Origin of the sequence: Serratia sp. Ser99, from assembly GCF_024519545.1 — a bacterium.
GTDB lineage: Bacteria > Pseudomonadota > Gammaproteobacteria > Enterobacterales > Enterobacteriaceae > Serratia > Serratia liquefaciens.
In genome coordinates, this window is the sequence record NZ_JALJRT010000016.1 from 1 (window position 1) to 57,671 (window position 57,671).

Genomic DNA, 57,671 nt, shown 5'->3' on the forward strand with positions numbered 1-57,671 from the left:
GCAGTTGACTTTTAATCAATTGGTCGCAGGTTCGAATCCTGCACGACCCACCAATACAGAAAAAAGCGCCTTTAGGCGCTTTTTTCGCATCTGTGCCACCTTATTCCCGCAAACTCCTTGATCACATACTCCGCCGTGTCGTGCTGGATGAGAACCTGCGTTCAGGTTCGAGCCGAGCGAAGCGAGACGACAACGCACAGCGTTGCCCGCAGGGCGAGGCCCAAGGCCGAGTCAATCCTGCACGACCCACCAATACAGAAAAAAGCGCCTTTTGGCGCTTTTTTCGCATCTGCGCCCTGATAATCTCTATAAGCCTCACCACGTCCGCCCTGCCCCTGAAAATAATCATCCCCCTGCGCCGCCAATAGAAAAGGCGCTGCAAGCAGCGCCCTTGGGCTATCCTGGCGTTGCCGAGCGGATTATCAGGCCGCCAGCGTCGCCCCGCCGTCAATCACGATATCCTGCATGGTGATATGGCTGGCGCGATCGGAAGCCAGGAACAAAATGGCATCGGCGATTTCCTGCGGCTGGGCAATTTTCCCCAGCGGAATACCCAGCTTGAACTGTTCCGGGAAACCGTTGATGGTGTTCTGTTCCCCCGTTTCGTCCTGCCACATGCCGCGCTGCATCGGGGTATTGGTCGAGCCGGGCGAAACCAGGTTGCAACGTACGCCATAAGGCGCCATTTCCAACCCCACGGTTTGGCACAGGCTACGCAACGCCGCTTTGGAAGCGCAATAGGCCGCCATGCCAACACGCGGCACATGCGCCGCATTGGATGCCACGCTGACAATAGCGCCGCGTCTCTGGCGACGGAATACCGGCAGGGCATGGCGGAACATATTGAATGCACCACCGGCATTAACCGCCAGGCAGGCCAACCAGTCTGCGGTGCTGGTTTCGTCCGCCAGCCCCATGCGCAGAATACCGGCGCCGTTGACCAACACGTCCAACTCACCCTGCTCCGCCAGTAAACGCCCGCACAGGGCATCTACCGCATCGCTGTCGGCAATATCCAGCACTTCGGTGCGAAACGCGTATTCCGGTTCGCCAAAGTGCTTATCGAAACCAATTACCTCGGCACCGGCCCGCACAAACGCCAATGCGGTCTCCAGGCCAATCCCGGCGCCCGCGCCGGTAACCCAGACTCGTTTGCCGGCAAAATCGCCCTGTTGACTCATCAGGCTTTCCCCTCTGACAACAGCGCCCACCAACCATCAATGGTCGGGTTCTTGGCCAGGGCGATAAAATCGATATCGCCGCGGATCTTACGCCAGCGTGCCGCCAGCTCCATGATCCGCACTGAATCCAGACCGTAGTCGATCAGGTTCTCGTCGTCACCCATGTCTTCGCTGTCTTCGTCGAGGAAAGGCATGATTTGCTGACGCAACGCCGCTTTGCTGGTGATCCCTGGCAGCAGCTCGGCGGTGGTAACCACGCGGCCACAGCGGCCGGCCGTGTAACGCAGCGCCATCAGGTGCTCTTCGCGGGAGAAGTCGGCCAGACCATCAGCAACCATAAACGGCTGAATGTTACGCATAAAGGCATCGATCGCCGTGGTCATGCAGCCGATATGGGCGTAAACACCACAGATGATCAGCTGATCGCGGCCTGACTCCTGCAGAATTTCCTGCAGCGGTGAACGGTGGAAGGCGCTGTAACGCCATTTCACCAGCACAGTGTCGTCTTCTTCCGGCGCCAGCGCGGCGACCACCGCCTGTTGCTCCGGGTGCTTGTTCAATCCCGGCCCCCACATATCATTGAGCAACGCCCGATCTTCATCGCTCTGCTGATTAGGCTGCGCGGTGTAAAACACCGGGATGCCCTGGGACTTGCAGTAGCGGCGCAGGTTGGCGATGTTCTCCACTACCTGTTTGATCAACGGGCTGTCTTCACCCCAGAAATTCAGAAAATACTGCTGCATGTCGTGGATCAACAGTGCAGCGCGCTGCGGTTCCACCGTCCAGCTCACTTTGTTGGTCGGCAGTTCAGCCTGAGTCGGCAACGCGTAATCATTAAGTTTTGGAATGGCCATGACTTATTCTCCCTGGACCTGAGTCAGTTGTTGCGCCTCCAGGCGTTGGCGCAACAGTTTTTTATCCACTTTGCCAACCGGGGTGAGCGGCAGCGTCTCAACCTGTATAAAGCGGTCGGGTAATTTGAATTCGGCCACGCCCTCGGCGCGTAAATGGCGACGCAAAACGACCGGTTTCAATGGGCTGGTGGCGATAATGTAGGCGCAGCTTTTTTCGCCCATCAACTCGTCCGGCATCGAAACCAACGCCGCATTGATCACTTCCGGGTGACGCAGCAGCAGGTTTTCGATCTCCTCGGCGGCAATCTTCTCCCCACCGCGGTTGATTTGGTCTTTCTGCCGCCCTTCAACCTTCACATAGCCGTCTTCAGTCAGGCTAATCAAGTCGCCGGAGCAGTAGAAACCGTCTTTATCGAAGGCGGCGGCATTATGTTCCGGGCTTTGGTAATAACCGCGGAAGGTATAGGGGCCACGGGTCATCAGACGCCCGGTCTCGCCGACAGGCAGCGGATTACCGTCGTCATCGGCCACCCATAGCTCGTCATCCGGCGACATCGGGCAGCCCTGAGTAGTCAAAATATGTTGGTCGTCATCATCCAGCCGGGTGTAGTTCACCAGGCCTTCCGCCATGCCGAACACCTGCTGCAGCTGACAGCCAATTTCGGCCGGAATGCGCGCGGCCAGGGTTTCCCCCAGCTTGGCACCGCCCACCTGCAACAGCTTCAGGCTGGCCAACTGCTGGCAACCGCCCCATTCCTCAATGGCCTGCAGCCACAGCGTTACCGCCGGTGGCACCAGCGCCGTCACGTTAATCTGGTGCTGTTCTATTAAGCGGAAGCATTGCCCGGCATCCGGATCGCTGGCGAACACCACCAGCCCACCACCGTAAAACACGCCCAATACGCCAGGCGAGCTCATCGGATAGTTGTGTGCTACCGGCAGTGCGCACAGATAACGGGTTTCGTCATCAAAATGACAAATCTCCACGCTGCGGCGAATGCTGTAGTAGTAGTCGTTGTGGGTACGTGGGATCAGCTTCGGCGTGCCGGTACTGCCACCGGAGAGTTGGAAGAACGCTACCTGATCGGCCGCGGTTGGCGCAGCCACGAAATCGCCGCAATCCTCTTCCAGCCAGCTCGCCAGCGACTGCTCACCCTGTTCCTCACTGCGCAAAGCGACCAGGCGCAATGAAGGATGTTCAGCGCGAAACGTCGTCAGGTATTCGTCGTTACCGAACAGGCCATGCTGACGATCGGCAATCAGCAACGCCGGTTTGATCTGCGCCGCATAGGCATTCAGCTCATTGCGTTGGTGGCTAAACAGCGCATTTACCGGCACCACGCCAATTTTCAACAGCGCAAAGAAAGTCACGTAGAACTCGACCACGTTACCCAACTGCACCAGCGCGGTATCGCCGCTGTGTATGCCCCGACGCAGCAAGGCCGCAGCCAGCCGATCGGAGAGTTGATTAAGCTGGCGATAGCTCAGGCTGCGTTGCGGGTCGATCAGCGCGATGGCGTCATTTTTAGCCTGGCGGGTGATGATGTTGGTCAATGGCCGGTCGGTCCAATATCCCCGTTCGCGATAGCGACGGGCTAATGCCTCAGGCCAGGGAGTAAAAGCAATGCTCATGGAAATGTCTATCCTTGGTTCAGGCCAAACGCCCGCGAAATGGTACTGAGTTTGGTGCCGGTTTCGTGCCATTCAGATTCCGGCGAAGAGTCTTGCACAATGCCGGCTCCGGCAAAGAGTCGCACCTGGTTACCCTGCACCGTGCCACAACGGATGGTCACTACCCACTCCCCGTTGCCTTCGGCATCACACCAGCCGACGATGCCGCCAAACAGGCCGCGATCAAAAGGCTCCAGTTGCTTGATCACCTGATGCGCCAGCGCCGTTGGCGTACCGCACAGCGCCGGTGTCGGATGCAGCAGGCAGGCCAACGACAACGCGTTTTCCGCCCGGCTGGCGGCCTCGCCGCCGATTGGCGTAGACAAGTGCCACAGCGTGGTGGTGCTCAATAATTCAGGCGAGGTGGGGATATTCAAATAACTGCAGCGATCGGCCAGCACCTGCCGCATACCTTCGGTAACAAACTGGTGCTCGTAGAGATCTTTCTCGGAAACCAACAGCTGTTGGCTGACTTCACGATCCCGCTGCGGGTCGGCGTCACGACGGGCGGAGCCTGCCAGCGGGTTGGAATAAAATTGTGCGCCGGATTTACGCAGCAGCAGTTCAGGGCTGGCGCCCAGCAATGCTCCTTGTTCCAACGGCACATGGAAATGGAAGCCATGCGGGTTTTGCGCGATGATACGCGCCATCAATGCCTGACTGTCTACCGGTTCGCGTGTTTCAATCTCCAGCAGGCGTGACAGCACCACTTTATCCAGTTGGTCACCACGGGTTGCTTCCACCGCATCTGCCACCATCTGCATGAAAGGCTGTTGTGCCGGCACTTCATTTTGGCTGATAATTTCCGGCAGGGCTTCCTGTGGTGAGGTTACGCCAGCCAAAAAGGCATCGCGCTCAAACCACTGGGTGTGCTGGGGAATAAAAAGCGCAGAGGGTTGATGAGTATCGAACGGGATCGCGCCGCACAGGACCGGGTTTTTCACCCCCGCCAGTTTGGCTTCGGCAAAAGCATGCCGTACCGCCTGCTGGAACTCGCCGTTATGCTGATCCCCGCCCTGGGCCGGCAGCGTGATTTTGGCGAAGCAGCCCTGGGTGCTCAGGCTACGGAAAGGAGAGGTAAAGAAAAAGCCGGAGGTCGGCGACACGCCTGCTACGGACGACTCGCTCTCCTTGCTGTGCGGCTTCTTCTGCCCGGTACCCTTTACTGTCACGCTCATCGGTTCTCCCTTTCGTATCATGAACAATAACCTGTATAATAATGATTATCATTTGTATTGAATCGCGTTAAATTACCCTCGTGAATATGCTATGTCAATAAATGTAAACAGTTCTTCTATTCATTATCGTGCTATAAAACCAGCAGTTTTAATTATATAAATGATAAGTATTACTATTTAAATTCTAAGGAATGCTTTATGAAGAAGAATCTGTTCTTCGGCTTCGCACTGTTTGGCATGTTAGCCATGGGTGCAGCCCATGCCACAGAGGCCGGTTGGCCGCGTAAAATCGAAACTTCACACGGCGTAGTCACCCTGCAGCAGCCCCCTACCCGCATCGTTTCCACCAGCGTAACCGTCACCGGCACCCTGCTGGCGATTGATGCGCCAGTGATCGCCAGCGGCGCCACCACGCCCGGCAGCCGTCTCGCGGACTCACAAGGTTTCTTCCACCAATGGAGCGCTATCGCAACGCAGCGCGGCGTAAAGCGCCTGTACATTGGTGAACCCAACGCAGAAGCCATTGCCGGTGAAGCGCCCGACCTGATCATCATCTCCGCTACCGGTGCCGACTCCGCCGTACGCCTGTACGATCAGCTGTCCGCCATTGCCCCGGTGCTGGTGGTCAATTACGACGACAAAAGCTGGCAGGCGCTGGCGATAGAGCTGGGCCAGGCCACCGGGCACGAAGCCGATGCGCAAAAAATCGTTGATGATTTCGATAGCCGGGAAAAGTCACTCAAACAACGTATGACGCTGCCGGAACAACCGACCTCCGCTCTGGTCTTCAGCGCCGACGGCAAGTCAGCCAACCTGTGGACCGCCGAATCTTCCCAGGGGCAAATGCTCAAGCAGCTGGGTTTCACCCTGGCGGTTCCGTCTGACAAGCTGAACAACAGCCGCAGCATGGGTATGCGAAAGGACATCATTCAGCTCGCCGGGGAAAACCTGGCGGAAGGGCTGAACGGCCAGACGCTGATGCTGTTTGCCAACAACGAAAGCGATGCGCAGCGGCTGATGGCCAATCCTTTCCTCGCTCACCTGCCGGCGGTGCAGCATAAGCGGGTTTATGCGCTGGGCAATGACACCTTCCGACTGGACTACTACAGCGCCAGCAACCTGCTGACGCTGTTGGAAAAACAGTTTATTTCTCAGTAGATCCCGCGGCGGGCTGGAGATCGCTTTCCTGCCCGCCAAGGCTCACCTGACGCAGACCTTTCATCGCGAACGCCAGCACCACACCCAGTACCGCCACGCCAAAACCGAAGCTGGTTGAAGTCATGGCCGGCAACATAAACGCCCCCATCGCCCCCAGCAGCAGGGCACCCAACGCGTCCCCCACCACATTTTGCGCCGTCCACAGGCCATTAATGCGCCCCAGGAAAGCATCCGGCGTCAGGTTCTGAATCAGCCCGTACTGCAGTAATGAGTTCAATGCGCTCAGGTAGCCAAACACCACCAGGAAGAACAGTGCCAGACCGTACCAGGGCATCAGGCCGAACAGGCCGATAGCGACAAACGCGCCAATCGCCGTCATCAGCATCATCCAGCCCGGCCGCGCCACGTGCGCCACCCGGCCACTGGTAAAGGCGCCAATTGCCGCGCCCAGCGGCACGGCGGAATACATAAAGCCCAGCTGCGCCGCACTGACCTGCCACATGCCGGACATCGCCGGGTACAGAACTCGCACCGCGCTGGCCATGGTCAGCAACGCGCCGATCAGCGCCACCATGCCAATCACCCGGTTACGAAACAGGAAGCCAAATCCCCCGGCCAGTGCGCGCAGCGGATGCTCACGCGGCTGAGGGGGTGGCAACAGCTGTGGCAGCTGCAATAAAGGGATCAACGTCAGCAAGGTGCCGAAGGCCGCCAAAGCGTAGTTCCAGGTCACGCCGGCGTTGGCAATCACCAACCCGCCGATCGCCGGGGAAAGAATGGAGCCGAAACGCACCGTCAGCATGCTGATGGCACCGGCCTGAACGATATTTTCACGCCCAACCAGCGCAGGCGTCGCCGCCAGCAACGCCGTCACGCCTACCGCCCCGAAGAACCCGTCCCAAACCGCCAGCAGATAAATCAGCGTTAATGACGGCGCAGGTAAAGCGGCATTTAAACAAAGACCGATAAACCCAATACCACAGGTGGAACGGGCAAAGAGGATCAGACGGCGGCGCTCGTAGCGGTCAGCCAGTACGCCCCCCATCAGCAAACCGGCAAACATGCCGCTGCCGGCCAGCGTCACGGACAACCCGACCAGCAGCGTCGACCCGGTCAGGGCCTGGATCTGCACCGGGATGGCAATGGCCATCAGCCCGAGCGCCAGAATGGAAATAAAACGCGCGCAGAACACAGCGCGAAAGGCGCTATTGGTCTTAAGCAGGCCAAAATCAAGCAAAATAGAGGGCTTACTCATTAGCTTTCTCACCACAACTAAAGAAAAGGGGCAGCGTCTGTGCTGCAATAGCGAAGGGACTCATGGTACCATAGATGAAAACAATCAATAATGATAATAAATATCATTCATATTCAATCAAATAATGGATTGTTATGTTACGGATTACACGCAATTGCACACCGTCCATTCCGCTGTCCAGGGACCGTCTTGCGGGTGGCTCTCCCCGCTCATTTCGTCGCAAGCTGCTTGGCTTGCTGATTGCCGTTTGCGCCCTGTTGGTCGTCATGCTGCTCAGCCTGTCGCTCGGTGCCAAATCTATCCCCTTCGACACGGTTATCCAGGCGCTCAACGGCCAATGTAGTGGCGCCGACTGCACCATCATTACCAACGCCAGGCTGCCGCGCACGCTGATCGGCGTGCTCGCGGGTATCGCCCTTGGCCTGTCCGGCGTGCTGATGCAAACCCTCACCCGCAATCCGCTGGCCGACCCCGGCATTCTCGGCGTTAACGCCGGCGCGGGGTTTGCCGTGGTATTGGGCATCACTTTCTTTGGTGCCGCCCACGTCGGCGAATATCTGTGGTTCGCCTTTGCCGGCGCGATGTTTGCCGCCCTGCTGGTGGCTCTGATCGGCGCATTGGGCGGCAGCAGCCTGAACCCGGTTCGCCTGACGCTGGCCGGCGTTGCGCTGGCGGCGGTGCTGGAAGGCATGACCTCCGGCATTTCCCTGTTGAACCCGCTGGTCTTCGATCAGCTGCGTTTTTGGCAGGCCGGTTCGCTGGATATTCAAAATATGCAGGTGGTGCGCACCGTTGCCCTGCCGATCCTGCTGGGCACAGCAATCACGCTGTGGATGAGCAAATCGCTGAACAGCCTGAGTATGGGCAATGAGTTAGCCACCGCGCTGGGCACCGGTATCGTCCGCACCCAGTTGCTGGGGTTGCTGGCGATCACATTGCTGTGCGGTGGCGCCACCGCCGCCGTTGGTCCGATAGCCTTTGTCGGGCTGATGATGCCGCACATTGCCCGGCGACTGGCCGGCTCCGAGTTGCACTGGATGCTGCCGTGGACCTTGGTATTGACCCCTATCCTGCTGCTGAGCGCCGATCTGATCGGCCGCTTCCTGGTCGCCGGTGAACTGCGCGTTTCCATCGTCACCGCGCTTATTGGCGCACCGCTGCTGATTATGCTGGTTCGTCAACGCCATATGTTCAGGAGGCAGCGCTAATGTCGATGTCCGCAGCCCGTCTGATGGCCAACCACAAAATGCGCGCCTTGTCGCGCCCGGCGCTAACCGCGCTGCTGCTGTTGCTTGCCGCTCTGGCACTGGCGATTTATGCCCTGGGTTCCGGCGCTCTGTCGCTCAGCGCTCTGCAGGTGATCGACGCCTTACGCGGTGAAGGCCCGGCCAACCTGGCGGTGATCGTTACCCAGTGGCGTTTGCCTCGCGTGATAATGGCGCTGTTGTTGGGTGCCGCGCTCGGTATCAGCGGCGCCATCTTCCAATCGCTGCTGCGTAACCCGCTCGGCAGCCCGGACGTCATCGGTTTTAATACCGGCGCTTACAGCGGCGTACTAGTGGCAATAGTGCTGTTTAACGGCGGCATTCTCGGCATCACCTCCGGGGCACTGGCCGGTGGCTTGCTGACCGCCGCGCTGATTTATCTGCTGGCATGGCGCAACGGCGTCGAGTCATTCCGTTTGATTATCGTCGGTATTGCCGTTCGCGCCTTGCTGGTGGCCGGCAATACCTGGCTGATCATCAGCGCTTCGCTGGAATCCGCCATGACCGCCGGACTGTGGAGCGCCGGTTCGCTCAACGGCGTGACCTGGGCGAAAAGTTTGCCGGTGCTGGCGGTGATTGCGCTGTGCTGCCTGCTGCTGTTGATGCTGGCCCGCCGCATGCGGCTGCTGGAGATGGGCGATGACACCGCCTGCGCACTCGGTGTGCCGGTGGAGCGCTCACGCGTGCTGCTATTATTGGTCGGCGTTACCCTGACTGCCGCCGCCACCGCCGTCGCCGGGCCGATCTCCTTTATTGCGCTGGTAGCCCCCCAGATTGCGCGACGCCTGTGCGCCAACCGCAGCGTCCTGTTGCTGACAGCCCTGACGGGTGCCCTGTTGCTGCTGCTCGCCGATGTCGCGGCGCAACGCCTGTTTATGCCTTATCAGTTGCCGGTCGGGGTATTGACCGTCAGCCTGGGCGGCATTTATCTGATTTGGCTATTAATCCGTGAGTCACGAAAAAAATGAATGCTGAACTCTTACAGCCCGCGCCGTTACGCGCCGAAAACCTGACGCTCGGCTATGACAAAAAAATCGTCGCGCGCGACCTTTCCGTTTCTATTCCGCACGGTGAACTGACGGTCATTATCGGGCCGAATGCCTGCGGAAAATCGACCTTGCTGCGCACTCTTAGCCGCCTGATGCAGCCGCAGGCCGGTGCCATCTGGCTCAACGGCAAACACATTAGCGACTATGCCACCAAAGAGGTGGCTCGCCAGTTGGGGCTGTTGCCACAAAGCTCGACCGCGCCGGGTGACATTACCGTGTTTGATCTGGTGGCACGCGGTCGCTATCCGCATCAGCGCCTGTTCAGCCGCTGGCGTGAAGAAGACCAGCAGGCGGTCGAACAGGCCATGCGCTCCACCGGCGTGTTTGAACTGGCTGAACAGCCGGTTGATACGCTTTCCGGCGGACAGCGTCAGCGGGTCTGGATCGCTATGGTATTGGCGCAGCAAACGCCGTTGCTGCTGTTGGATGAGCCGACCACCTGGCTGGATATCAGCCATCAGATCGACTTGCTGGAACTGATGCGCCAGTTAAACCGTGAAAATGGCCATACGCTGGTGGTGGTGCTGCACGATCTCAACCATGCCTGCCGTTACGCCACGCATCTGATTGCCATGCGCGACGGTAAAGTGGTCGCCGAGGGTGCACCGAAGGATATTGTGACGCCGGAATTGATCGAAAAGGTCTACGGTCTGCGCTGCATGATCATTGACGATCCCGTCTCGCACACGCCGTTGGTGGTACCGCTGGGTAAGTAATCGATATTGTAGGGGCCCAGCATGCTGGGCCCGCGTTAATCGGGACGAATGTATTCGTCCCCTACCATCACTGGGTATTATAAAGCGCGAAGTATGCGGTTCAACAACGGTCCTAATACCTTGAACGACGTTGGTGAAACGATATCCACGTGCGCACAGTCCAGTTCATGAACCTGTAGCGCGTCCACATATTGCGACCAGGTCTGCTGAACATCCATCCCCTCCTGCAACGTCTGGCGCGCGACAAACAGCGTCGCCTGTCCTTTGAAGTTCGCCGTATGGGTGGCTGAAAGCAGACGAACCGAATCGGCATAGTTGGCTTCGATATTATCGAACATGGCTACGCGGGTTTCGCCCAATGCCGGATCCAGCGCATCTTCAGACACCGCCAGGAACTGCTGACGTTCGCGCTGAACTTCTTTCAACACGTTGTCATCCAACATCACGTCCCAGTTTTGCGTTTCCGGCGGATAGGTATCCAGCAGCCCAAGGAAAGCCACTTCTTCGCCCCTTGCCTGTAAGCGCGCGGCAATACCTTGTGCCAGAGTACCGCCCAGCGAGTAACCGATAAAGTGATACGGGCCGTGCGGTTGCACTTGCAACACCGTCTCCAGATGCGCATCGCATACCTGGTCCATATTTTCGCTCAGTGCCAACGGGCCATCCGGCCGTGGAGACTGAATACCCACCAGCGACCAGTGCTGATCGATATAGCGCGGCAACACGCTAAACTGCCATGAGAAGCCGGACGCCGGATGCAGGCAGAACAGCGTTGGTCCTTCGGTGGTGCGCAGTGGCAGAACGCGGTCAAAACCGGTTTTGTCAGCTTCTTCCTGGGTGCGTTCTTCGGCCAACAGCTGCGCCAGCTGTTCCACGCGGGAAGCCACCATCACCTGCCCTACCGACACCGCCTTGCCCAGCTCACGCCGCAGCTCCGCCGCCAAACGCATCGCCAACAGCGAGTGCCCGCCGAGGGCAAAGAAGTCATCGTCGGCAAACACGGTTTCGCGTTGCAGCAGGCGAGCGAACACCGCAGCGATCGCCGTCTCCAGCCCCGCATGCGGCTCACGCCCTGCCGCGCGGGTTGCGCCCTGCGGTTGCGGCAACGCTTTACGATCCAGCTTGCCATTGGCACTCAGCGGCAGAGTATCCATCTCGACCAGCGCCACCGGCACCATATGCGGCGGCAGCCGATCGGCCAACGCTGCGCGGAGCGCGTCCAGATCAAGGCGCACACCGGGCTGCGCCACCAGATAGCCCACCAGCTGGCGGGCATCGCCACCGCCAGGATCGGTTGGCGTATTTTCCAGCACCAGCGCGTGAGTCACCGCCTGTTTAATCCCCGGCAGCGACAGCAAAGCATGGTCGATTTCACTCAACTCAATACGTTGCCCACGTATTTTTAACTGATCGTCACTGCGGCCAAGGTATTCCACCTCGCCTCCCGGCAGCCAACGGGCGACGTCACCCGTGCGATACATCCGCCCACCATCGCCGTCAGGATCGGCTACAAAGCGGCTGGCGGTCAGTTCCGGTCGTCCCAGATAGCCGTGCGCCAGTTGCACACCGGTAAGGTACAAATCACCGGCGACGCCCGGCGGCACTGGCCGCAGGCGCGTATCGAGGATGCGTAAACCGGTGTTCCAAACCGGTAAACCAATCGGCACATTGGCGCCAGTGACGGCAGCCAAGGCTTCGCCCCAGGCCGGATGCCAACTCACGTCCACCGCCGCTTCGGTCGGCCCGTACAGGTTATGCAACGGCACCGCAGTGCGGCTTTGCCACAGGCGGCACAGTTCCGCCGGCAAGGCTTCACCACTGCAAAATACCTGGCGTAACGGCGCACAACACGCCACCGCCTGCGGGCCATCCAACGCGCTGACGAAGGCCGCCAGCATCGAAGGGACAAAGTGCATGGTGGTGACACGATGTTGATCAATCAGCTGGAGCAGCTGTTCCGGATCGCGGTGCGCTTCAGGCGGGGCCATCACTAACTGGGCCCCCACTATCAGCGGCCAGAAGAATTCCCATACCGAAACGTCAAAACTGCAAGGCGTTTTCTGCAGCACCACATCGCCTGCCGCCATAGGATACTGATGTTGCATCCACAGCAACCGGTTGACGATCGCCTGATGCCCCACCAACACGCCTTTCGGTCGCCCGGTCGAGCCGGAGGTAAAGATAATGTAGGCCGGGTGATGCGGCGTCGGTCCATTGAGCGTGACGTTGGCTGCGCTGTCTATCGACAACGGCGCGTCATACAGCAAGATCTCACCCTTGCCGGCAAAACGTGCCTGCTGGGTCGGTTCGGTGATAATCAGGCGCGGCGCAGCGTCCTCCAGCATCATGCCAAGACGCTCGTCAGGATAACCGGTATCCAGCGGCAAATAGGCCGCCCCGGCTTCGACGATGGCCATTAACGCCAGAGACAAAAAGACCGAACGCGGTAAGGCAACGGCGACGATATCACCCGGTTGTACGCCCTGCTCCGTCAACTGACGCGCCAGCGCGACAACCTGTTCACGAGTTTCGCGATAGGTAAATTGGTACTGCGCATCGGCCAGCGCCGGGGCGTCAGGGGTTTTCTGCGCCTGCTCCGCCAGCAGCCCGCTAAGGGTTTGCGCCTTCACCGAATGTGCCGTGTCATTAACCCGGGCCAACAGTTGGCGGTCTTGCTCGGTGAGCAAATCGGCATCGCCAATCGGCATCTGAGGCTGTGCGGCAAACTGACGCAACAACAGAGGCAGGCGTTGCAGATGCGCCGCCAGCTCATCACGCTGATAACGTTCGGCATTAGCCAACAGATCGACCTTCAGCGTACCGGCCTCGTCGAGGTACAACGCGATCTCCAGATCACGGACCGGCCCGGAAGCCAGCTCATGGGTGATGCCTTCGATACCGCCGAAGTCCAACTGGAAATCGAACATCTTAAAGTTGAATACCGTGCCGTACAGCGGTTGGGCATCGCCAATTCGCCCCAGATCGCGTTGCACCTGCTCCGCCTCGTAGCGCTGATGGCGGCGTACGATTTTTAACTCACGACCAATATTACCGGCGACCTCGCTCAGCGTAGCCTGAGGGTCGAGGTGCATTTCGATCGGCAAGACGTTAATCACCGGTCCGTTGGCACAGAGCGCGGCCGAACCGGTACGGCGCATAAAGATAAAACCGGCGCTGAAGCTGGCATGTCCGCTCAGGCGTGAAACCCACAACGCAACCAACGCCAGTGCCATATCTGCCACGCTGAACTGCTGCTGACCGGCGTTCACCAACTGCGTGAAATCTTGTCGGTCGCACAGCTGTGACAAGCGGTGAATACGGGTGGTTGGCGTCTGCCCGGCCAACGGTTGCGGGCAAAGGGTGGCAGGCGTCGGCAATTGCTGTGCCTTGTTCAACCAGAAGGCAGCGTCGCGCTGAGAGGTGGACGATTGCGCATAACGCTGATATTCCTCGACCACTTCGCTGAATGCGCTGAAGGGCGTCGGATCCGGCCGTTCATTGTGCAACGTCCGGGTGTAAATATGGGCGATTCTGCGGGCAATGGCGGTAAAACTGAAGCCATCTACCAGAATATGATGATAACGCTGATACCAAAACCAGCGCTGTTCCGACAGGCGGATCAGCATATGACGATATAACGCATTGCCGCTACCGATGCGCAAATCACCGGACATATCCAACTGCATGAGGGCACGCGCCGCTGCAGCGGCATCGGGAGATTCGCTGAGATCGATGTATTCTACCGGCAGGATCGCCAGCTCGGGGTCATGCCACTGCATCGGCACCCCGTCACGCTCTTCAAAGCGGAACTGCAGGGTATCTACTTCCGACAGCCCCTGCTCAATCGCACGCAACAGGCACGCCTGATCCAGCGGGCCATTCAGCTCAATATAGTGGGAAACCGCATAGGCGTTGGCATGCGGTGAAATCTGATCGGCAACCCAGATCCCGGGTTGCGCGGCGACCAACGGCAGTTCAGTGGCGAACGGCCGTTCGGTCGGTAATAAATTCCGGTCTGACAAGGTACTGACTCCTGTTATCGGTATTGGCGCCATCACGCCTTACGCAGCGAGGCGGGCCGCATATCCTGCCAATGCTGTTCCAGCCAAATCACGCACAGCGGACGCGCCGCAGGGCCAAACACCGGCGTCCACCCCGCCGGCACTGCGCTAAAGTCTGGCCACAGGCTGTATTGCAATTCATCATTCTGCACAATCAGGCAGCTTTGTTGCTCGTCATCGAACGGGTTCAGAGTTTCCATCGCGGACTCCTTGGGCAGTGAAGGTTAGCGTGATCGAGGGGGCAGAAGATTGGTCCGCCCACAGTGCCTGCAGACCGTCTATCAGGCCGCCACGCCAGCACAAATGATCGTGTCCCCCGGCCACCACCCGGTATTGCACCCGGTGACCGGCATCACGCAGCAAGTCCGCCATCCGATCGTTGACCCGGCGCGCCACTTTTTCATGCACGCCGGCTTCCATAAACACCTTCAGCTTGCCTTTGCCAACGCCCTGCTCAACCTGATGCAGTAACCAACCGGCATCGGCCGGGATTTCCGCAAGCTGATACATGTCGCGACGTGGCCACCAGAAAGAGCTGGACTGGCAAATCACCCCGCCGAAGCTCTGCGGCCAGTGCAGCCCGGCATACAGCGATGACAAGCCGCCAAAACTTTGGCCGCACACCAGAGTACGGGCAGGATCGCGCTGGTACGGCGCCCATTCGGCGACCTGCGGCAGCAATTCTTCTTGTACCGCCAGCCAGAAATCTGCATTGCAGGCCAGCTCCTGGGAGCGGTGTTTAAGATCGATAATGTCAATCAACAGATAAACCGCTTCCGGCAGCTTGCCCTCGCGGGTCAACTGCATCAGCGGATCCCAGACCGGCATGTTGCTCGCCCAGAATTGACCGTCCAGCAATATCGCCAGCGGACGTTGTGTTGGATCGCCTTCGCCGGTGGTATAAACCCAGACGTTACGGGTATTGCCCAGACGCTCGCTGTGCCAGCTGTGGCGCTGCAGTTTCGCCGGGGGTGCTGGAGTACAACGCCCGCTGGCGACCGCATAGCGATCGAAATCCTGCCAGGCCGGTTGCGGCAGCGCTTCCGGCATATGCAGACCTGACAATACATGGCCGCCGACACCGGCCCAGGAACGATGGGGATTCAGCAGGTCCTGGGTCGCACCGGCAAACACCTGATGCCACCAATGGCGGACCGAATGCATATTAACGTGCGCATCCTCATCACTGGGGGCCAATGGCCGGTCGTCCATGCAGGGGATAAAGCAGTAGCTGCCGCGCCAGTCGGCGCTGAGCTCGGTCTGCCAGTACCAAACGTCGGTCCCTTCCAGCCGTTGCAGGCTCTGCGGCGGCGACGACTGATGATGGTCGGTCAGACAATTGATGTGGATCCAGACGCGTCGATAGGCGGAAGTGAGTTCACATCCCTGGGGGTCACGCCATAAAAAGGTGACCTTCCCGCGTCCATCCCCTTGCAGCTCCACCAGCGGCGTGCCGCGTTTGGCGATATTCAGCCACCATCCATGGCGCCCGGCGTGCTTGCTTGATAATAATCTGCTGCTTTCTGACTCGGATTTTGTTTTCAAACGCCTATTCACTATTTAGCTGGCAGCTTCAGGAAAGCCGGTAATTTCGCGGCGCGAGGCGCTGCCCAAGAAAACGGTAAGTCGAATACTATTGATAATTATTTGCGTTTGCAATAGTGTGTGTAGGCTCGTAAACAGGGCAGGTATTCTTCAACAGGGACGGATGCCGAATTTAAGCGCTGAATCCAATGTCGTGGCCGCTGCGTCTTGGCCGATTGGGTTTCTCTTTCCGAAAACAAAAAACTACAACCGCCCTTCTCATAGCCGGAGAGCTACTGCTTCGGTGCCCGGAGAAAGGCAGCAAGGTAGGAACTCTCAGATGAACAGCAAATTATCACGTTATTCCTTAGCCACACTCATCGGGTTAGGGTTAGGCGCGTCCGCTTTTGCACACGCCGCACAGCAAACCGACACCAGCCCAGAAACAGACAAGGTCGCCAAAAGTAAAAAAGAAGCCGCCGAGGACACTATTGTTGTCACTGCCGCCAAGCAAAACCTGCAGGCACCTGGGGTTTCTACCATTACCGCCGACGAAATCAAAAAGCGCCCACCTGCCCGTGATATCAGCGAGCTGATCCGCACCATGCCCGGCGTTAACCTGACCGGTAACTCCACCAGCGGCCAGCGCGGCAACAACCGCCAGATCGATATCCGCGGCATGGGCCCGGAAAATACCCTGATCCTGATTGACGGCAAACCGGCCAGCAGCCGCAACTCGGTGCGTCAGGGCTGGCGCGGTGAGCGTGATACCCGCGGCGATACCGCCTGGGTCCCGCCGGAAATGATTGAACGTATCGAAGTGCTGCGCGGCCCCGCGGCAGCCCGTTACGGTAACGGCGCCGCCGGCGGCGTGGTCAACATCATCACCAAGAAGAACACCAAAGAGCTGCACGGCTCGCTGAACACCTATTTCGACGTGCCGGAGCACAAGCAGGAAGGCTCCACCAAGCGTACCGACTTCAGCCTGTCCGGCCCGCTGACCGACCAGTTGAGCTTCCGCCTGTTCGGGGGTTACAGCAAAACTCAGGCCGATGCCTGGGACATTAACGAATCGCATAAATCCGAGCGAGTGGGTGCCTACGCCAGCAGCATTCCTTCCGGCCGTGAAGGGGTGGTAGATAAAAATATCGACGCCTTGCTGCACTGGGACTTCGCGCACCTGCAGTCGCTGGAGTTTGAGTATTCCTATGGCCGTCAGGGCAACCTGTACGCCGGTGACACTCAGAACACCAACACCAATGCGCTGGTACAGAGCAACTACGGCAAAGAAACCAACCGTATCTATCGCGAGACCTTCGGCCTTAACCACCGCGGTGCCTGGGACAATGGCGTCAGCACCAATAACTACGTTCAGTTCGAGCGCACTCGCAATACCCGCCTGAACGAAGGGTTGGCCGGCGGTACCGAAGGTATCTTTGACGCTAAAAACGAAGGCTTCGGCACCACCAAGCTGGACGATTTCCTGGCGCACAGCGAAGTCAGCGTGCCATTTGAACTGGGCGTGACGCAAACCGCCACCCTGGGTACCGAATGGAACCAGCAACGCATGAAGGACGGTTCATCCACCAGCCAAACGATGATGGGGGGCACCATTCCCGGTCAAGGTAGCGGTACTCGTAGCCCTTACGCATCCGCCCATATCTTCTCGCTGTTTGCCGAAGACAACATGGAGCTGACCGACAGCACCATGCTGACGCCGGGCCTGCGTTACGATCTGCACTCCGAAGCCGGTAACAACTGGAGCCCGTCGCTGAACCTGTCACAGGAACTGGGCGACAACTTCACCCTGAAAATGGGCATCGCCCGCGCCTACAAAGCACCTAACCTGTACCAGACCAACCAGAACTATTTGCTGTACAGCAAAGGTCAGGGTTGTTCGTCCAGCGATGTCAAAAATGGCTGCTACCTGCTGGGTAACGACGACCTGAAGGCAGAAACCAGCGTCAATAAAGAAGTCGGGTTGGAATTCCACAATGAAGGCTGGCTGGCCGGCGTGACTTATTTCCGCAATGATTACCACAATAAAATCGAAGCGGGCAATAGCCGTATCGGTACCAGCAGCACCGGCACAGCCGTGTACCAATGGGAAAACGTGCCGAAAGCGGTAGTCCAGGGCCTGGAAGGCACGTTGAACGTGCCGGTCAGCGAGACCGTCTCCTGGAGCAACAACGCCACCTATATGATCGAGAACAAGAACAAGAGCACCGGCGACTACCTGTCGGTGATCCCCAAGTTCACCATCAACTCGACGCTGAGCTGGCAAGCAACCCAGGACCTGTCGATGCAATCGACCCTGACCTGGTACGGCCGTCAGAAACCGAAGAAGTACAACTACCAGGGTAAACCGGTCAGCGGTACTGAAACCAAGGAAGTCAGCCCTTACGCCGTGGTAGGTGCCAGCGCGACCTATGATGTGACTAAAAACATCAGCCTGACGGCGGGTATCGACAACCTGTTCGACAAACGTCAGTTCCGCGAAGGTAACTCGCAGAACGTGGGTGACCCAACCACCGGTGCCATTAACATTGCCGGTGCAGGTGCCGCCACCTACAACGAACCGGGTCGTACTTACTATATGAGCGTGAATACCCATTTCTAAACGGCCGGCTTAATCAAGACTGCTAACCCCCACTAAGGGGCTAAACCGGTAGGGGTCGAACATGTTCGACCCGATTAAATCCAGTGTTTATGCAACTGGGCGCAGCATGCAGCGCCCCTACCATAAAAAAGCAGAGCCGATTGCCAACGACCTAAGGGGCTGCCATGCAGCCCCTTTTTTATTATTTCTCCAGCGAAACCTGTTTGAAGATGTGTTTGCCGAAGGGATCGATCTCGTAGCCTTTCACCTCTTTGCGCACCGGTTCAAAAATGGTCGAATGGGCAATCATCAACGCCGGCATCTGATCATGCATCATCACCTGTGCCTGTTCATACATTGCCACCCGCTTGGTGTGATCGTTTTCCTCACGCGCTTGCGAAATCAACTTGTCGAACGGCGGATAGCACCACTTGGCCGAGTTCGAACCGCCGTTGGCCGACACGCAGGTAAACAACGGGCCAAAGAAGTTATCCGGATCGCCATTGGCCGTAGTCCAGCCCATCAATGCCGTTTGATGCTCGCCATTTTTTATCCGCTGCAGATATTCGCCCCACTCGAAGGTGACAATTTTGGCCTTCACGCCAATCTTCGCCCAGTCGGACTGGATCATCTCCGCCATGCGCTTGGCATTCGGGTTGTAGGGCCGCTGTACCGGCATCGCCCACAGATCTATCGCAAAGCCCTGCCCCAGCCCTGCCTCTTGCAGTAACTTTTTGGCTTTCTCCGGGGAATACGGGTAATCCTCAATCTTGTCATTGCTGCCCCACTGGGTCGGCGGCAACAGGTTCTTCGCCGGCTGGCCCGCGCCGTGGAACACCGCTTCGAGGATCGCCGGTTTGTTCACCGCCAGCGCCAGCGCCTGCCGCACCTTGACGTTATCCAGCGGTTTTTTCTGGGTATTGAACGCCAGGAAACCGATATTCAGACCGGACTTCTCCATGACCTGGATATTGGGATCCTGACGCATGCGTGTCAGATCCGCCGGGTTAGGAAACGGCATGACCTGGCACTCATTTTTTTGCAGCTTGGCATAACGCACCGCCGCATCAGGGGTAATTGAGAACACCAGGCGGTCTACCTTGGGTTTGCCTTCCCAATAGTGGTCGAACGCCTTATAGAGGATCTTCGCATCCTTCTGGTACTGCACCAACTGGAAGGGACCGGTGCCGATCGGGTCGTTGTCCACCCGCTGCGGGGTGCCAGCCTTTAGCATCGCATCGGCATATTCGGCGGAGAGAATGGTGGCGAAATACATGCCGAGATCGGCCACGAATGGGGCTTCAGCGCGCGAAAGTTCAAAGCGCACGGTGTTATCGTCCACTTTGACAATGTTGTTGATCAACGTGCCGAACTCCATCGACTCAAAGTTGGTGTAAGCGCCGTTGGAAACCTTGTGATAAGGGTTATTGGCGTCTTTTTGCCGCATGAAGGAGAAGATGACGTCGTCGGCGTTGAAATCGCGGGTGGGGGTAAAGTATTTATTGCTCTGGAATTTCACCCCCTTGCGCAGGTGAAAAGTGTAATTTTTGCCGTCTTCGCTCACCTGCCAGCTTTCGGCCAGGCTGGGCTGCAGCTCAACGGTGCCGGTTTTGAAGTCCACCAATCGGTTGTAGATCGTCGCCGAACTGGCGTCCACCGTCGGGCCCGAGGTAAACAACTGCGGGTTAAACCCTTCCGGTGAGCTTTCGGAACAATAAACCAGCGTACTGGCGCGCGCACCGCCCATCACCGTCAAAGCCAATAATCCCAGCGTCATTGTGAGTGTTTTTGTTTTCATCCTGCCATCCCCGGTATAGAAAATAGACTCGATGGATACCAATAAATCATGAAGTTAGGGATGTAAAGAACAAATTTTAGGCATAAAAAACGGGGAGCGCCGCGTACGGCATTCCCCGTGGTTTTTACGCTTGATGAAATTAAATCATCTGGCTGAAGTTCATCTGCGCCATCAACTTGTAGTTGTCGGCGTAATCGACCGGAATGGCCACCACGACCGGCCCCTGGATTTCCATCGCCTTGCGTAACATGGGCCGCAGGTCATCCACCGACTGCACCGCAAACCCGACCGCCCCGCACGCCTCGGCATAGGCTTTAAAATCGATAGGGCCGAATTCCACCCCGGATTTGCGGCGGTATTTGTTCACCTCCTGCATTTCCACCATGTTGTAGGCGTTATCCACCCAAATCACGTGCACGATGTTATTTTTCAGCCGCACGGCGGTTTCCAGTTCCATGCTCGACTGCATAAAACCGCCGTCACCGGAAATCGACACCACTTTGTCGCCCGGCCGCACCAGCGCCGCGCCGATAGCCCACGGCAGCGCCACTCCCATGGTCTGCTGGCCGTTGGAAATCAGCAGTTGGCGCGCACGGAAGCTGTAAAGGTAACGCGCAATCCAAATGTGGAAACTGCCCATGTCCACACACAACGTCACGTCGTCGCTGACAATATCCTGCAGCTCTTTGACGATGCGCAGCGGGTGGATTGGCATACCGCCGCGCCGTGCGGCACGTTCCGCCAGTTCGGTACGCTGGCGACCAAGATCGCTGAGGATCGATTCCACTTCGGCCGGCACGCTCACCACGCTGTTAAAGGCTTCGGTCATCATGTCGAGCGTGGCGCTGATATTGCCCACCAGCTCGACGTCCGGACGATAGCAGGTATCGATGTCGGCCGGCAGTACGTCGATATGCACCAGTTTCAATCGCCCCTGGCTGTTCCACATGCAGGGATCGTATTCGATCGGGCCATAGCCGACGCTGACCACCAAATCGGCTTTCTGCAGCAGCTGGTCGGCCGGTTGGTTGTTGAACAAGCCGACGCGGCCGGCAAAGCGTGCAAAGTGATTAACGTCGATCACCCCTGCCGCCTGGTAGGTCCCCACTACCGGCATATGAGTGCGATGCAGCAGTTGGCGCACCGCCTCGCTGTTTTCCGGGCGGCTGGCTTGCAGCCCCAGCAACAACACCGGGCACTTCGCCTGTTGGATCAGCTTAACTGCGGCGCGAATATCCTCGGCAGCGGCGGCCCCCATTCGCGGCAACCGACACCCCGCCAGCACCGGGGCGCTGACTGGCTCATTGACGATGTCCATCGGCAGGCTGACAAAAGACGCCCCCGGACGGCCGAATTCGGCGTGGCGGAAAGCGTTGGCAATCACTTCAGAAATCGCCGAACCGGCATGCACTTCGGCACAATACTTGGTCACTGGCCGAAACATACTGACGGTATCCATGCTCTGGTGGGTCTGTTTGAGGTTGTCGGCACGCTTCACCGCCCCGCCGAACGCCACGACCGCATCCCCTTCCGAGGTGGCGGTCGCCAGCCCGGTGATCAAATTGGAACTGCCCGGCCCGGAGGTCACCAACGCCACCCCGGCCTTACCGGTCAAACGCCCCACCGCCGCCGCCATAAACGCCGCGTTGGCCTCATGGCGCACCACCACCGTTTCTATCGACGGCGCGTCTTCCAGCGAATCGAATACCCGGTCAATCTTGGCGCCCGGAATACCGAATACGTGTTTAACCCCCTGCGCCTCCAGATTTTTCACCACCAAATCTGCGCCACATGCCCAGTTATTGTCTGTTTTTGCCTTGTTCATGGAATACCTCCTGAAAATACACCCAGGACTGTCGCGGAATTAACCCTCGGCAGAACGAATTGCGCTATCCAAATCCTCGGGACAGAGGTCGGCGCGCAGAAAATCCGCATCATGCGGCAATTGAAGATTGAGGCGGGTGATCACGCCAAATTGCAGGCGACCGTGGTCAAGTTGGTAATCCAGCACGTGACCGCCACCGTTGCGATCGTCGGTGACAAAGTGCTCGTGATAACCGGCCACGCCAACGCCCTGCATATAATCAGGCGAACGGAAGCCGACCAGGGTGCCCTGACGTCGATGGAAGGCAAAGGTCGGCTGCTCTTCTATCGCCTCCAGCATCGGACGATAAGGCCGCTCCTGACGCGGCACGGTGCGGGTTTCCACATGGCTGAATTCGCCGTCGACGCGCAGCGCGCAGAACAGGTTCGGCGAAGCCACCTGCTCATCGATACACTGGTGCAACTGCGCCTTGGTGATCGGACTGTCGAAGTGTTGGGTGACACTAGGTTGGAAAAAGGTGACAACGGCAAACGGGGTTTTCTGCTGCAAACTGGCCGGTCGTGCGCTGCCGTCGGCGCGCAACTGGTGAATTTCCTGGTCGAAGGCGATCAGTTCGCCGTCGAGGTGATTGAACGTTCCCAGGCCAAAGTTGCCGTGCTTGAGCAATTCGGCAATGGTGACCTCCCCTTCGTAAACGCCGCTGATCAGTGCGCTCATCAGCGAGATTTGATAGATCTCGCCCTCCCCAACGCTCAGCGACTGCCTGGCAAACCCTTGCGCCAAATGCTGCGCGCAGGAACACCCATGGTCTTCGTTCATAACTACTCCTCCACCAGCGCGGAGTGAAATGCCCCGCGCGTTCAAAAATGCCCACCCGTAGGTGAACAAAGATGTCGCCGGCAACGCGTTCAGTTGGAACGATTCAGCCAACGGCGACAAAAAAACCGGCACGGCAGGCCGGCGATGCCCAATGTCAACAACGGTTTAGATTCACTAATCATTGTTGGTAAACAGGGCATCAATTTGAACGGTTAATCTGGTGTTGAAGTCATCATCAATACCGCAGGCACACGGTGGAACCTGGGGGAAATTCTGTATTTAAAGTTCTAAAAACCGCGAGTTTTATGCATTTTCTCTCTGTGCGGCGGGGTTCACGACACGCCTTCGCTTTCCGTAAGCCCGAAAAAAGAGTAGCCGCATTGCGACGGCCGGAGAACCTAGTATTCATAAGAAACGCTTTTGCATATAATGCAAAGATGAATGACGCCCGCTATGTTGAACATCTGCCGATATTTCTCGAGGTGGCCCTGTTGGGCAGCTTCTCTGCCGCCGCTCGCAAGCTGGGAATGGTGCCTTCTTCACTGGTACGCCACATTGATGCGCTGGAAAACGCGCTGGACGCCACGCTGTTTATCCGCTCTACGCGGGGTTTGATGCTGACGGATGCGGGCGAAAGGCTGCAGGCGCGAGCAAGTACGCTGCTGACGGATATCACCGACATCCGTGCCGAACTGGCTTCGTGGAACGATATGCCGCAAGGCACGCTGCGTATCAGCTGTCTGCCCACCTTCGGCAAAACCTATATCCTGCCGCTGTTGCCGACGCTGGCCGAACGCTATCCGCAACTGTTTGTCGACCTGGATTTGACCGAACGCCAAACCGATCCGACCCAGGAACTGTTGGATGCCGCCATTCGTATCGGCGAGCAAAAAGACAGCGGGCTGTACGCCAGCCGCATCGCGACCCAGCGCTGGGTGATGTGCGCCAGCCCTGATTATATCGCTCGTTACGGACAGCCGGCCGACCTCAATGCATTGCCGCAGCATCGACTGATTGCCCGCTACCATAAGCAACAACCGGCCTGTTGGGCGCAGATCCTCAGCGTTCCTCTGATGAGCCGCTGCAGCATGGTGCTGCGCTGTGACGACTTTACCGCTCAACGCCAGGCGGCGCTGCTGGGGATGGGGCTCACCTTTTTGCCCAACTGGGTGGTTGGACCGGATATTCAGGCCGGCCGCTTGCTGCAGGTGTTGGAAGACCCGCGCCAGGAGCAACAGGGCATTTACCTGTTACGGCCGGTGGCGAAGGTATCCGCGCGGCTGAACCTGTTTATTACCCTGCTAAAACAAAGCATCGGTCAGCCGCCGAGCTGGGAGTAACGCGGGGAAACCTGTCCTTGCAGCGCCGGGTTGTCGCTTTCATCTTTCAGCTCCACCCCGGTCAGCCGACGCTGGAAAGCCTGCTCCAGCAGCCAGGCCAGTTTGAACGCCGCCTGCGGATAATCCAGCCCTTCCGGACGCACGTTGGAGATGCAGTTGCGCTCCGACTCGCGCCGCCGGGTGTTCGGCTCCCAGGTAAGGTAGATACCGAGGCTGTCCGGCGATGATAAGCCCGGCCGCTCGCCGATCAACATCGCCACCGCTCTGGCCTGCAAACACTCGCCGATATCATCCCCCAGCGCGACCCGCGATTGGTGTGCCAATACCACAGGGGCAACCGAAAGCCCCAGTCCATCGAGATAAGGTCGCAGCGCCTGCAACAACGGTAGCGCCTGACGGTGCACCGCCTTGGAGGATAAACCGTCCGCCACCACCAGCAGCAGATCGGCCGGTTTTTCCGGCAGGCCCAGCAGCAGGCTGCGGCTGTCAGGAGCCAACCGCCGCCCGAGATCCGGCCGACGGAGATAGGCGGTGCGATCGGCGGCCTGACTGTGCACGGTCAGGGTTTGCCAACCTTGCTCCTGCAATGTCCCGGCCAGCGTATCGCTATCAAACGGCTGATGTACCGCATCACGCGCCTGCGCATGCGCCAGACCGAATTTAAGCAACTCCTCCGTAGGCAGGCTGGAGCCGGTACGCCCCAATGCAATGCGCGCATCGGTAAAGGCGCGCAGCGCGTCCCAACGGTTAACGTGCACCGGTTTGCTCATCGTCTCTCTCCCTGCAGGGCCAGTAGCAAAGGGTGATTGGCGGCGGTATCGCGCAGTTGACCCCGTTCATCGGTAATCTGCATTTTAGTCAGCCAGTCGGCAAACTCCGGTGCGTGCTTCAACCCCAGCAGCTCGCGGATATAGAGCGCGTCGTGGAATGAGGTGCTTTGATAATTGAGCATGATGTCGTCGGCACCCGGCACGCCAATCAGGAAAGTCAGCCCGGCGGTGGCCAACAGCGTCAGCAGCGTGTCCATGTCGTCCTGATCCGCCTCCGCATGATTGGTGTAGCACACGTCGCACCCTAGCGGCAGACCAAGTAGCTTGCCGCAAAAATGATCCTCCAAGCCGGCGCGGATAATTTGTTTACCATCGTACAGATATTCCGGGCCGATAAAGCCGACCACGGTGTTGATCAACAACGGGGAGAAATGACGCGCCACCGCATAGGCCCGCGCTTCGCAGGTTTGCTGATCGACGCCATGATGTGCGTTGGACGACAAACAGCTGCCCTGCCCGGTTTCGAAATACATCACGTTATTGCCCAAGGTGCCGCGGTTAAGGCTCAATGCCGCCTGCTGCGCTTCCGCCAGCAGCGCCAGATTGATGCCGAATCCCTGATTGGCCGCTTCTGTACCCGCGATCGACTGGAACACCAAATCCACAGGGACGCCACGCTCCATCAACCGCAGCGTATTGGTCACATGGGTCAGCACGCAGGATTGCGTCGGAATGGCGAAGCGCTGGATCACGTCGTCCAGCATGTAGTTGAGCTTTTCCAGCAGCGGCAGGCTGTCGCTGGCCGGATTGATGCCGACGACCGCATCCCCGCAACCATACAACAGGCCGTCGAGCATGCTGGCGGCGATGCCCTGCAGACTGTCGGTAGGATGATTCGGTTGCAACCGCACGCTGAGTCGCCCCGGCAGGCCGAGGGTATTGCGAAAACGCGTGATGACCCGGCACTTCTTCGCCACCAGGATCAGATCCTGATTGCGCATCAATTTACTCACTGCCGCCGCCATCTCCGGCGTAATGCCTGCTGCTACCCGTGCCAACATCGCGCTGTCCGCCTGCTCGCTCAAGAGCCAATCGCGGAAATCCCCCACCGTCAGGTGCGATATCGGCGCAAAGGCCAACGCATCGTGGCTATCGACAATCAGCCGTGTGACCTCGTCATGTTCATAAGGCACCAGCAGTTGCTGAAGAAAGGTTTTCAGCGGCACATCCGCCAACGCGATGCGCGCCGCCATGCGTTCTTCTGCGCTGTCCGCCGCCACCTCCGCCAGATAATCGCCGGAACGTGCCGGTGATGCCTTGGCCAGCAACTGGCGTAAATCGTTGAAACGGTAGCTGCGCCGGCTAAGCGTGGCCTGATACATAGCGCCCCCTGTTCTGCCCTGAATGGTCGGTGGAAGTTGCAAACCCTGTACCAAGTGTAGTCAGTGGGCGTGTGAAATTATGTTTTGCCGGAAATCAGCCTATTGCCCCCATATCTCGGGCTATCCACGCTGCAGTGGCGTGCACTAAAATCATGCACGGCATTCCGCCTGCGGTCGCTTCGGGTTACAGTAGCCGCAACTAAGGAGCGGTAATGAGTCTGCAGCAGAAAATTATCCAATGGTTACAGCAAGATAACGAAAGAATGATGGCATTGCGCACCGCGCGACGACTCGGGCTGAATGACTGGTGCCTGGGGGCCGGTTTTGTGCGCAATCTGGTGTGGGATCAGCGCCACGGTTACGTTACGTCTACGCCGCTCAACGACATCGACGTGATCCATTTCGACCCACAGCGCCCGGAAGCGGAACGTGACCACATGCTGGAAACGCGGCTGCAAGAGTGGCTGCCACAGCCTTGGTCGGTGAAAAACCAGGCGCGTATGCATTTGCGTAGCGGTCGGGCTCCTTATCGCAATAGCGAAGACGCCATCAGCTTTTGGACCGAGGTGGAAACGGCCGTGGGTGCACGCCTGAATGCAGATGACAGCATTACGCTGGTCGCGCCGTTCGGTCTCGAGGGGCTGTTTGCCGACACTATTACCTTCAATGCCAAAAACGGCGACCTCGATGCCTATGAACAGCGGGTTGTCGGCAAAGGCTGGTTACAACGATGGCCGCGCCTGCGGCAAATTCGCGGGTAAAGTTTTTCCCCAGGCTGCCGATACCCTGAGTAGCCATATCAAGACTCAGGGAGAGCATTATGTCGACCAGCATCACCATGATTGTTCCGGTGAAAAATACCGTACCCGGCGTCAGCAACGTTTTTAGCGCCCCCGGTAATACAGGCCAAGTGCTGATGGCCAAGCCGGTACATCAGCAACCTGAAGGCGACAAGTCTAATGAAACCAAAGCGGCGGGCGGGAGCGACCGGGTTAGCGTTTCCGACAGCAGCGCTTCAGCGCGCATCAAAGTGCTGAACAAACAGATTCAGGCTCTGCAACAAAAACTGGTGGATCTGAAAGATTCGGACAGCGATCCCAAAGAGATCGAAAAACAGAAACAGCTGATCCAGGCGCAGATCAAGATGCTGCAGGCCGAGATCGCGCGGATTCAAAAAGAAGAGATGGAAAAACAGCAGGCCGAGCAGATGGCCAAGGCCAATGAGAGCATTGTCCCTGCCAAGGGCGATGGCATCAACCGCCCGACGGCGGCCAACGCCGTGGACGTGTATATCTGACTCAGTAGTCCGCTTGTTGTCGGCGTTGCTGCTGCAACAATGCCGCCTGTTGGCCAACCACTTGCCAGATGGCTTCCGCCGCGGGTGTCAGCGAACGGTTTTTACGCCGGACCAGCATCAGTGCGCGGTTGATTTCCGGCATCAGCCGACGCACCTTTAATTGCCCCCCTTCCGGCAGCGGTAACGCCAGCGCAGGAAAAATACTGATGCCGATACCTGCCGCCACCATCGGGAACAACGTTGCCGGGTGGCCTATCTCTTGTACCACCTGCGCTTCCACGCCTTGCTGACGCAACGCGCTGTCAATCAGCGGCCGGCTACCGGACGCATAGTCCTGCAATACCAGACGACTGCCGTTCAGCGCCGACCAGTGCACCTCGGCCAGCCCGGCGAAGGGGTGATCGTTACGGCACAGCAGCAGGAAGGGTTCGTGCAGGATGGGTTCGCAGTCCAGATCCACCGCCTGGACCGGATCCACCACGATGCCAAAATCCACTTCGGCGTTGCGAATGCTGTGCAGGACCTGTTGCTGTGCCTGATCGCGCAGCATAATGCGAATATCCGGATACTGCTTTTCCCCTGCCGCAATGCACTGCGGCATCAGGTGTGCGGAGATGGTTTGGCTGGACGCCACCCGTACCGTACCGCTGCGCTGCACGCCGAAGCTGCGCGCATCCAGCAATGACGACTGCAGCTCATCCAGCAAGCGCTCAACGCGGTTGGCCAACCGCTGTCCGGCGTCGGTTAGTACCACTTCGCGAGTGGTGCGATCGAGCAGGCGAACGCCGACCTCCGCTTCCAGCTCTTTCACGCTGTGGCTGACCGCCGACTGCGTCAGACCAATGGCCTCACCGGCCCGGCTGAAACTGCGGTGGCGGGCAATGGCGACAAACACCTTGAGCTGCTTAATCGAGTAATTCATGTTTTTTATTCATAAATGAATTAAATAAATCAATTTAATTATTATATCCCGCCGCGCGACAATGGGCGCATTGATTTTTCATCCGAGTACGCCGCCATGAGATTCTTGCCCGATCGCTTTACCCTGACGTTGATCGCCACCGTGCTGCTGGCTTCGTTCCTGCCTGCGCGCGGCGAGTTCGTCGGCTGGCTGAATGCACTGACCATCGCCGCCATCGCCCTGCTGTTCTTTATGCACGGCGCCAAGCTGTCGCGCGAAGCCATTCTGGCCGGCAGCAACAACTGGCGGCTGCATCTGTGGGTGATGTTCAGCACCTTCATTATTTTCCCGGCGCTGGGCGTACTGTTTAAATGGTGGTCGCCGGTCAACGTCAGCCCGGAGCTGTATTCCGGCTTTATTTATCTGTGCATTCTGCCCGCCACCGTGCAATCGGCCATCGCCTTTACTTCGCTGGCAGGTGGCAACGTGGCGGCGGCGGTATGCAGCGCTTCAGCGTCAAGCCTGTTGGGGATTTTCGTTTCGCCGCTGCTGGTGGGGCTGCTGATGAACGTTCACGGTGAAACCGGCAGCCTGCAGCAGGTGGGTTCCATCGTCCTGCAGCTGTTAGTGCCCTTTGTGGCCGGTCACCTGTCGCGCCCGCTGATTGGTAAATGGATTGAACGCAACCGTAAGCTGATTGGCAAGACCGATCAGACTTCGATCCTGTTGGTGGTTTACGCGGCCTTCAGCGAAGCCGTCACCCACGGTATCTGGCATCAGGTCGGGTTGGGTTCGCTGGTGTTTATCATCGTCGCCAGCCTGGTGCTGCTGACGATCGTGCTGGTGGTGAACACTTACATGGCGCGCTGGCTGGGCTTTAGTAAAGCCGATGAGATCACCATCGTGTTCTGCGGTTCGAAGAAAAGCCTGGCGAACGGTATCCCGATGGCTAATATCCTGTTCCCGGCCGCTACCGTGGGGATTATGGTGCTGCCGCTGATGGTGTTCCACCAGGTACAGCTGATGACCTGCGCCGTGCTGGCGCGGCGCTATCAAAAGAAACAGCAGGAAAAACAGGCGGTGCCAAACGCCGAAACGGCGCGGGGATAATCAAACGGGCGCGACGATTGCCGCGCCCGGCTACTCAACTTTTCTTCAGCGGCTTGACCAGGTGGTCGAGCCCTTCGATTTTAATCGCCAGCGTCATTTCCATCAGCATGCCGAGTTTGCCGTTCGGGAATTCCCCCTTGCGAGCAAACCACAGCAGGTACTCCTCGGGCAGGTCAATCAGCACCCGCCCCTGGTATTTGCCGAACGGCATCACGGTGTTGGCGATTTCCAGCAGGTTCTCTTTTTCCATCAGGCACCCAACAGGCGGATCATTTCCGCTTCGTCGATCACCGCAATGCCCAGTTCTTGCGCCTTCACCAGCTTGGAACCGGCGGCTTCCCCGGCAATCACCAAATCGGTTTTCTTCGAGACGCTGCCGCTGACCTTGGCGCCCAACGCCGTCAGGCGATCTTTGGCCTCATCGCGTGAAAGCTGGCTCAACGAGCCCGTCAGCACCACGGTTTTACCGGCAAACGGGCTGTCGATTTCGTCCGCCACTATCACCACCGGCGCCGGCCAGTTGATGCCTATTTCGTCGCTGATCAGTTCATTGATAACCTTCTGGTTAAGCTCCTCGTCCAGGAAATGCCGCGTGTGTTTCGCTACCACTTCACCGACGTCAGGCACTTCTTTCAAAGCCTCGATGTCAGCCGCAAACAGCTTCTCCAGCGTGCCAAAATGCGCGGCCAGATTGGCGGCCGTGGCTTCACCGACCTCACGGATGCCCAACGCGTACAGGAAGCGGGCGAAGGTGGTTTGCTTGGACTTCTCCAGCGCGTTGACCAGATTCTGCGCTGATTTCGGCCCCATGCGATCCAACCCGGTGAGAATGCCGGCGGACAGGCGGAACAGATCGGCCGGGTTCTTGACGTACTCTTTTTCCACCAGCTGTTCGATGATTTTGTCACCCATGCCGTCGACGTCCAACGCTCTGCGGGAAACGAAATGCTTCAGTGCTTCTTTACGCTGCGCGGCGCAAATCAGCCCGCCGGTGCAGCGTGCCACCGCTTCGCCTTCGACTCTTTCGACATCGGAACCGCATACCGGACAGTGTTGCGGGAATACAACTTCACGCGCGTCTGCAGGGCGGCGATCGGTCATCACCCCAACCACCTGCGGGATCACATCACCCGCGCGGCGCACGATCACCGTGTCGCCAATGCGCAGGCCCAAACGTTCAATTTCGTCGGCGTTGTGCAGCGTGGCGTTGCTGACAATCACCCCGGCAACCAGCACCGGCTCCAGGCGCGCCACGGGGGTAATAGCCCCGGTACGACCAACCTGGAACTCCACCTCGCGCACCAGGGTAATCTGTTCCTGCGCCGGGAATTTGAACGCCGTTGCCCAACGTGGTGCACGCGCCACAAAGCCGAGCGTTTCTTGCAGATCGATATCGTCGATCTTCACCACCACGCCGTCGATATCAAAGCCGAGCTGCGCACGGTCTTGCTCAACCTGACGATAGAATGCCAATACCTCGTCACTGCCGGTACAACATTTGGCGCGATCGCTAACCGGCAAGCCCCACGCTTTGAACTGCATCAGCCGCTGCCAGTGGCTGCGCGGCAATTCGCCCCCTTCCAGCAGGCCAACGCCATAGCAGAAGAAGGTCAGTGGACGCTTGGCGGTGATGCGCGGATCAAGCTGACGGATCGACCCGGCGGCGGCGTTACGCGGATTGGCAAAGATTTTGCCGTCTTTGCGACGCGCCTCTTCGTTCATCTGCTCGAAACCGGCCTGCGGCATAAAGACTTCGCCACGCACTTCCAGCCGACGCGGGATGTTGTCACCGGTCAGACGCAGCGGAATGGCGCGGATGGTACGCACGTTGGAGGTAATGTTTTCACCGGTGGTGCCGTCGCCACGCGTGGCAGCGCGCACCAGCTCGCCGTCTTCGTACAGCAAACTGACCGCCAGGCCGTCCAGTTTCAGTTCACAGCAGAAGGTCAGCGGCTCGCTGCTCTTCAGGCGATCCTGCACCCGCTTGTAGAACGCCAGGAAGCTCTCTTCGTCAAAAACGTTGTCCAGCGACAGCATCGGCACTTCATGGCGTACCTGATCGAACGCCGCCAAAGGAGCCGCGCCCACGCGCTGGGTGGGAGAGTCGGCGGTGATCAACTCAGGATGTGCGCTTTCCAGCTCGCGCAGTTCACGCATCAGGCGATCGTATTCCGCATCCGGAACTTCCGGCGCGTCAAGCACATGATATTGATATTCGTGATGGCGCAGTGAGGCTCGTAGTTGATTGATTTGTTGGATTATCGATTCCATGGCTCACCATCAAAGATAAAAAACCCCCGGCAGGCGGGGGCTTTGTTGTTACGGATGTTCAGTGCGCGTAGCAGCCGTTTAGTCGTTGTTATCCAACACTTCACGAATGCGCGCTTTGTAGGTTTCCAGCTTCTGCGGGGTCATCATGCGGCGCTCGTCGTCCAGCACCACACCACCCACGTCGTCGGCGATCCGCTGTGCCGACTGCAGCATCAGCTTGAAGTTCTGATTAGCGTCGCCATACGACGGCACCATCATGAACATCGATACGCCCGGCGTCGAGAAATCGGACATCATCTCAGGATCAAAAGACCCTGGTTTAACCATATTCGCCAGGCTAAACAGCACAGGACCGCTGCCTGCCGGACTGATATGGCGATGGAAGATGCCCATTTCGCCAAACTGGAAGCCCGCCTGCAGCACGCTCTGCAGCAGAACTTCGCCGCCGATTACGCCACCCTGATGTGCGGTAACGTGCAGCACCAGTACGGTTTCTTTCAGTTTTGCCGGTTTGACGGCAGCAGGTGCAGGCTGAGGCTCGTGCACCACCGCTGGCTTCTCTTCCGGCTGTGGCTGATGAGCAGGTTCGGCGTGGAACGCCGGCTCCGCTGCATGCGCCACTGGCGGCAGATCGTCAACGCGCGGTTCACGGCGCGGCGCAGGCTGCTGCGGCTCGTCGTCTTCATCCTGCGCGTAGTTGTCCAGCAGGATGTCATCATAATCCGGTCGCTGAGACAGCGGTGGCGGAGACTGATGAGCAGCCGGTTGAACGGCACGCGGTGCTGGCTCAGCCGCCGGAGCGGGCTTGGGCGCAACCACGGGTTCTTCGCGAGCGGCATCAAAATGACCAAAGGACGGCTCATCTTGCGGGTGAGCGGAGCGTACACGCACCTCTCCCACGCCTTCATCGAGATCGTCGATCGGGGATTGTTCACGTTCCTTTTTGGAACGTTTGGCTGGGCGATCGCGAAAAAGCGATGAGCGTTCCTTACGACTGGTCCAAAGACCGTGCAATAACAACGCTATTATGGCGATCGCGCCAACAACGATTAATATCAGACGCAAATCCTGCATCATTGCTATCTCTGTTGTTCCAATACATTGCCACCGCGGCAAACATTCACTCTTTAACTCTATTTGCCCAAGCACACAAGTGCAAGTCCGTGCTGAACTTTATGCCAATAAAGATGATTATTCTGCCTTTTTTTGCTGTTTTTTCAGCCAATGTCACCCTAGCCAGTAGAAAATCATCCCGATATGATAGCGATGCCTGTTCAGACAAAGAGATAACTTAAGATATGTCCTATTCGCAGTCACCTTCTCACTCCACCAGCGGCCTTCATTATTTTGCCGAAGGCTGGCGCCTGATTTCACGCCCGGGGATTAAACGCTATGTCGTCTTGCCGTTACTGGTCAACGTGCTGTTGATGGGATCCGCCTTCTGGTGGCTGTTCAGTCAGCTTGGTGACTGGATCCCTAGCATGATGAGCCATGTGCCGACCTGGCTGCAGTGGCTAAGCTACGTTTTGTGGCCTCTGGCGGTGATTTCCGTCCTGTTGGTGTTCAGCTATCTGTTCAGCACCATTACCAACCTGATTGCCGCCCCGTTCTGTGGCTTGCTGGCCGAACAGTTGGAAGGCAGCCTGACCGGCAAACCGCTGCCGGATACCGGCATTTTTGGCATTGTGAAAGATCTGCCGCGCATTATGGCGCGCGAATGGCGCAAGCTGGCCTACTACCTGCCGCGCGCGCTGGTGCTGTTGATACTCTATTTCATCCCGGGCATCGGCCAAACGGTGGCGCCGGTGCTGTGGTTCCTGTTCAGCGCCTGGATGTTGGCCATCCAGTATTGCGACTACCCGTTCGATAACCATAAGGTAAGCTTTGCCGATATGCGTCGCGCGCTGCGCCAGCATAAAACCGACAACCTGCAGTTTGGCGCCATGGTCAGCCTGTTCACCATGATCCCCATCCTTAACCTGGTGATCCTGCCGGTCGCGGTTTGCGGTGCCACCGCCATGTGGGTCGATCGTTATCGCCCACAATTCGTCCGTTCCTGAGCCGTTTTATTGGCCGCATTACGATTAATTCTTCGACAGGGCGCGCAATTTGCGCCCTTATCCTTGTGCTTAAAACTTATTTCCTAATAACATATAGATATACCAATTCTTTACTTCCCTGCCGGTACTGTTAGCGTATGCTTTCGACGTTCCCCACATTTTTCATAGAGTTAAAGGACGGGCTATGAGCAAGATATATGAAGACAACTCATTAACAATCGGCCATACGCCGCTGGTTCGTCTGAACCGTATCGGCAACGGACGCATTCTGGCCAAGGTTGAATCACGCAACCCCAGCTTTAGCGTTAAATGCCGCATCGGTGCCAATATGATTTGGGACGCAGAAAAACGTGGCATTTTGGTCGCCGGTAAAGAACTGGTGGAGCCGACCAGCGGCAACACCGGCATCGCGCTGGCGTTCGTCGCCGCGGCGCGTGGCTACAAGCTGACGCTGACCATGCCGGAAACCATGAGCATCGAACGCCGCAAGCTGCTTAAAGCGCTGGGCGCCAACCTGGTACTGACCGAAGGTGCAAAAGGCATGAAGGGCGCGATCGCCAAGGCGGAAGAAATCGTCGCCACCGATCCGAACCGCTACATCATCCTGCAGCAGTTCAGCAACCCGGCTAACCCGGCGATCCACGAACAAACTACCGGCCCGGAAATCTGGGACGACACCGATGGCGAAGTTGACGTATTCATCTCCGGCGTCGGTACCGGCGGCACGCTGACCGGTGTCAGCCGCTACATCAAAAACACCAAGGGCAAGGCGATCACCACCGTGGCGGTGGAGCCAACCGATTCACCGGTCATCAGCCAGGCGCTGGCGGGTGAAGAAATCAAACCGGGCCCGCACAAAATTCAGGGCATCGGCGCAGGCTTTATCCCCGGCAACCTGGATCTCGATCTGGTGGACCGCGTGGAACAAATCACCAACGACGAGGCCATCAGCATGGCGCGCCGCCTGATGGACGAAGAAGGCATCCTGGCGGGCATTTCCTCCGGTGCCGCGGTAGCCGCAGCGGTGAAATTGGCCGAAGAACCGGCGTTCGCCGACAAAACTATCGTGGTGATTTTGCCGTCTTCCGGCGAACGTTATTTGAGCACCGCCCTGTTCGCCGATTTGTTCACCGAGCAAGAATTGCAACAGTAGTGCCAGCCGCGCATAAATCGCTAAAAAAGCACCTTTCGGGGTGCTTTTTTGTGGGCTGGATCAAAGTTTATAGCAGTCAAAGATTGATTTTACCCGTCAGCTTTAGTATTTAACGGTGCATTATTTCGATGCGCAAAATTAATCGCCCTTCATTTCTTGTTTAGGCTGAATCGATTTACTCATTTGTCGCTGATGCGTTAAACACGGCATAATGAAGCGCGGATTGAAACGACGGCGGAAGCCAAATTTTTTGATCTGAAGTGCCAAACTCGTCGTTTTCTGTTGCATCAATGCTCGCCCCTGTACCATAGTCAGGCGCTAACCAGACAAGCTAAAGTCATACCCTTGGGCTAAACTTTAGCTCCACGACACACCAATAAGTTGGGGAAACATCAATGTTCCAGCAAGAAGTTACTATTACCGCTCCGAATGGTCTGCACACTCGCCCTGCCGCTCAGTTCGTTAAAGAAGCCAAAGGCTTCACTTCTGACATCACCGTGACCTCTAACGGGAAAAGCGCCAGCGCCAAAAGCCTGTTCAAACTGCAAACTCTGGGGCTGACTCAAGGGACCGTAGTGACCATCTCCGCTGAAGGTGAAGACGAGCAGAAAGCCGTTGAGCACTTGGTAAAACTGATGGCAGAGCTTGAGTAATCGGCCCGTCTTCTTAGTTAACACCAGTCAAGAGTAAGGTAGGGTTATGATTTCAGGCATTTTAGTATCACCGGGTATCGCTTTTGGTAAGGCTCTCCTACTGAAAGAAGATGAAATTGTCATCAACCGGAAGAAAATCTCTGCAGATGATGTAGAGCAGGAAGTCTCACGTTTTCTTGCCGGCCGCGCCAAAGCGTCCGAGCAGTTGGAAGCGATCAAGACCAAAGCTGGCGAAACCTTCGGCGAAGAGAAAGAAGCTATCTTCGAAGGCCACATCATGCTGTTGGAAGACGAAGAGCTTGAGCAGGAAATCATAGCCCTAATCAAAGATGAGTTGGCTTCTGCAGACGCTGCGGCCTACACCATCATCGAAGGCCAGGCGAAAGCACTGGAAGAACTCGACGATGAATACCTGAAAGAGCGTGCGGCTGACGTACGCGACATCGGTAAACGCCTGCTGCAGAATATTCTGGGCCTGGCTATCGTCGATCTGAGCGCCATCCAGGACGAAGTTATCCTGGTCGCTACCGATTTGACCCCGTCTGAGACCGCACAGTTGAACCTGGACAAAGTGCTGGGCTTCATTACCGATCTCGGCGGCCGGACTTCCCACACCTCCATCATGGCTCGCTCCCTGGAATTGCCGGCAATCGTAGGCACCAGCGACGTGACCAAGCAGGTGAAGAACGACGACTATCTGATTCTGGATGCGGTTAACAACAAAATTTACGTTAACCCGACCGCTGACGTTATCGATCAGCTGAAAGCCGAACAGAACCAGTACGTCACCGAGAAAAACGATCTGGCCAAGCTGAAAGATCTGCCGGCGATTACGCTGGACGGTCATCAGGTTGAAGTCTGTGCCAACATCGGTACCGTGCGCGACGTCGCCGGTGCAGAGCGCAACGGCGCAGAAGGTGTTGGCCTGTATCGTACCGAATTCCTGTTCATGGACCGCGATTCACTGCCGACTGAAGACGAGCAGTTCCAGGCTTACAAAGCCGTTGCGGAAGCCATGGGCTCACAGGCCGTGATCGTCCGTACCATGGACATCGGCGGCGACAAAGACCTGCCGTACATGAACCTGCCGAAAGAAGAGAACCCGTTCCTCGGCTGGCGCGCGATTCGTATCGCCATGGACCGCAGAGAAATCCTGCACGCGCAACTGCGCGCCATCCTGCGCGCTTCCGCGTTCGGCAAACTGCGCATCATGTTCCCGATGATCATTTCCGTGGAAGAAGTCCGCGATCTGAAAGGTGAAATCGAGACGCTGAAGGCGCAGCTGCGTGAAGAATCCAAGGCCTTTGACGAGACCATTGAAGTGGGCGTAATGGTGGAAACACCGGCCGCGGCAGTGATTGCTCATCACCTGGCGAAAGAAGTCGACTTCTTTAGTATTGGGACAAACGATCTAACCCAGTATACTCTGGCGGTAGATCGCGGCAATGAGCTGATTTCTCATCTCTATAACCCGATGTCCCCATCAGTGCTTGGCCTGATCAAACAGGTTATTGATGCATCTCATGCAGAAGGCAAGTGGACCGGTATGTGCGGTGAACTGGCTGGCGATGAGCGTGCTACACTGTTGTTATTGGGCATGGGGCTGGATGAGTTCAGCATGAGTGCGATTTCAATCCCGCGCATCAAGAAAATTATTCGTAATACTAATTTCGAAGATGTGAAGGCGTTGGCAGCGCAAGCCTTGGCACAGCCAACGGCGCAAGATCTGATGAATTGCGTGAATAAATTCATCGAAGAAAAGACGCTCTGCTAAACTTCCACGACACTGGAACGCCGCCCAATTTAATGCTTAGGAGAAGATCATGGGTTTGTTCGATAAACTGAAATCTCTGGTTTCTGATGACAAGAAAGACACGGGCACTATCGAGATCGTAGCTCCACTTTCTGGCGAAATCGTTAATATCGAAGATGTGCCTGACGTAGTATTTGCTGAAAAAATCGTTGGCGACGGTATTGCCATCAAACCTACCGGCAACAAAATGGTTGCCCCGGTTGACGGTACTATCGGTAAAATTTTCGAAACCAACCATGCTTTCTCTATCGAATCCGACAGCGGCATCGAGCTGTTTGTCCACTTCGGTATCGACACCGTTGAACTGAAAGGCGAAGGCTTCAAACGCATCGCTGAAGAAGGCCAGCGCGTCAAGAAAGGTGACGTCGTTATCGAGTTCAACCTGGCCCTGCTGGAAGAGAAAGCCAAGTCTATCCTGACGCCGGTGGTTATCTCCAACATGGACGAGATCAAAGAGCTGATCAAACTGACCGGTAACGTAACCGTTGGTGAGACCCCAATCATCCGCATCAAGAAGTAATTGCGAATGAAATAAGAACGGCGCCCTTGGCGCCGTTTTTTTATGTCACCAGGCTGAATCAGTATGTACTGCACGTACACTCCGAGGCATTTTCAAACTGCCTGCACCGATAACGCCTATTGCAAAACTGAGAATACCCAACGAATTTCGAATTGCAGCCAGGCGGCAAGCGGGTGAATCCCCAGGAGCTTACTCAAGTAAGTGACTGGTGTGCGCACGAGCAGCCAACCAACAACGCGGCGGTTCTAAAGGCGAAGGGTGTTATTACTGCCAACGCGGAATGCGCAGAGTAATCACCAATCCTTCCTGTTCGCCGTTGCGCGCCTCAACCTGTCCGCCATGTGCCAGCACCACCTTGCGGGTGATCGCCAGTCCCAGTCCGTAACCCTTGCCCGACATCGACGATTTTACCCTGACGAACGGATCAAAGATGCTGGAAAGCTTCGACTCTTCTACCCCAGGCCCCTGATCGCTGACCTCTATTTGGAACAGTTGGTCGATTAGCGTCAACACTACCGTCACCCGCTGACCATGGCTGGAGAAACGTAACGCGTTGCGCACGATATTATCCACCGCGCGCCGCATCAGCTCGGCATTGCCCTTAACGGTATATTCCACGTCCGAACTGGCCTGCAGCACAATCTCGACGCCAGGGATTTGCGCTTCGTAACGCGCGTCGCTCACTACCGCATCCACCAGCCCGTACAGATCGAAATACTCTTCGTCCGGCAGACTGTTGCTCTCGGCACGTGACAGCGCCAATAGTTCGCCAATCATTTTATCCAGACGCCCCGCTTCATGCTCAATGCGTTGCAGCGAGTTCTCGACGTTGCCTGCATTTTGCCGCGCCAGGCCAATGGCCAACTGCAACCGGGCCAACGGTGAACGAAGCTCGTGCGAAACGTCATGCAACAACTGTTCGCGAGCGCTGACCAACAGCTCCAGCCGTTCGGCCATGCTGTCAAAATCGCGCGCTACCTCGGACAGTTCATCATGCCGCCGGCGCATCGCCGGGAACAAACGCACCGATAAGTCGCCCTGAGCTACGCGGTCAAAACCATCCCGCAGCTTACGCATCGGCCGGGTCAGGTTCCAGGCCAGTACCGTACTGAACAGCAGCCCCGCCAGCCCCCCCACCCAAAGCATCGGCATAGGGATATTGAACACGTGCGGACGCCGGTTCGGGCTATATTCTTCCCGCAGGGCCCGCATGTCGTAACTCAACAGATAGCCCGTGCCACCCGAATCTTTCACCCACGCAGTCACCTCCTTTAACCTGCGGCGCCCCTCAAATACCGGTTCCTCCGCTGCAGGCGGCTGCGCCATCGGCGTTACGGACAGCAAGCGTCGGTCATCATCCGACCAGTCTTTCAGCATGGCATTCAATGCCGGCAGTCCGCCCTCGCGCAATTGGGTGGCGGCCGAAGTCAGTTGCAGCGTAACCGCACGCCGGGCCATCGCGTTTTCCGGCGGCTCATAGCGATCGCCATACAAAGAAAAAGCGACCCACAGCGCCTGGGTCATGATGATAAAGGTCAGCCAGAAACCGAGCAGGATTTTCCAGAATAGTCTTCCGCGCATGGCCATTACCGAATGCGGTAGCCGATGCTGCGCACCGTTTCAATGCTGAGCGCGTTATCCGTCAACGCCCCCAACTTCTGGCGAATATTGCTGATGTGAACGTCAACGCTGCGGTCATAGGCTTCGCGCGGGCGCCCCAACCCTTTTTCCGATAGCTCGTCTTTTGATACCACGCGTTCAGGCGCGCGCAGCAACAGCTCCAGCAAGTTGAATTCGGAAGCGGTCAGATCGAAAGGTTTACCGCGCCATTCGCTGCTGCGGGTCGATGGGTTGAGGGTCAGCTCACCGAAGTTAATGGCAATTTCGTCGTCCACTTCTTCCGGGCGCTCGTCGAAACGACGCAGCACCGCACGCAGGCGTGCCACCAGCTCACGGGGATAGCATGGCTTGGGCATGTAGTCGTCGGCCCCCATCTCCAACCCGATGACCCGGTCGATATTGTCGCCTTTGGCCGTCAGCATAATGATTGGCATGCGGCTCTTTTTGCGCACGTCGCGCAGCACGTCGATGCCGCTCATGTCCGGCAGCATGATGTCGAGGATCATTGCGGTGTAATCGCCAGACAGTGCGCCTTCCACGCCCGCTTTGCCGGTCAGTACCAGCGTGGCATTGAAACCTTCGCCAGTCAGATATTCACTCAGCATGGTGCCGAGCTCGAGGTCATCATCGACCAATAAAATTTTCATGCCTTGCTCCTTCGCGGATTTTCGTCATTTTCACGCCTATTTGCCTGCTTCGCAGCCGGTTTTACTCAATCCTTACATATTCCTGAATGCCACTTAACCGCAGCCCGGCCGACGGCGCGTTAAATTAGTGCCAACAGATTTTCGCCACGCTTTATGCCAGGGAAGCTTCTCCTCATGCCATCGTTTCAACGCTTAAAACGCTATCTGCCGCCCACTGTTATTGTGGCCGCTATCGCCCTATTTCTCTACTTCCGATCCCACGACGCTACAGAAACGCCCCGGTATATCACTGCGGTAGCACAAACCCGTGACCTGGAACAAACGGTGCTGGCCGACGGTACGATAGAAGCGCAAAAACAGGTTAGCGTCGGCGCTCAGGTATCGGGCCAGATTAAGGCCCTGTACGTGTCGCTGGGCGACAAAGTGCATAAAGGCCAGCGAGTGGCTGAGATTGATGACTTAACCCAGCAGAATGCCCTGAGGGACGCGGAAGCGGCATTGAAGAACGTTCAGGCACAGCGCGCGTCCAAAATGGCGGCGCTGCACAACAATCAGCTGGTTTATCAGCGCCAGCAGGCCATAGTGGCGCGTGGCGTCGGGGTCCGCGCAGATTTGGACAGCGCTCAGGCCACGTTGATTGCCACCCGCGCCGATATCAACGCGCTGGATGCGCAGATCATTCAGGCGCAAATCGCGGTCAACACCGCGCAGGTTAACCTCGGTTACACCAAAATCACCTCGCCGATCGACGGCACCATCGTCGCCTTACCGGTAGAAGAAGGCCAAACGGTGAACGCAGTCCAAAGCGCCCCCACCATCGTCAAAGTCGCTCAGTTGGCGACCATGACTGTCGAAGCGCAAATTTCCGAAGCCGATGTGGTCAAGGTGAAAACCGGCATGCCGGTCTATTTCACCATCCTCGGCGAACCGGGCAAGCGTTATAGCACCCAGCTGCGGGCCATAGAGCCGGCACCAGACTCGATCAACGACGAAACCACTTCGACCAGCACCAGCACGTCCAGCAGCACGTCCAGCTCCAGCACCGCGATTTACTACAACGGCCTGTTTGATGTGGCAAACCCGGACGGCGCGCTGCGCATCTCAATGACTGCGCAGGTGTATATCGTGTTGGCCAAAGCGGAAAATGCGGTGGTGATCCCGGCTACCGCGCTGGAAGGCGACTGGGTACAGGTGGTGGATAAGCAGGGCAATATCGCCCGCCGTCCGGTCAAGGTCGGTATCAATAACAACGTCGACGCACAGATTATCAGCGGCGTGTTGGCCGGTGAGAAAGTGATCGTCAGCCAGGCCAATGCCACGAGCCAAAGCCCCGCCCGTCGTATGGGCCCGCCACCGATGGGGATGTGATGATGGCCTCACAACCCCTACTGCAACTGCACGGTATCAGCCGCCGTTTTCAGGCCGGTGACCAAAACGTCACCGTGCTCAAGGAGATCAACCTCAGCATTGCCCAAGGCGAGATGGTGGCCATCGTGGGCGCCTCCGGCTCGGGTAAATCAACCTTGATGAACATTCTCGGCTGCCTCGATCGCCCAAGCGAAGGGGATTATCAGGTGGCCGGCCGCAGTACCGCACAGCTGGATCGCGACAGCCTGGCCGAACTGCGCCGCGAACATTTCGGTTTTATCTTCCAACGCTATCATTTACTGGGGGATCTTAGCGCCCAAGGCAACGTGGAAGTCCCTGCGGTGTATGCCGGCCATGCCCGCAGCGCACGCCAACAACGCGCCGCCGATCTGCTGCAAAGGCTCGGCCTGGCGCAACGGTTGAATTATCGTCCCAGCCAGCTTTCCGGTGGCCAGCAGCAACGCGTCAGTATCGCTCGCGCATTGATGAACGGTGGCGAGGTAATCTTGGCAGACGAACCCACCGGCGCGCTGGACAGCCACAGCGGGCAAGAAGTGATGAGCATCCTGAAAGACCTGCACGCTCGCGGCCATACGGTGGTGATTGTCACTCACGATATGCAAGTTGCCGAACATGCTCAGCGCATCATTGAGCTTAGTGACGGCGAGATTGTCGCCGACCGACGGAAAACAACGGCCCACACCGTGGCACGCCTACCGATAGCGCTGGATAACGCCGTCAGCCGCTGGCAATCGCAACGCGATCGCCTGTACGAAGCATTCAAAATGGCGCTGCTGGCGATGGCCTCCCAACGCCTGCGCACCCTGCTGACCATGCTCGGCATTATCATCGGCATCGCCTCGGTGGTATCGGTGGTGGCGCTGGGCAAAGGCTCTCAGCAGCAGGTGCTGGCCAACATCAACGCCATGGGCACCAGCACGCTGGAGGTCTATCCGGGCAAAGATTTCGGCGATATGCGTTCTGCTGCAGTACAGACGCTGCGGGCCACCGACGCAGATGCGCTGGCGCAGCAGGGCTACGTTCACAGCGTCACACCGACCGTTTCAAGCAGCACCACCTTCCGCTATGGCAATCAGTCGGTCAGCGGCACGGTCAATGGCGTCGGTGAGCAGTATTTTCTGGTGCGCGGTTACAGCATCGACAGCGGCATGGCGTTTAACCGCCATAGCGTCGATCAGTTGATGCAGGAAGCGGTGATTGACGAAAACACCCGCAACAAACTGTTTCCTCACGGCGCCAACCCGCTTGGCGAAGTGATCCTGCTCGGCTCGCTGCCGTGTCGCATTATCGGCGTCGCAGCCAAAAAACAGAGCGGTTTCGGCAGCGACGAGAATCTGAACGTCTGGATCCCCTACACCACCGCCATGAAACGCATGCTGGGCCAGAGCTACCTGAAAAGCATCACCGTGCGGGTGAACGACGATATCGATCTCACCAGCGCCGAAGACGGCGTCACCCGTCTGCTGAGCCAGCGCCATGGCGGCAAGGACTTCTTTGTGATGAATACCGACAGCATTCGCCAAACCATTGAGAAAACCACCGCCACCCTGACGCTGCTGGTGTCGATGATCGCATTGATTTCTCTGGTGGTGGGTGGCATTGGGGTAATGAATATCATGCTGGTGTCGGTGACCGAACGCACCCGCGAAATCGGCGTGCGTATGGCGGTCGGTGCCCGCGCCAGCGACATCATGCAACAATTTTTAATTGAGGCGGTACTGGTGTGCCTGCTGGGCGGCACATTGGGGGTTCTGCTGTCGCTGGGGATTGGCGTGGTGTTCAGTCAATTCAGCGACAATTTCACGATGGTGTATTCCACCGAGTCCATTGTCGCCGCGTTTATCTGTTCGACGCTGATCGGGGTGATTTTTGGCTTCTTCCCGGCAAGACGCGCTGCCGGGATGGATCCGATACATGCGTTGGAAAGGGAGTAACCCTCAACCGAAAACGCCGGTGGAGAGGTAGCGATCGCCGCGATCGCAGATGATCGCCACAATCACGCTACCCGGGTTCGCCGCTGCGATCCGCAACGCACCGGCCACCGCACCGCCGGAGCTGACGCCGCAGAAAATGCCTTCGCGCTGCGCCAGCTGACGCATGGTCTGCTCGGCGTCGGTTTGCTCGATATCCAACACCTGATCCACCAGATCCGGGCGGAAAATACCCGGCAGATAAGCCGGTGCCCAGCGGCGAATACCGGGAATATTGCTGCCTTCCGCCGGTTGCAAGCCAATGATCTGCACCTGCGGATTTTGGCTCTTCAGGTAGCCGCCCACGCCGGTAATGGTGCCGGTGGTGCCCATGCTGGAGACGAAATGGGTGACCCGCTGCTGGCTCTGCTGCCAGATTTCCGGGCCGGTGGTGGTGAAGTGGGCGTAGGGATTGTCCAGATTGTTGAACTGATCCAGCACCTTGCCCTGCCCCTGATTCTGCATGTCCAACGCCAGGTCACGCGCCCCTTCCATGCCCACTTCCCGGCTGACCAGGATCAGCTCGGCCCCGTAGGCGCGCATCGCCGCCTGGCGTTCCAGACTCATGTTTTCCGGCATCAGCAGCGTCAAAGCGTAGCCTTTCAACGCCGCGATCATCGCCAGCGCAATGCCGGTATTGCCGCTGGTGGCCTCAATCAGCCGGTCACCGGGTTTTATCTCACCGCGCAATTCCGCCTGCTGGATCATCGCCAGCGCGGCACGGTCCTTCACCGAGCCCGCCGGATTATTGCCTTCCAGCTTGACCCAAACCTCGCTGCCCAGTCCTGCGGCCAGACGTTGTAATTTTACCAGCGGGGTATTGCCGATGCATTGTTCGAGCGTTATCACGTGCTTTGCCTGTGTGTTGAAGTGCGTAATGTAAAAAGGCAACCCCAGGGTTGCCTTTAAAATGATGTTGGGAGGTAAAAACTATCAGGCGCTTTTAGCTAACGCAACAGGTTGTAGCAGCCGATCGCCAGCGTACAGGCGCGCATTCAGGCTGCCGACGTAATAACGGCCACCGCGAACCGGCGGCTCGTTGCCGTCAGGCAACACCACGCTGATAGGTTCCTGGTGCCAACCGATCGGCTGAACGGTCATCTGCCAGAAGTGGCCACGCGGGCTAACCTCCAGCACCTGCACCGGCAACGGGCAGCGTTCGCTGCTCTCGGTGCCCACTTCCATCTCCCAAGGCCGCAGGAACAGATCCACGCTGCCCTGATGCATCGGCTGGAACGACAGCGGCCACTGGTGCGCGCCGACGAACAGTTGCGAGCCGCGGATTTCGCCGCTCAGGCGGTTCACTTCGCCCATGAACTCCAGCACAAAGCGGCTGGCCGGTTCGCGGACAATTGCTTCCGGCGAACCTACCTGCTCAATATTGCCCTGGCTCATAACCACGATGCGGTCGGCCACTTCCATCGCCTCTTCCTGATCGTGGGTGACGAATACGCTGGTAAACTTCAGCTCTTCATGCAACTGACGCAACCAACGGCGCAGTTCTTTACGCACCTGGGCATCCAGCGCACCAAAAGGTTCGTCCAGCAGCAGAATCTGCGGCTCTACCGCCAGTGCACGAGCCAAAGCTACGCGTTGCTTCTGGCCGCCGGAAAGCTGTGAAGGATAGCGGTTGGCCAAATGACCCAGTTGCACCATCTCCAACAGTTGGGTCACTTTTTGTTTGATCGCCGCGGCATTCGGGCGCTCACGACGCGGCAGCACGCTCAGGCCAAAGGCAATGTTGTCGAACACCGTCATATGGCGGAACAGCGCGTAATGCTGGAACACGAAACCCACCCGGCGATCGCGCGCATGCACATTGCTGACGTCGGTGCCGTGGAAGCCCAGCTTTCCGCCGCTCTGGTTTTCCAGCCCGGCGATAATGCGCAGCAGCGTGGTTTTGCCGGAGCCCGACGGCCCCAACAACGCCACCATCTCACCGGAGGCAATATCGAGCGAGATATCGTTCAATACCTTGGTACGACCGAAGAACTTGTTGATACCGTTAATCTCAATGCTCATGACTTTCCTCCCGCTCGAGACGTGCATTTTGACGTTCCAGACGCCATTGCAGGCCACTCTTCAAAAATAGGGTCACTATCGCCATCAGGGTCAGTAACCCGGCGGCGGTAAAGGAGCCAACAGTGTTGTAATCCTGTTGCAATAACTCGACCTGCAGCGGCAGGCTAAAGGTCTCGCCGCGAATAGAACCGGACACCACCGACACCGCGCCGAATTCGCCAATGGCGCGCGCGTTGGTCAGCACCACGCCGTACAGCAGCGCCCAGCGAATGTTCGGCAACGTCACCCGGCGGAACATCTGCCAGCCGGAAGCGCCCAGTAAAATGGCGGCCTCGTCTTCCTGGCTACCCTGGCTCAGCATCATCGGCACCAGCTCACGCACCACGAACGGACAGGTCACGAAAATGGTCACCAACACCATGCCAGGCCAGGAGAACATGATCTGGATATTGTGCGCATCCAGCCAACCGCCCAGCAGGCCATTGCTGCCGTAAAACAGCAGGTAAATCAGCCCCGCCACTACCGGTGAAACGGCAAACGGGATGTCGATCAGCGTCAGCAGCAGCTGGCGGCCCGGGAAAGTGAACCGCGTCACCAGCCAGGCCAACAAGGTGCCGAACACCAGGTTGAACGGCACGGTAATCAGGGCAATCAGCACCGTCAGCCAGATAGCGTGCAACATGTCGCGATCGACCAGGTTGCTCCACATCGCGCCAGCGCCCTTGGAAAAGGCTTCGGCGAAAATCGAAATGATCGGCACCACCAGCAGCAATACCGAAAACAGCACGCCGATACCGATCAGCGTCCACTTGCCCCAATTGACGCGCGGGCGTTCGACGCCGTTGAACTCAGAGATATCCGCCATCAGTGCCCCCCGATGCGTCGGCCAAAGCGGCTTTGCAGAACGTTAATGCTGAACAGCAACAGCAGCGAAGCCGCCAGGATCACCGAGGCAATCGCACTGGCCGCCGGATAATCGAACTCCTGCAGACGAACGAAAATCATCAGCGAGGTCACTTCCGTCTTCCAGGCGATGTTGCCGGCGATGAAAATCACCGCACCAAACTCGCCCAGGCTGCGGGTAAAGGAAATGGCCGTACCGGCCAGCAGCGCCGGTGCCAACTCCGGCATCACCACGCGACGAAAACTCTGCCAGCGGGTTGCGCCCAGGGTCTCAGCGGCCTCTTCATATTCGGGCCCCAGCTCTTCCAGCACCGGTTGAACGGTACGCACCACGAAGGGCAAGCTGGTGAAGGCCATCGCCACCGCGATACCAAGCCAGGTGAACGTCACCTTGATGTCAAAATGCGCCAACCATTGGCCATACCACCCGGTGGTGGAGAACAGCCCCGCCAGCGTCAAACCAGCCACCGCCGTCGGCAGCGCAAACGGCAGGTCGATCAGGCCGTCCAGCAGCGTGCGCCCCGGAAAACGATAGCGAGTCAGGATCCAGGCCATCAGCATGCCGAACACCGCGTTGAACAAGCTGGCGACGCCCGCCGCCAGCAACGTGACCTTATAGGCGGCAACCACCTGCGGGTTGGAAACCACTTCCCAATATTGCGCCAGGCTCATCTGCGCCAGCTGCATCACCAGTGCGCTGAGCGGCAGCAGCAGGATCAGGCAAGTGTAAAACAGGCTGCTTCCCAGACTGAGACCAAACCCAGGCAGAACCCGTTTGTTGGACAACAACATTACTTATGCCCTGCCGCTAACAGTTGATCCAACTCGCCACCGGTAGAGAAATGCGTCTTCATCACCTGTGGCCAGCCACCAAACTGATCTTCTACACGGAACAGTTTGGTCTGCGGGAACTGGCCCTTCGCGGCCGCCATCGCCTGCTTGTCATACACGCGATAGTAGAAGCTGGTGATCACCTGCTGCGCAGCCGGGCTGTAGAGGTAATTCAAATAATCTTTGGCGGCCTGTTCAGTGCCGTTTCTTTCCACGTTTTTGTCGACCCAGGCGACCGGGAACTCCGCCAGAATATCGACCGGCGGCACGATCACCTGATACTTGTCTTCGCCATACTGCTTGCGAATATTGTTCACTTCCGACTCAAAACTGATCAGCACGTCACCCAGGCCGCGTTCCACAAAGGTAGTGGTCGCACCGCGACCGCCGGTGTCAAACACCAGCACATTTTTCAGGAAACGGGTCATAAAGGCACGGGTTTTGGCCTGATCGTTGCCGTCAGCCTGGCTGGCGGCTCCCCAGGCAGCCAGATAGGTATAACGGCCGTTGCCGGAGGTTTTCGGGTTTGGGAACACCAGCTTCACATCGTCGCGCACCAAATCGTTCCAGCTATGGATGCCTTTTGGGTTGTCCTTGCGCACCAGGAAAGCCATGGTGGAATAGAAAGGTGAGCTGTTGTTCGGTAAACGAGCCTGCCAGTCAGCCGGGATCAGTTGGCCGCGATCGTGCAGGATCTGCACATCGGTCACCTGGTTGTAGGTCACGACGTCGGCACGTAACCCCTGCAATATGGCTAGCGCCTGCTTGGAAGAGCCGGCGTGAGATTGTTTGATGGTCAGCTTGTCGCCCGGATGCTGCTGGTTCCACTGCTGTTCAAAACCCGGGTTCAGCGCGGTAAACAATTCACGGGAAACGTCATAGGAGCTGTTCAGCAGCTCAGCGGCCGAAACGGTACCGCTGGCTAACAGCGCCGCCGCCAACCATCCTTTCAGCATGAAATTTTTAACCCGTGTTTGTTTCATTGTGCACCTTATAGCTGAATCAATCCGCCGGGCTTTCGCCCTGATGTTGACCAGTGTATTTATAACTAGGTGCGGAGCTGTAACGCTTTTATATACCGTTTAGTGATTTTCAAGCATCAAACGCTATAAGGCAGGGGCAGAGCGGTGTGGCAGAGGAGGAAGTTAATCCGGAGCCGGCATGGCCGACCCCGGAGGAAAGGTTAAAGCGACAGCAGGCGCGTCAGCGAAGGCGCAAAGTAATAGCTGCCGGTCACCGCACGGCTGAAACGCAGCATCGCATCACGTTTGCCGTCCAAATCGCCAAACATGCTCAGCAGCTGTTTTTCGATGTTATGCAGGCGGGCGCAATAGGCGATGAAATACAGCCCGTGTTTACCGCTGGCAGTACCGTAAGGCAGGCTCTGACGCAAAATCTTCAGGCCTTTGCCGTCTTCTTTCAGATCGACACGGCTGACATGCGAGGTGTCAGGACGCTGCTCCGGCGGCAACTCTTCGCTGTCGTGCTTGGTGCGGCCGATAATCTGCTCCTGCTGCTCAGTGGTAAAGCGCTGCCACTGACGCAGGTTATGTTCATAACGCTGCACCAGCACGTAGCTGCCACCTGCGTCTTCTTCACCTTCGGCGATGACCGCCACTTCAGGACGTTTATCGCCCTGCGGGTTTTCAGTGCCGTCGATAAAGCCGCTCAGATCGCGCTCTTCCACCCAGCGGAATCCGTGGGTTTCTTCTTCAATCTTGATGGCGTTGCCGAACGCTGCCAGCGCCGCCTGCGCCAGCGTAAAGTTAACGTCATGACGCAAGGATTGGATGTGGATCAACAGATCGCGCTGGGTGGCCGGGGCCAACCCTTTGCCCAGCGGGGTGAATGGCTTCAGCTCTTTTGCGCCCTGACCGCTGGAAAGGTCGTGCCAGACGTCATAGCCAAAGGCGATCACCGCGCCCAAATGCGCATCGGGAAACTGCTGTTGCAGCTCGGTCAACGTCTGGCAAAACTGCTTGCAGCCCTGGCGCAAATCGGCGAATTCGCCCTGCACGGTGGCTTCCATAAAAATGGCGAAGCGGCAGTGTTCCAGTAAAATACCGCTCTGAACCTGGGTCATTATCGTTATCCTCAAAATCGAAATCGAGTAACAGGTTACTGTTTGTCCATGGGTTTCCTGTTAAGAATGCGCAGTATCATACCCGATGAAAACGGGATTGCCTTGCATCAGCGCAAAGAAAATAGGGATACCCGCAACCGGGCAATTTCGTCCAAAGGGAGCGGTGATTTAACGTTCAGCGGGGAGGGAAACCAGAGAAACCAGGGGCGCCGCGGAATGGACAGAGCCCGGCCCAGTCGGAACGCATCTCGCGCCGCGACCCACTGACCGAGTTGGCTGCGCTATTTCTGGCGCTGTAGCGCGGCGTGGTGTATCCCCCTGTCCCGATTTGGGCGGCCGCGCGGTTGCTGGATTGGATGCTGCCGGCATTAGCCTGCTAGCTTTTTTCTACAGCGGGCGACTGAGACCTGATTATTGCCCGTTCTCCAGGCTCCGATGCAGCCTGCCATGGAATTTACGCAAATTTGACAGTATTGATTCTTTAACGTGTGGTGAAAAATCCTCGGGTAGGATTTCAATGACAGCTTCGATGGCTCTGGGGATATTATCTGCAAAATAACGCAAAATTTCCCACATTTGCGCGTCGCTAAAGTTCACTTCTTTTGCCGTAGCCAAAAAGTGACGGGGGTAGAGGGTGTTGATCTCGGTTTTTCTGCCTTTGCTTGCCTTTAGGCTCATGGCTAACTTAAGGTCGCTCATATGCAATCCTGGTCCGCCCAGAACAGGAAATGCAGAGATAATATCGTAGAAGGGGGTCAATCTATAGCTGCCTCCAGCCTGGATAAAAATAGAAAAATTTTTCGCATGCCCATCGGTGGCGCCCAAAAGCCATTGGAAAACCTGGAATTTCATAAAGTCATAGCGGTCTTTTAACGCTTCGCTGGAACCGAGCAAAAATTCCATGATTTCGGGGATGCCTGGTCCCCCATCAGATTCATATTTCACTGACGAGGGAAGGCCAAATGCTTGGCAAAGGTCTTCTTGCGGCAGACGCAGTAATACCGTTCTTTCCCCGGCCCACCTTCTGTCGAAGCGTTCTACTGCAAGCGCTCTGATAGCCTTTGTTCTGATGATTTCCGTATCAGGAACGTCGAAACCCAGTTCACGCGCCAACGCTAAACATAAATATTCATTGTCCACGCTTTCGCTCAAATCCAGGGTCGCATTAGGTTGTTTTATTTCACCTATCGGCAGTTTAATGATGTGGGTCGTAGGCGTAGTACCTTTAGGGATACACCAACTTTTATCAATCTTTAAAAGCGCCGTTTTTTCCTGGGCACCGGCAACAGATATTCTGAAATCATCTTCCTCAGCAATCATGCCGAGTGGAATGTCTGTTCGATAGGCAGTCAGCAGTTCTTCCAGTTTAGCCGGAGCAAGTGGCTCCCAGGAGAGGGCCCGATCGCTGACTTGTTCGCCGGGAGCAAGCAATGTCACGGCACCTACGCTGTCCCTGCCAATCTCAGCCAGCAGATCAAACGGTTGTTTCGACTTGGCTTTATATCTCTTAACAATCCGATCTCTAACTTTTGGATTATCCGGTAGGAGATTATCGAAATAGTTAAACACAGCGTTGGAGGTAATGTTGCCATATTGTAAAGGTAAGGAAAGTGAAAGCGGTCTGGCGCGTTGATTTAGGATCCAATTCTTATCATATTTAAATGCATGCGCACCGTTACCCTGCTTCGTCAACTCACCGACGAGTTCGTCGTTCATCCATGCAATCAAACTTGCCATTACCAGTCGAGATCCTGTGAGTTACCCTTCATCGGGGGGGCGGTAATATCATTTTTTTTGACGATAACCATGCTAACATCAAGGGATTGAAGTAATTTAAACACAGTGGCCAACGTTGTTTTTTCCGGATTATTTTCAAAGTTGGAAATCGTTGCCTGCTTAATGCCAATCCGGCAGGCCAACTCGCTTTGAGTCCACTGATTTTGCTGCCTAACCAGTTTTAGATAGTTAGCCAGTTGAACCGGACTGTATATTTTGGGTGGATTGAGCATGTTACCTCCAGTCGCGACCACCGTTGCATTGTGGTGCTGATTATTATCCTCACTCAGGGATAGTATTAGGTTTATACCCTTAAGGGTATAATGTCAACTTTTTGAACGAAATATCCGAATGTGAGGATAAACAAATTAATATACCCCTGTAGGGATAATCACATCATTACCCCCCGGTGAGGATAATAATCGAATTATCCTTAGAAAGGGATAAATCGAAGTGGGCCGTAAGCTCAGTGAACAACCCGATCGCCTAGAACAACGAGACTTAACGAGATGTCATGGTCAGGTAAAACCGGACACCAATTTAGGCACATTGTGGCGGTCGTCGTTGGTATTCATCCGGCGAGATATTTCCCAGCCGATAATGTCGCCGCTTCAGATTATAAAAACTGTCGATATAATCAATAACGTCTGCAATACCCTGACTTCGGGTTTCATAGCGATGGTAGTTAACTCTTTCTCCTTTCAAGATGCGGAAAAACCTCTCCGCAAGGGTATCATCCAGTCAGTTACCCTTGCGGCTCACGCTGCCCGGCACATCAAGTTCCCGCCGGCAGAATTGGAACTGAGCGCTAATATACTGCGCCCCCTTGATCGCTATATGACTATCTGGCATTTGGGGGTGCAGTTAAGAACGGGCGCCCAGGGGGGAAGCTTTATTGCGGTTTGGCGTGCCAGATGATCTTGCTGACCGTCCAGCTTTTCAGCGTGTCATCCGGTGGGATGATATCTTGCGGGCCGGCCCACTTGCCGTCGAAGATATAGGTGACGTAATTGCTCTGCTGTGCGACGCACTCGACCTTGCCGGCATCATCGCCGTCGGCCGGTTTACAGGCACCGAACGCCTTGCTGTACAGGTCACTGAACGGCGTGCCCAGCTTACTGCCCCACTCGGTCGCGACTTTGCTGTCCATCACGTCCACGCGCTGCACGTGACCCTTGGGTTCCCCGGTGATCACCAGCTTCACGTCGTTGCCGTCCATCGCCTGGTAGTAGGAAACTATTTTGCCCTGGCTGGTGGCCATGCCACCGCGCAGGCGGTAATCGCCGTTCAACCCGTCGTTAATGGCGCTTTCCGACATCGGGGTACCGGCGTTGAGGTCGCCAACGCCCTTGGCGCTGACTTCGAGGCTGCTGCCAAACCAGTTAAATGGCGACAGGCTGGACCAAGAGAAATTGGACATCGTCGAACAGCCGGTCAGTAACAGCGGAAGCCCTAACAACAGTGGGCGAACATTCATTTTTAGCTCCTTAACATCAATGACGGGGCACAGTCTGCTCTGCCCTGCCGCACTTGGCGTTTTGTTGCGTGTCAGCCTCTCACAACTGTCCACGCATCGCCATCGGTTGCGAGCTTGGAGTGCGGAAAATGAGAAAAGTGCCGCACTGTGCGGCAATTAACCCGCCTCATCCTGTACCACGAAACAGGCCTTAAGACGCGCACTCAGCAGCAAGTAAGCCAGCGCCAACGCATCGAGCAACGCCAGCACGATGTCCAACGCCGAAGGATTGTCGTCTTGCTGCCACAGGCTAAACAGGGAACCGCCCAACGCTGCCAGCAACGAAGCAATCAATACCCAGCGCCAGGCACGCCATAGCCGTGGCCACTGGTGACGACGCGGAGCAATCAAAAATGCCAACGCCGCCGGCAGCCCCAGCACGATGCCATACCAGAACCATTGGGTGTCCGGGTAAAACAGCGATAGCAGGCCTTCCCCCTGCTGGCGCGAAACCCCGGCCATCACAAACAGGATCCAGGTGCGGGCCTGTAAAATCAGTACGCCCCAAAACCACAGCGGCAAACGCAACGCACCGTGCTGATCGTAATCGTCGGGGGAAAAACGGGGTGGAAGTGGCTTCAACATCGATTCCTTGCCAATATCATGATGATTTTTCAAATGGGTGCCGTGTTTATTGTTTTCAATGCGCGCGCTTAAGAACCCCTTAAGATTTTCATGCTTTACTTAACCCCATCAAACCAGCAGTCCTGATTGGCAGGGCTTTGATTCTAGATTGAGATAAGGAAGCTTAAGATGAAAAAATATACCCTGGCAGCATTAATTGCTCTGTGTAGCGCACCGGTTCTGGCTCAGCAAGGCGGGTTCCTCGATCCTGCGGCACCGCAAACGCACACCCAAAACACGCAGCAAGGCGGATTTTCCGGCCCTAGCGCCGCGTTGACCACCGTCGACAAGGTCAAATCAATGAGTGATGACACCTGGGTGATGCTGCAAGGCAACATTGAGCAACGCGTCGGCGACGAGACCTACACCTTCCGCGACGCCAGCGGCACGCTGACGGTCGAGATCGACAAAAAACGCTGGAACGGTCAGACCATCACCCCGAAAGATAAAGTGCAGTTGGAAGGGAAAGTGGATAAAGACTGGAGCAACGTGGAAGTCGACGTGAAAACCATCAAAAAACTGCCCTAACGCGCAGTTTGGGCGGTGAAGCCTCACCGCCCAAAATATCGCTCAATATTCCTGATCTTCGATCAACCGCTTGCCCAGGCTGGTAATGCTCTGGATCTCGTAACCGAGTTTCTCGTACATCTCGATCACCGTGTCGTTATCTTCCCGCACCATCAGTTGGATCTTCGGGCAACCGCGCGCGATCAATTTTTTCTCTAACCGGCTGATCAACGCATTAGCGATACCGCGTCCGCGATAATCCGGATGCACCCCGAGATAATACGCCGAGCCACGATGACCGTCGTATCCCCCCATCACCGATCCCACGACTTCCCCGCCCACTTCCGCGACCAGAAACAGATCCGGATCGTGATTCAGTTTGCGCTCAATATCCATCTCAGGATCGTTCCACGGCCGCAGCAGATCGCAGCGCTCCCACAGGGTAATGACTTCTTCAAAGTCGTCTTGTCGAAATACGCGAATTTCCATCGATGTTCGCCGCTGTTAATTAAGATGTTTATCTGATTATCGCGGGATTATTCACTTACGCAATATCAAACTGCGATTTCCCCGGGCAATAATGCAGAAATCCCCGGTAACTCGCGTAATAAATGGACATAGTTATCCGGTCGATTAATGATTATCAATACGATATAACGTCGCAAAATAGAATTTGTCGATGGAGCGTAGCGTTATGAAAAAGCAGGTTAAACCCTTCCTCAATTTTAAACCGCTCCCCGTTTCCCCCACGCGACGTCAATTACTGCTTTCTGGTCTGGCGCTGGTGCTGCTCGGCAGTAAGAGCCAAACGGCCCATGCCGAAACCGGCGGCATGCTGCGCAAGCAACACGCTAAAACGGCGCCCAAACCCAGCGGCAGCAAAAGGTTGGTGATGATCGACCCCGGTCACGGCGGCATCGATTCGGGCGCCGTCGGCAGAGAAGGTTCGCAGGAAAAACACGTGGTGCTGGAGATTGCCAACCATGTGCGTCGCATTCTGCACGAACAGGAACACGTTGAAGTGCGCCTGACGCGGGAAGAAGACGAGTTTATCCCCCTGTTTCAGCGGGTGGAGATTGCCCACCAGCATCAGGCCGATCTGTTTATCTCTATCCATGCCGACGGTTTTACCAGCCCGGAAGCCTCCGGCGCCTCGGTGTTTGCCCTGTCCAATCGCGGTGCCAGCAGCGCCATGGCGCGTTATCTGTCCAACCGCGAAAATGCCGCCGATGACGTGGCCGGTGGAAAATACAAAAATCAGGACAACTATCTGCAGCAGGTGCTGTTCGACCTGGTGCAAACCGATACCATCAACAACAGCCTGACGCTCGGCCGCCACGTGCTCGGCCAGATCCGTCCGGTACATCATCTGCACAGCAACAGCACCGAACAAGCGGCGTTCGCGGTGCTGAAATCCCCGTCGATTCCATCGGTACTGGTCGAAACCTCGTTTATCACCAATCCGGCGGAAGAACGCCTGCTTGGCACCACCGCATTCCGCGAGAAAATCGCCCGCGCCATCGCCGACGGCGTGATCAGTTTCTTCAGCTATTACGATTCACACCAACGAAAACCCGGCTGATACTGCCAGCCACGGTGAATAAAGGTATACTCTGCGGCTTGTTCAGTCAGACGCTGTGAATTAATCCGTATGAGTTTATCGACCATCGCAGAAGTAAAATCCTTCCTGCTGGCACTGCAGGACCGCATCTGCACGCAGCTGGCTCAGGCCGACGGCGGCGCCGTTTTCAACGAGGACCGCTGGACGCGGGAAGAAGGCGGCGGTGGCCGCAGCCGGGTATTGACCGACGGCGCGGTGTTCGAACAAGCGGGCGTCAACTTCTCACACGTCTCCGGTGCCACCCTGCCCGCCTCTGCTACCGCACACCGCCCCGAGTTGGCCGGCCGCAGCTTCCAGGCGATGGGCGTGTCGTTGGTGATCCACCCGCGCAGCCCTTATATCCCGACCAGCCACGCCAACGTGCGGTTTTTCATTGCGGAAAAGCCGGGCGAAGAACCGGTGTGGTGGTTTGGCGGCGGCTTTGATCTGACCCCCTTCTACGGCTTTGAAGAAGATGCCATTCATTGGCACCGCACCGCCGAACAGCTGTGCGCCCCCTTCGGCGAGCAGGTGTATCCCAAATACAAAAAGTGGTGCGATGACTATTTCTTTATCAAGCACCGCAACGAAGCGCGCGGCATCGGCGGCCTGTTCTTTGACGATCTCAACACGCCCGACTTCGCTACCTGCTTCGCGTTTACCCAAGCGGTGGGCGAAGGCTTCCTCGATGCCTATTTGCCGATCGTGGAAAAACGCAAGGCGCTGAGTTGGGGCGATAACCAACGTCAGTTCCAGCTGTATCGCCGTGGCCGCTACGTCGAGTTCAATTTAGTCTGGGATCGCGGCACGTTGTTTGGCTTGCAAACCGGCGGACGTACCGAATCCATCCTGATGTCGATGCCGCCGCTGGTACGCTGGGAATACAACTATCAACCGGCGGAAGACAGCCCGGAAGCGGCACTTTACCGTGATTTCCTGCCGGTGCGCGATTGGTTGAAGGAGCCGGAATAATGCAGATTTGGGTCGATGCGGACGCCTGTCCCAACGTGATCAAAGAAGTGCTGTTTCGCGCGGCGGATCGTACCGCCATGTCGGTAACGCTGGTTGCCAACCAACCGCTGAGAACGCCGCCTTCCAGGCATATCCACACTCTGCAGGTGGCGGCCGGTTTTGACGTGGCGGATAACGAAATCGTGCGCCGCTGCGAGAAAGGCGATCTGGTGATCACCGCCGATATCCCGCTGGCTGCCGAGGTGATCGAAAAAGGCGCGGTGGCGCTGAATCCGCGCGGGGAACGCTATACGCCGGACACCATTCGTGAGCGCCTGAACATGCGCGACTTTATGGACACCCTGCGCTCCAGCGGTATCCAGACCGGCGGCCCGAATACGCTGAACCAGCGCGACCGTCAGCAGTTCGCCAACGAGCTGGACAAGTGGTTGCAGCAGGCAAAACGGGCGCAGTGATTGCGCCCGTACTCCGCTTAGAATCGCACCTCCCCGCCGAAGATATAGGTTCGGCCGCGGGCGGTGTTGGTCGGTGTGAAGTCCTGTGACTGGGACGGCATCGAGTTCATCTTGTTCAACGCATCGGAATAGTCTCTGTCCATCAGGTTCTGCACGCTGAATTTCAACAGCAGGTTACGGTTGAACTGATAGGTGCTGTACAGATCGATAATCGTCGGGATGTGCGGCGCAGGCTCTTTCAGCAATTGCTCATTTTCGTCCCGATCCGAATTTGGCGACAGGCGAACCGCTTTACCCGTGTATTTGACCAATCCGCCCAGCGTCAATTTCTCGTCCAGCAAACGAACCCCAGAATCTAAAGTGAAATAAAATTCCGGCAGTTCGCTGATGTCACCGGCACCGAATTCGTTGCTGGCCTGATTGGTCGGTTGACTGGTGTGCTCTTTGCTCAGGGAGAGTTTGGTGTAGGCGAAACCGGCATCATACATTGCCTCTACTTCCACCCCACGCATTCTGACCGGCTCATAAGCATT

Annotated in this window: 53 protein-coding genes and 1 other RNA gene (1 of these 54 running past the window's edge); 21 read left to right on the forward strand and 33 right to left on the reverse strand. The window is 57.2% G+C overall.

The genetic code is table 11. The annotated features are described in order from the left end of the window. The first annotated feature begins 126 nt into the window (after positions 1-126). Positions 127-252: non-coding RNA, RtT sRNA (locus NR114_RS22425), on the forward strand. 170 nt (positions 253-422) lie between these two features. Here NR114_RS22425 and dhbA read toward each other — a convergent pair. The 4 genes from dhbA to NR114_RS22445 are packed head-to-tail and all read right to left on the reverse strand — an operon-like array spanning position 423 to position 4,884. After that, entirely contained in the window at positions 423-1,181 is a 759-nt protein-coding gene (gene dhbA, locus NR114_RS22430) for a 2,3-dihydro-2,3-dihydroxybenzoate dehydrogenase (RefSeq protein ID WP_020827962.1), read from the reverse strand. After that, positions 1,181-2,035 carry an isochorismatase gene (locus NR114_RS22435; protein ID WP_020827963.1) on the reverse strand — a complete coding sequence of 285 codons (855 nt, stop codon included), beginning with the start codon at positions 2,033-2,035 and terminating at the stop codon, positions 1,181-1,183. Before NR114_RS22435 ends, dhbA begins: the two co-directional genes overlap by 1 nt. Positions 2,036-2,038: 3 nt before the next feature. Next, a complete protein-coding gene (locus tag NR114_RS22440) occupies positions 2,039-3,667 on the reverse strand; it encodes a (2,3-dihydroxybenzoyl)adenylate synthase (RefSeq protein ID WP_234529611.1) in 1,629 nt (542 codons plus the stop codon). 8 nt (positions 3,668-3,675) lie between these two features. Beyond that, entirely contained in the window at positions 3,676-4,884 is a 1,209-nt protein-coding gene (locus NR114_RS22445; protein WP_234529610.1) for an isochorismate synthase, read from the reverse strand. Between the two features lie 198 nt (positions 4,885-5,082). On the opposite strand from NR114_RS22445, the gene fepB reads away from it, so the two are divergent. Continuing rightward, positions 5,083-6,042, forward strand: coding sequence for a Fe2+-enterobactin ABC transporter substrate-binding protein (gene fepB, locus NR114_RS22450; RefSeq protein WP_048760950.1), 960 nt, complete (start codon positions 5,083-5,085; stop codon positions 6,040-6,042). Here fepB and entS read toward each other — a convergent pair. Further along, a complete protein-coding gene (gene entS, locus NR114_RS22455) occupies positions 6,029-7,297 on the reverse strand; it encodes an enterobactin transporter EntS (protein WP_020827967.1) in 1,269 nt (422 codons plus the stop codon). The two genes, fepB and entS, sit on opposite strands and share 14 nt — an antisense overlap. A gap of 134 nt (positions 7,298-7,431) precedes the next feature. On the opposite strand from entS, the gene fepD reads away from it, so the two are divergent. Genes fepD through NR114_RS22470 form a run of 3 tightly spaced genes read left to right on the forward strand, consistent with a single transcriptional unit; the run spans position 7,432 to position 10,327 of the window. Further along, positions 7,432-8,505 carry a Fe(3+)-siderophore ABC transporter permease gene (fepD, locus tag NR114_RS22460; protein WP_129983444.1) on the forward strand — a complete coding sequence of 358 codons (1,074 nt, stop codon included), beginning with the start codon at positions 7,432-7,434 and terminating at the stop codon, positions 8,503-8,505. After that, complete coding sequence (gene fepG / locus NR114_RS22465) at positions 8,505-9,530, forward strand: iron-enterobactin ABC transporter permease (RefSeq protein WP_020827969.1); 1,026 nt, start codon at positions 8,505-8,507, stop codon at positions 9,528-9,530. Before fepD ends, fepG begins: the two co-directional genes overlap by 1 nt. Further along, the gene (locus tag NR114_RS22470; protein ID WP_020827970.1) at positions 9,527-10,327 is read left to right on the forward strand and encodes an ATP-binding cassette domain-containing protein; all 801 of its coding nucleotides are present in this window, start codon (positions 9,527-9,529) and stop codon (positions 10,325-10,327) included. Before fepG ends, NR114_RS22470 begins: the two co-directional genes overlap by 4 nt. 77 nt (positions 10,328-10,404) lie before the next feature. Here the strand turns inward: NR114_RS22470 and NR114_RS22475 are convergent, their stop codons facing one another. The 3 genes from NR114_RS22475 to fes are packed head-to-tail and all read right to left on the reverse strand — an operon-like array spanning position 10,405 to position 15,933. After that, positions 10,405-14,349: an enterobactin synthase subunit F gene (locus NR114_RS22475; RefSeq protein ID WP_256814507.1), complete on the reverse strand. Its 3,945-nt coding sequence runs from the start codon at positions 14,347-14,349 to the stop codon at positions 10,405-10,407. Between the two features lie 32 nt (positions 14,350-14,381). Further along, on the reverse strand, positions 14,382-14,588 hold the full coding sequence (locus NR114_RS22480; RefSeq protein WP_020827972.1) for an MbtH family NRPS accessory protein: 207 nt from the start codon (positions 14,586-14,588) through the stop codon (positions 14,382-14,384). Then, positions 14,563-15,933 carry an enterochelin esterase gene (fes, locus tag NR114_RS22485; RefSeq protein WP_176984234.1) on the reverse strand — a complete coding sequence of 457 codons (1,371 nt, stop codon included), beginning with the start codon at positions 15,931-15,933 and terminating at the stop codon, positions 14,563-14,565. The genes NR114_RS22480 and fes overlap by 26 nt, the downstream gene beginning before the upstream one ends. Positions 15,934-16,252: 319 nt before the next feature. On the opposite strand from fes, the gene NR114_RS22490 reads away from it, so the two are divergent. Further along, positions 16,253-18,532, forward strand: a complete 2,280-nt coding sequence (locus NR114_RS22490; RefSeq protein ID WP_122079953.1) for a TonB-dependent siderophore receptor — start codon at positions 16,253-16,255, stop codon at positions 18,530-18,532. 181 nt (positions 18,533-18,713) lie between these two features. Here the strand turns inward: NR114_RS22490 and NR114_RS22495 are convergent, their stop codons facing one another. The 3 genes from NR114_RS22495 to budA form a co-directional block, all read right to left on the reverse strand. Beyond that, positions 18,714-20,309, reverse strand: a complete 1,596-nt coding sequence (locus NR114_RS22495) for an ABC transporter substrate-binding protein (protein WP_256814508.1) — start codon at positions 20,307-20,309, stop codon at positions 18,714-18,716. Positions 20,310-20,448: 139 nt separating this feature from the next. Beyond that, positions 20,449-22,134: an acetolactate synthase AlsS gene (alsS, locus tag NR114_RS22500; protein ID WP_020827976.1), complete on the reverse strand. Its 1,686-nt coding sequence runs from the start codon at positions 22,132-22,134 to the stop codon at positions 20,449-20,451. 39 nt (positions 22,135-22,173) lie between these two features. Continuing rightward, the gene (budA, locus tag NR114_RS22505) at positions 22,174-22,953 is read right to left on the reverse strand and encodes an acetolactate decarboxylase (RefSeq protein ID WP_020827977.1); all 780 of its coding nucleotides are present in this window, start codon (positions 22,951-22,953) and stop codon (positions 22,174-22,176) included. Between the two features lie 437 nt (positions 22,954-23,390). On the opposite strand from budA, the gene NR114_RS22510 reads away from it, so the two are divergent. After that, positions 23,391-24,293 carry a LysR family transcriptional regulator gene (locus tag NR114_RS22510; protein WP_234529604.1) on the forward strand — a complete coding sequence of 301 codons (903 nt, stop codon included), beginning with the start codon at positions 23,391-23,393 and terminating at the stop codon, positions 24,291-24,293. Here the strand turns inward: NR114_RS22510 and eutC are convergent. Together eutC and NR114_RS22520 are read right to left on the reverse strand one after the other, a co-directional pair. Next, positions 24,272-25,063 carry an ethanolamine ammonia-lyase subunit EutC gene (gene eutC / locus NR114_RS22515; RefSeq protein WP_234529603.1) on the reverse strand — a complete coding sequence of 264 codons (792 nt, stop codon included), beginning with the start codon at positions 25,061-25,063 and terminating at the stop codon, positions 24,272-24,274. The genes NR114_RS22510 and eutC overlap by 22 nt on opposite strands. Then, a complete protein-coding gene (locus NR114_RS22520; protein ID WP_046372991.1) occupies positions 25,060-26,445 on the reverse strand; it encodes an ethanolamine ammonia-lyase subunit EutB in 1,386 nt (461 codons plus the stop codon). Before NR114_RS22520 ends, eutC begins: the two co-directional genes overlap by 4 nt. A 212-nt stretch (positions 26,446-26,657) precedes the next feature. Here NR114_RS22520 and NR114_RS22525 point away from each other — a divergent pair, with 212 nt between their 5' ends. Further along, positions 26,658-27,206 (forward strand): nucleotidyltransferase family protein, encoded by a 549-nt coding sequence (locus tag NR114_RS22525; RefSeq protein WP_115058363.1) that lies wholly within the window; start codon positions 26,658-26,660, stop codon positions 27,204-27,206. A 59-nt stretch (positions 27,207-27,265) separates the two neighbouring features. Then, entirely contained in the window at positions 27,266-27,742 is a 477-nt protein-coding gene (locus NR114_RS22530) for a FlxA-like family protein (protein WP_020827982.1), read from the forward strand. Between the two features lies 1 nt (position 27,743). Here NR114_RS22530 and NR114_RS22535 read toward each other — a convergent pair whose 3' ends face one another. Next, entirely contained in the window at positions 27,744-28,664 is a 921-nt protein-coding gene (locus NR114_RS22535) for a LysR family transcriptional regulator (protein WP_122079957.1), read from the reverse strand. A 96-nt stretch (positions 28,665-28,760) separates the two neighbouring features. On the opposite strand from NR114_RS22535, the gene NR114_RS22540 reads away from it, so the two are divergent. After that, on the forward strand, positions 28,761-29,753 hold the full coding sequence (locus NR114_RS22540; RefSeq protein WP_041414803.1) for a bile acid:sodium symporter family protein: 993 nt from the start codon (positions 28,761-28,763) through the stop codon (positions 29,751-29,753). A gap of 34 nt (positions 29,754-29,787) precedes the next feature. Here NR114_RS22540 and NR114_RS22545 read toward each other — a convergent pair whose 3' ends face one another. The 3 genes from NR114_RS22545 to zipA all read right to left on the reverse strand — a co-directional run bounded on the left by NR114_RS22545 (position 29,788) and on the right by zipA (position 33,101). After that, positions 29,788-30,003: a DUF3820 family protein gene (locus tag NR114_RS22545; protein WP_020827985.1), complete on the reverse strand. Its 216-nt coding sequence runs from the start codon at positions 30,001-30,003 to the stop codon at positions 29,788-29,790. After that, positions 30,003-32,024 carry an NAD-dependent DNA ligase LigA gene (ligA, locus tag NR114_RS22550; RefSeq protein WP_020827986.1) on the reverse strand — a complete coding sequence of 674 codons (2,022 nt, stop codon included), beginning with the start codon at positions 32,022-32,024 and terminating at the stop codon, positions 30,003-30,005. The genes NR114_RS22545 and ligA overlap by 1 nt, the downstream gene beginning before the upstream one ends. Before the next feature lie 78 nt (positions 32,025-32,102). After that, positions 32,103-33,101 carry a cell division protein ZipA gene (gene zipA / locus NR114_RS22555; protein WP_020827987.1) on the reverse strand — a complete coding sequence of 333 codons (999 nt, stop codon included), beginning with the start codon at positions 33,099-33,101 and terminating at the stop codon, positions 32,103-32,105. 221 nt (positions 33,102-33,322) lie between these two features. Between zipA and cysZ the strand changes: the two genes are divergently transcribed. Then, positions 33,323-34,084, forward strand: coding sequence for a sulfate transporter CysZ (cysZ, locus tag NR114_RS22560; protein ID WP_020827988.1), 762 nt, complete (start codon positions 33,323-33,325; stop codon positions 34,082-34,084). A 184-nt stretch (positions 34,085-34,268) separates the two neighbouring features. After that, a complete protein-coding gene (cysK, locus tag NR114_RS22565; RefSeq protein WP_128864650.1) occupies positions 34,269-35,237 on the forward strand; it encodes a cysteine synthase A in 969 nt (322 codons plus the stop codon). Positions 35,238-35,375: 138 nt separating this feature from the next. Here the strand turns inward: cysK and NR114_RS22570 are convergent, their stop codons facing one another. Beyond that, positions 35,376-35,525 (reverse strand): hypothetical protein, encoded by a 150-nt coding sequence (locus NR114_RS22570; protein WP_020827990.1) that lies wholly within the window; start codon positions 35,523-35,525, stop codon positions 35,376-35,378. Positions 35,526-35,632: 107 nt separating this feature from the next. Here NR114_RS22570 and ptsH point away from each other — a divergent pair, with 107 nt between their 5' ends. Genes ptsH through crr form a run of 3 tightly spaced genes read left to right on the forward strand, consistent with a single transcriptional unit; the run spans position 35,633 to position 38,223 of the window. Continuing rightward, positions 35,633-35,890, forward strand: a complete 258-nt coding sequence (gene ptsH / locus NR114_RS22575) for a phosphocarrier protein Hpr (RefSeq protein WP_004936458.1) — start codon at positions 35,633-35,635, stop codon at positions 35,888-35,890. 46 nt (positions 35,891-35,936) lie between these two features. Then, on the forward strand, positions 35,937-37,664 hold the full coding sequence (ptsI, locus tag NR114_RS22580; RefSeq protein ID WP_020827991.1) for a phosphoenolpyruvate-protein phosphotransferase PtsI: 1,728 nt from the start codon (positions 35,937-35,939) through the stop codon (positions 37,662-37,664). Between the two features lie 49 nt (positions 37,665-37,713). Further along, positions 37,714-38,223 (forward strand): PTS glucose transporter subunit IIA, encoded by a 510-nt coding sequence (gene crr, locus NR114_RS22585; protein WP_012146162.1) that lies wholly within the window; start codon positions 37,714-37,716, stop codon positions 38,221-38,223. Positions 38,224-38,487: 264 nt separating this feature from the next. Here crr and NR114_RS22590 read toward each other — a convergent pair whose 3' ends face one another. After that, positions 38,488-39,804, reverse strand: a complete 1,317-nt coding sequence (locus NR114_RS22590) for an ATP-binding protein (RefSeq protein ID WP_234529602.1) — start codon at positions 39,802-39,804, stop codon at positions 38,488-38,490. 5 nt (positions 39,805-39,809) lie between these two features. Further along, positions 39,810-40,490 (reverse strand): response regulator transcription factor, encoded by a 681-nt coding sequence (locus tag NR114_RS22595; RefSeq protein ID WP_020827993.1) that lies wholly within the window; start codon positions 40,488-40,490, stop codon positions 39,810-39,812. A gap of 174 nt (positions 40,491-40,664) precedes the next feature. Between NR114_RS22595 and NR114_RS22600 the strand changes: the two genes are divergently transcribed. Continuing rightward, positions 40,665-41,858: an efflux RND transporter periplasmic adaptor subunit gene (locus NR114_RS22600; protein ID WP_234529601.1), complete on the forward strand. Its 1,194-nt coding sequence runs from the start codon at positions 40,665-40,667 to the stop codon at positions 41,856-41,858. 2 nt (positions 41,859-41,860) lie between these two features. Continuing rightward, positions 41,861-43,813 (forward strand): MacB family efflux pump subunit, encoded by a 1,953-nt coding sequence (locus NR114_RS22605; protein ID WP_234529620.1) that lies wholly within the window; start codon positions 41,861-41,863, stop codon positions 43,811-43,813. Positions 43,814-43,816: 3 nt separating this feature from the next. On the opposite strand, the gene cysM is transcribed toward NR114_RS22605, so the two are convergent. The 11 genes from cysM to NR114_RS22655 form a co-directional block, all read right to left on the reverse strand. Further along, positions 43,817-44,698 carry a cysteine synthase CysM gene (gene cysM / locus NR114_RS22610; protein ID WP_234529600.1) on the reverse strand — a complete coding sequence of 294 codons (882 nt, stop codon included), beginning with the start codon at positions 44,696-44,698 and terminating at the stop codon, positions 43,817-43,819. An 84-nt stretch (positions 44,699-44,782) separates the two neighbouring features. Beyond that, complete coding sequence (cysA, locus tag NR114_RS22615) at positions 44,783-45,871, reverse strand: sulfate/thiosulfate ABC transporter ATP-binding protein CysA (protein WP_234529599.1); 1,089 nt, start codon at positions 45,869-45,871, stop codon at positions 44,783-44,785. Further along, positions 45,861-46,736, reverse strand: a complete 876-nt coding sequence (cysW, locus tag NR114_RS22620; protein WP_020827998.1) for a sulfate/thiosulfate ABC transporter permease CysW — start codon at positions 46,734-46,736, stop codon at positions 45,861-45,863. Before cysW ends, cysA begins: the two co-directional genes overlap by 11 nt. Continuing rightward, entirely contained in the window at positions 46,736-47,566 is an 831-nt protein-coding gene (cysT, locus tag NR114_RS22625; protein WP_234529598.1) for a sulfate/thiosulfate ABC transporter permease CysT, read from the reverse strand. Before cysT ends, cysW begins: the two co-directional genes overlap by 1 nt. Beyond that, positions 47,566-48,588: a sulfate ABC transporter substrate-binding protein gene (locus NR114_RS22630; RefSeq protein ID WP_020828000.1), complete on the reverse strand. Its 1,023-nt coding sequence runs from the start codon at positions 48,586-48,588 to the stop codon at positions 47,566-47,568. Before NR114_RS22630 ends, cysT begins: the two co-directional genes overlap by 1 nt. A 200-nt stretch (positions 48,589-48,788) precedes the next feature. Further along, on the reverse strand, positions 48,789-49,688 hold the full coding sequence (locus NR114_RS22635) for a Dyp-type peroxidase (protein WP_115058356.1): 900 nt from the start codon (positions 49,686-49,688) through the stop codon (positions 48,789-48,791). 411 nt (positions 49,689-50,099) lie between these two features. Further along, complete coding sequence (locus NR114_RS22640) at positions 50,100-51,425, reverse strand: type II toxin-antitoxin system HipA family toxin (protein WP_234529597.1); 1,326 nt, start codon at positions 51,423-51,425, stop codon at positions 50,100-50,102. Next, positions 51,425-51,697, reverse strand: coding sequence for a type II toxin-antitoxin system antitoxin HipB (gene hipB, locus NR114_RS22645; RefSeq protein WP_234529596.1), 273 nt, complete (start codon positions 51,695-51,697; stop codon positions 51,425-51,427). Before hipB ends, NR114_RS22640 begins: the two co-directional genes overlap by 1 nt. Positions 51,698-52,004: 307 nt before the next feature. Then, the gene (locus NR114_RS24330; RefSeq protein ID WP_372907102.1) at positions 52,005-52,205 is read right to left on the reverse strand and encodes an IS3 family transposase; all 201 of its coding nucleotides are present in this window, start codon (positions 52,203-52,205) and stop codon (positions 52,005-52,007) included. Positions 52,206-52,356: 151 nt separating this feature from the next. Beyond that, positions 52,357-52,941: an RpoE-regulated lipoprotein gene (locus tag NR114_RS22650; RefSeq protein ID WP_256814509.1), complete on the reverse strand. Its 585-nt coding sequence runs from the start codon at positions 52,939-52,941 to the stop codon at positions 52,357-52,359. Positions 52,942-53,097: 156 nt separating this feature from the next. Beyond that, complete coding sequence (locus NR114_RS22655; RefSeq protein WP_046374996.1) at positions 53,098-53,562, reverse strand: DUF2919 domain-containing protein; 465 nt, start codon at positions 53,560-53,562, stop codon at positions 53,098-53,100. 171 nt (positions 53,563-53,733) lie between these two features. Between NR114_RS22655 and NR114_RS22660 the strand changes: the two genes are divergently transcribed. Beyond that, complete coding sequence (locus NR114_RS22660; RefSeq protein WP_020828004.1) at positions 53,734-54,132, forward strand: YgiW/YdeI family stress tolerance OB fold protein; 399 nt, start codon at positions 53,734-53,736, stop codon at positions 54,130-54,132. A gap of 42 nt (positions 54,133-54,174) precedes the next feature. On the opposite strand, the gene NR114_RS22665 is transcribed toward NR114_RS22660, so the two are convergent. After that, positions 54,175-54,600 carry a GNAT family acetyltransferase gene (locus NR114_RS22665; protein ID WP_020828005.1) on the reverse strand — a complete coding sequence of 142 codons (426 nt, stop codon included), beginning with the start codon at positions 54,598-54,600 and terminating at the stop codon, positions 54,175-54,177. Between the two features lie 205 nt (positions 54,601-54,805). Between NR114_RS22665 and amiA the strand changes: the two genes are divergently transcribed. The 3 genes from amiA (at position 54,806) to NR114_RS22680 (ending at position 57,138) form a co-directional block, all read left to right on the forward strand. Beyond that, positions 54,806-55,693 carry an N-acetylmuramoyl-L-alanine amidase AmiA gene (amiA, locus tag NR114_RS22670; RefSeq protein WP_234529595.1) on the forward strand — a complete coding sequence of 296 codons (888 nt, stop codon included), beginning with the start codon at positions 54,806-54,808 and terminating at the stop codon, positions 55,691-55,693. Between the two features lie 69 nt (positions 55,694-55,762). Continuing rightward, positions 55,763-56,683 (forward strand): oxygen-dependent coproporphyrinogen oxidase, encoded by a 921-nt coding sequence (gene hemF, locus NR114_RS22675; protein ID WP_020828007.1) that lies wholly within the window; start codon positions 55,763-55,765, stop codon positions 56,681-56,683. Continuing rightward, a complete protein-coding gene (locus tag NR114_RS22680; RefSeq protein WP_020828008.1) occupies positions 56,683-57,138 on the forward strand; it encodes a YaiI/YqxD family protein in 456 nt (151 codons plus the stop codon). The genes hemF and NR114_RS22680 overlap by 1 nt, the downstream gene beginning before the upstream one ends. A 17-nt stretch (positions 57,139-57,155) precedes the next feature. Here the strand turns inward: NR114_RS22680 and NR114_RS22685 are convergent, their stop codons facing one another. Further along, positions 57,156-57,671, reverse strand: partial view of a TonB-dependent receptor domain-containing protein gene (locus tag NR114_RS22685; RefSeq protein WP_234529594.1) — the 3' end only. It continues 1,725 nt past the right edge of the window; 516 of the gene's 2,241 nt are visible here — the last part of the coding sequence; its start codon lies beyond the right edge, outside the window — the gene reads right to left on this strand; its stop codon occupies positions 57,156-57,158.

Coding starts and splice junctions, on each gene's coding strand:
- hipB (WP_234529596.1), bottom strand. CDS start 51,697: ATGCTCAATCCACCCAAAATATACAGTCCGGTTCAACTGGCTAACTAT.
- NR114_RS22660 (WP_020828004.1), top strand. CDS start 53,734: ATGAAAAAATATACCCTGGCAGCATTAATTGCTCTGTGTAGCGCACCG.
- NR114_RS22470 (WP_020827970.1), top strand. CDS start 9,527: ATGAATGCTGAACTCTTACAGCCCGCGCCGTTACGCGCCGAAAACCTG.
- NR114_RS22525 (WP_115058363.1), top strand. CDS start 26,658: ATGAGTCTGCAGCAGAAAATTATCCAATGGTTACAGCAAGATAACGAA.
- cysT (WP_234529598.1), bottom strand. CDS start 47,566: ATGTTGTTGTCCAACAAACGGGTTCTGCCTGGGTTTGGTCTCAGTCTG.
- NR114_RS22480 (WP_020827972.1), bottom strand. CDS start 14,588: ATGGAAACTCTGAACCCGTTCGATGACGAGCAACAAAGCTGCCTGATT.
- NR114_RS22530 (WP_020827982.1), top strand. CDS start 27,266: ATGTCGACCAGCATCACCATGATTGTTCCGGTGAAAAATACCGTACCC.
- eutC (WP_234529603.1), bottom strand. CDS start 25,063: ATGAGCAAACCGGTGCACGTTAACCGTTGGGACGCGCTGCGCGCCTTT.
- ligA (WP_020827986.1), bottom strand. CDS start 32,024: ATGGAATCGATAATCCAACAAATCAATCAACTACGAGCCTCACTGCGC.
- cysA (WP_234529599.1), bottom strand. CDS start 45,871: ATGAGCATTGAGATTAACGGTATCAACAAGTTCTTCGGTCGTACCAAG.
- NR114_RS22545 (WP_020827985.1), bottom strand. CDS start 30,003: ATGGAAAAAGAGAACCTGCTGGAAATCGCCAACACCGTGATGCCGTTC.
- cysZ (WP_020827988.1), top strand. CDS start 33,323: ATGTCCTATTCGCAGTCACCTTCTCACTCCACCAGCGGCCTTCATTAT.
- fepB (WP_048760950.1), top strand. CDS start 5,083: ATGAAGAAGAATCTGTTCTTCGGCTTCGCACTGTTTGGCATGTTAGCC.
- NR114_RS22590 (WP_234529602.1), bottom strand. CDS start 39,804: ATGCGCGGAAGACTATTCTGGAAAATCCTGCTCGGTTTCTGGCTGACC.
- entS (WP_020827967.1), bottom strand. CDS start 7,297: ATGAGTAAGCCCTCTATTTTGCTTGATTTTGGCCTGCTTAAGACCAAT.
- dhbA (WP_020827962.1), bottom strand. CDS start 1,181: ATGAGTCAACAGGGCGATTTTGCCGGCAAACGAGTCTGGGTTACCGGC.
- cysK (WP_128864650.1), top strand. CDS start 34,269: ATGAGCAAGATATATGAAGACAACTCATTAACAATCGGCCATACGCCG.
- NR114_RS22640 (WP_234529597.1), bottom strand. CDS start 51,425: ATGGCAAGTTTGATTGCATGGATGAACGACGAACTCGTCGGTGAGTTG.
- crr (WP_012146162.1), top strand. CDS start 37,714: ATGGGTTTGTTCGATAAACTGAAATCTCTGGTTTCTGATGACAAGAAA.
- zipA (WP_020827987.1), bottom strand. CDS start 33,101: ATGATGCAGGATTTGCGTCTGATATTAATCGTTGTTGGCGCGATCGCC.
- NR114_RS22540 (WP_041414803.1), top strand. CDS start 28,761: ATGAGATTCTTGCCCGATCGCTTTACCCTGACGTTGATCGCCACCGTG.
- NR114_RS22650 (WP_256814509.1), bottom strand. CDS start 52,941: ATGAATGTTCGCCCACTGTTGTTAGGGCTTCCGCTGTTACTGACCGGC.
- hemF (WP_020828007.1), top strand. CDS start 55,763: ATGAGTTTATCGACCATCGCAGAAGTAAAATCCTTCCTGCTGGCACTG.
- NR114_RS22535 (WP_122079957.1), bottom strand. CDS start 28,664: ATGAATTACTCGATTAAGCAGCTCAAGGTGTTTGTCGCCATTGCCCGC.
- NR114_RS22495 (WP_256814508.1), bottom strand. CDS start 20,309: ATGAAAACAAAAACACTCACAATGACGCTGGGATTATTGGCTTTGACG.
- budA (WP_020827977.1), bottom strand. CDS start 22,953: ATGAACGAAGACCATGGGTGTTCCTGCGCGCAGCATTTGGCGCAAGGG.
- fepG (WP_020827969.1), top strand. CDS start 8,505: ATGTCGATGTCCGCAGCCCGTCTGATGGCCAACCACAAAATGCGCGCC.
- NR114_RS22520 (WP_046372991.1), bottom strand. CDS start 26,445: ATGTATCAGGCCACGCTTAGCCGGCGCAGCTACCGTTTCAACGATTTA.
- fepD (WP_129983444.1), top strand. CDS start 7,432: ATGTTACGGATTACACGCAATTGCACACCGTCCATTCCGCTGTCCAGG.
- NR114_RS22605 (WP_234529620.1), top strand. CDS start 41,861: ATGGCCTCACAACCCCTACTGCAACTGCACGGTATCAGCCGCCGTTTT.
- NR114_RS22595 (WP_020827993.1), bottom strand. CDS start 40,490: ATGAAAATTTTATTGGTCGATGATGACCTCGAGCTCGGCACCATGCTG.
- amiA (WP_234529595.1), top strand. CDS start 54,806: ATGAAAAAGCAGGTTAAACCCTTCCTCAATTTTAAACCGCTCCCCGTT.
- NR114_RS22600 (WP_234529601.1), top strand. CDS start 40,665: ATGCCATCGTTTCAACGCTTAAAACGCTATCTGCCGCCCACTGTTATT.
- NR114_RS22570 (WP_020827990.1), bottom strand. CDS start 35,525: ATGCAACAGAAAACGACGAGTTTGGCACTTCAGATCAAAAAATTTGGC.
- NR114_RS22435 (WP_020827963.1), bottom strand. CDS start 2,035: ATGGCCATTCCAAAACTTAATGATTACGCGTTGCCGACTCAGGCTGAA.
- cysW (WP_020827998.1), bottom strand. CDS start 46,736: ATGGCGGATATCTCTGAGTTCAACGGCGTCGAACGCCCGCGCGTCAAT.
- NR114_RS22510 (WP_234529604.1), top strand. CDS start 23,391: ATGAATGACGCCCGCTATGTTGAACATCTGCCGATATTTCTCGAGGTG.
- NR114_RS22680 (WP_020828008.1), top strand. CDS start 56,683: ATGCAGATTTGGGTCGATGCGGACGCCTGTCCCAACGTGATCAAAGAA.
- alsS (WP_020827976.1), bottom strand. CDS start 22,134: ATGAACAAGGCAAAAACAGACAATAACTGGGCATGTGGCGCAGATTTG.
- NR114_RS22490 (WP_122079953.1), top strand. CDS start 16,253: ATGAACAGCAAATTATCACGTTATTCCTTAGCCACACTCATCGGGTTA.
- NR114_RS22630 (WP_020828000.1), bottom strand. CDS start 48,588: ATGAAACAAACACGGGTTAAAAATTTCATGCTGAAAGGATGGTTGGCG.
- NR114_RS22445 (WP_234529610.1), bottom strand. CDS start 4,884: ATGAGCGTGACAGTAAAGGGTACCGGGCAGAAGAAGCCGCACAGCAAG.
- ptsH (WP_004936458.1), top strand. CDS start 35,633: ATGTTCCAGCAAGAAGTTACTATTACCGCTCCGAATGGTCTGCACACT.
- NR114_RS22665 (WP_020828005.1), bottom strand. CDS start 54,600: ATGGAAATTCGCGTATTTCGACAAGACGACTTTGAAGAAGTCATTACC.
- NR114_RS22440 (WP_234529611.1), bottom strand. CDS start 3,667: ATGAGCATTGCTTTTACTCCCTGGCCTGAGGCATTAGCCCGTCGCTAT.
- ptsI (WP_020827991.1), top strand. CDS start 35,937: ATGATTTCAGGCATTTTAGTATCACCGGGTATCGCTTTTGGTAAGGCT.
- NR114_RS22635 (WP_115058356.1), bottom strand. CDS start 49,688: ATGACCCAGGTTCAGAGCGGTATTTTACTGGAACACTGCCGCTTCGCC.